The organism is Oscillatoria sp. FACHB-1406 (genome assembly GCF_014698145.1).
In the GTDB taxonomy this organism is placed as follows: domain Bacteria; phylum Cyanobacteriota; class Cyanobacteriia; order Cyanobacteriales; family Spirulinaceae; genus FACHB-1406.
In genome coordinates, this window is record NZ_JACJSM010000023.1 from 1 (window position 1) to 56,746 (window position 56,746).

Genomic DNA, 56,746 nt, shown 5'->3' on the forward strand with positions numbered 1-56,746 from the left:
TCTTACCGTTTTGTGCGGTGGCTCGACCAGAACCAAAACGTATTTGCGGCTTATAAAGCGAGCTTGGGCTATATTTGGGCTTAAGATTCGCTAAAGTCCCGTTAATAACAGCCACGAATGGATTAGAGGCATTAGAAGCGATTAAAGAAGAAATTCCCGATGTAGTTTTCTTAGACGTGATGATGCCAAAAATGAGCGGATTTGAAGTTTGCGATACCGTCAAGAATAAGCTTAATCTGAAAAATATTTATATTATTATGTTGACGGCAAAAGGGCAGGAAGTCGATCGCAAAAGCGGGCTTGCCGTCGGGGCTGACCTCTATATGACAAAACCTTTCCGCCCGCAAGAAGTTCTGGCTAAATCGCGAGAAGTTTTGGGATTAGTTAAGGTGACTTCTATGGCATCCCAAGAGTTATAAGAGGGGCAGAAGAATTTCAAATTCTGTTCCTTCGCCGAGATGCGATCGCAAATAAAATTCACCCCCGTGTTTTGCGGTTACGATTTGATAGCTAACTGACAAGCTCGTTTCCTTTGCCGCTCGTTTTTCCACCGTAAAAGATTCGCGGATGGCTTCCTGCATTGCCTCCGACATTCCCGGTCCATTATCCGAAATCGCGATCGAAACCCAACGTTCTGGAAATTCCGAGTCTGGAACTGGGCGCGATTTCACCTGTGTTGTAACTGTAATGGTCGGTTTGACCGTGCGAGCAGGCCTCGCTTCAAAATCTTCGCTGACGGCATCTTCGAGTAATACATCGATCGCATTTGTCAAAATATTCATGAAGACTTGGCTGAGTTGACCGATATAACAAGTCACGGGCGGCAAGCGATCGTAATCTTTAACTAATAAAATCTCGCTGCGCAAGCGATTTTTGAGTAAAACGACCAAACCATCCAAACAAGCATGGATATCCGCAGGCTTTGGGTAAACTTCATCGACATGGCAAAAATTTTGCAAGCTTGCGACTAGGGTTTTAAGGCGTTTTGCACCACTGGTAATGCTTGCAACCACTCGAGGAAAATCTTCCAGCAAAAAGTCCAAATCGAGTTCTTCTTTCAAGCGTTCGATGGATTCTGGAGTTTCCTCGTAGCAAGCATCGTAGGCCGCGATTAATTCTAACAAGTTATTGCTGTACTGCGAGACGTGAGCGAGGTTGCCCCAGATGAAACCGACCGGATCGAGAATTTCGTGAGCCATACCGTCTACTAAACGCCCCAAACTCGCCATCTTTTCGCTTTGCAGGGTTTGTACTTGCGTGCGTTCGTAGCGGACTTGGGTTTCAATACCGCGAATTTGCCAAGCTGCTAGATTGAGGTGGGCGAAGTCGAGTAGTCGATAGGTAGAAGAGTTGATTTGGACGACAATCGGGTCGAGCAACAGTAAGGATGCTCGCTTTAAAACTCGTTTTGAGGTTTCTAAAATGGTGGTGTTGCTGGGAAATATCAGCAGTTCCGGGCAAATATAGGCGTAGAGAACTTGTAAAGGTCGCGGGAGAAATAATTCGAGACCTCTGGGCAAAAAGAGATATTCCATCAGTTTTCGACGGGAGATGGGACCGACAAATCGGCCGTTTTCGGTAAGAATTGCGCCGGGAAGGAGGGGCCATCGTTGGAGCAGTTCGACGAGATCCGAACCGAGGCAGGTAGACTCGATTTGTAGATCGCACAGAGGCAACTCGAGGAGAGTAGAGTTGACGGTTAAGTCGTGAAGTCCCTCAATCGGAAAGGGAGAAAAAAGAGATTCGGAACTCAAGTTGCTCTGCATTACTAATTCGTAATTTGTAGTTCGTAGTTCGTAATTCGTAATTCGTAATTCGTAGTTCGTAATTCGTAATTCGTAATTCGTAATTCGTAATTCGTAATTTATAACTTATAACTCATCATTCATCATTCATAACTCATCATTTTCAAAAATGAGTCGAGATCGCTTGTACTGGGCAGGTAGGAACGCACTGCTCGCAGACCACGCAGCGCGATCGCGCAAAATGGAGTCTAAAGGTTTCCGGCTCTAGCGTCAACGCTTCTGTCGGACAAACGCCAGTACACAAACCACAATCTATACAACTGCGTTCGTCAATATTAATCTCCCGACTAGCCAAAGCGACATGGATATGTCGGGCGCGCAACCATTCAATCGCGGCATCGATTTCGTCGATATCCCCTTGCAATTCCACGACTAATTTACCAATTTGATTGGGGGCAATTTGCGCTCGAATAATATTAGCCGCTACGTTGAAATCCTTCGCAAGTTGGTACGTCAAAGCCATCTGTACTGCACGCTTGGGAACGGTAAGGGTGACTCGTTTTTTCATGAGAGCGGTCTTCTGGAAATTAAGAATTCAAAATTAAAAATTAGAAATGTGAGAGAATTAAAGAATGTAGTTGATTTTAGGTTGGCTCGATTTCGATATGACTGAAAACTCTTCGCTTAAACCGACCGACAACGGCAGTCGGCTCCGCAATATCATTCTTGCGTTGGTGGCGGTAATTCTCAGTGTAGCGCTGTTTTTAGGTTTGCAATCGCAAACGGAGTCCGTCTCGCTACAAACGCAGGCAGAAGAGTCTACGCCGCTGGAGGTGGCGATCGCGAATGACAAGCCGACCTTAATCGAATTTTATGCCGATTGGTGTACGAGTTGTCAGGCGATGGCGGGGGATTTGGCAGAACTTAAGAAAGAATATGCCAGTTCTGTCAATTTCGTGATGCTCAATGTGGACAATAATAAATGGCTGCCGGAAATTTTACGCTATCGGATTGACGGAATTCCCCATTTCGTGTACCTCAATCGTAAGGGGGACGCAATCGCGCAAACGATTGGCGAACAACCCAGGACAATTCTCGCTGCCGATCTCGATGCTTTAGTGGCAGATGCTCCTTTACCTCATGCTAGTGCAACGGGTAAAACTTCTAATTTCAGCGCTCAAACGCAGCCTAAAGCTACCGCTGGAGAGGATCCGCGCAGTCACGGCGCGCAAGTTAAGTAGTAATTCGTAATTCGTAATTCGTAATTCGTAATTCATAACTCATAACTCATAATTCATAATTATTAAGTGATTGCTTTCAAAGCCGTTTCTAAGTCTTGCGTCAGCGTTGCGATCGCGTCTCGGGCAGCAGAACGGCTTTTTTGATACATCGTCCAACGCGCGCTAACAGAAATCGGCTCTGCGATAATCATCTTCGAGGTTCGCCAGCCCAAACGAGGACGGCGAGGGGTTTTTGTTCCTTTGAGGCGTTCGACGGTATCGAACAGAATGAGGGCGGTTTCAGCAAGGCGTTCGACAGTTGGTTCTTCTTGCACGTAACTTTGCGTTACCGCAACAAAACTTTCAACTAAACGCATATGTCGCATTCGCAAGTCGGCTTCTGCTGCCGTCCAGTTGGCTAAACCGCGATCGACGGGAGCTAATGCTTCCAAATCGGGGATATCTTCGCGATAAATTCGATGCCAACCCGCATTTTCAACCCGACGGCAGCGTTCGATGAGCGTGCCTTCCGGTTTCAACCCGAAGTAATCTTCGGAAACTTGCAAGGCTGTATTGAGGAGCGTTTGCAGTCGTTCGTGCAGTCCGCTTGCAGCATCTTGGGGGAGTTTGTACCCATACACCTTGCTGTAAAAGGCTTCCATCCGTTCGAGCAACGATTCCCCGAGGCGCAAGAGGCGATCGTAAAATCGGGCGGGGCGTTGGCTTTCCTCCACTGTAGCTCTGCTTTCCACCGGCAGTCCGAGATCGGCTTCTAACTGCGCGAATAACTCGTCTAGGGTCTGCCACGGTGGTTCGGGATAGGAATAGCGAATGCCGATGGGAACGATGAAGACTTCTTCGCTGCGGTTGGCTTTTTGCAAGTCTTCCACGCACCAAAACGCTAATTGCGCCCCTCCCGGTTCTAAGGGGCTGACGATCTCGCTATGCCCGTTGGTTGCGCCTTCTGGTGCAATTGCGAGGGGAAATTGCCCGTCGGTTAATAGTTCTCTTGCGGCGCGCATTCCTTGCCAATCGAGCTTTTTGCCGCGATGAATCGGACTGCCGCCCGCCCTGGAAAACATCCAACCCAACCACTTTCCCGCCCAAATCGTCATTCCGCGATCGTAGAGAAAGTGGCTGTGAACGGGCGGTTTGAGGGGAATCCCGCGATCGCGCGCTACTTTCGGGAGAGTGCGACAAACCAACTGAATCATCGAAAGGGGATCGTCTACTTCTGGATGGCGAAACGCCATCAGAAAGCGTACTTTACCCGCTTGAAACTGATGGTACAACTCGGCAAGAACTTCAGCATTTTCAACCTCAATGCGTCCGATTCCTGCGGGCAACCACGGGCGCAGGCGGTAGCGCCTGATAATCGGCAGCGCGGTAACAATCACTCGCGCCACCCAGGGCTGAAATTTGACGGGGATGAATTTAAGAGCGGGACGAGCGCGTTGCATGAATACAGCGAGTGATGGGATCGGCAAGCCGTAATCAGTAGGATAGCGCTCTACTGACGCTTTCGATCGCTTTCTAACGTTGCACCTTTATTTGAATTATGAAGTTTCTGTAGAGTTGACCTTTCTAGAGAGCAGGAAACCATCGATCGGTATTGTACTTGGCTACAATCGATACATAATATTGGGCGTTAAATACAGACGCGCTAACCGGCTTTAAAACTTTTTTTAACGGGGTGAAAGGGATATGAGGTCAATAGCTATCGCGTGCTTGCCCGGTTGCAGGGCGCAATTCCGTGCTTTCTCCGTAGCAACAACCGCGATCGCGGCTTTTTTCCCCTTTTTTCCGCTTTATGCTCAATCGATTGTAGCAGCGCCCGATGGTACGGGGACGCGGGTAGTGCAAACCGGCAATCTTTACACCATTGACGGCGGCACACAAGCTGGCGCAAACCTCTTCCAGAGTTTCTCAACTTTGGGACTGTCTCGCGAGGAAGTTGGCAATTTCCTGGCTTCACCAGAGGTTGAAAATATTTTGGGGCGGGTGGTTGGGGGCGAAGCTTCCACACTGGCTGGATTAATTCGAGTTAGCGGTAGCAATGCAAATTTGTATTTAATGAATCCGGCGGGGATCGTTTTTGCTGCCGGTGCGACGTTGGATGTAGGGGGAAGTTTTTTCGCAACGACGGCGGACGCGATCGCGTTTAATGGGGGTTGGTTCTCGAGCCGCGAAACGAACGACTATTCATCGTTAATTGGTTCTCCTAGCGGTCTGCTCTTTTCGGATCCACAAAATGGTGCGATTGTCAATACCGCAAATTTAGCAGTCGGTGCGGGCAAACAACTTCAACTGAGCGGCGGTATAGTTATCAATGCAGGAAGCCTTAGCGCTCCGGGCGGGAAAATTACGCTAGCGGCAGTACCAGGGGGAAATCTGGCTCGCATCGGCAGCGAAGGAAGTATTTTAAGCTTCGTTGTTGCCCCCACTAACCCAAACGATAGCATCTCGCCCTTAGAACTGCCGCAATTATTAGCCAATGTTCGCGATGCAACACAACTGCAAGTTTCTGACGATGGGCGCGTTTGGCTGACGGGAAGCGATGTCCCCTTAACGGTAGAAGGGGGAACGGCGCTGGTGGCGGGGACGTTAAACGTAGAATCTGAGGGAACGGGGGGCGCGATCGATATTTTGGGGCCGAAAATCGATGTGGTGGGAGCGAGTTTAAATGCGTCCGGCGGGGAGGGTGGCGGTACGGTGCGAATTGGCGGCGAGGTTCGGGGAAGTGGCGCGCTACCGAGGGCAGAAGTCACCGCGATCGATGCAAATTCGCTAATTCGCGCCGATGCGAAGACTCGCGGAGATGGAGGGCGCGTTATCGTCTGGGCGGATAATTTGACTCGTTTTCAGGGTACGATTAGCGCCCGAGGGGCGATCGCGCCGACGGTTGCCTCCTCGGATGGCGGTTTTGTGGAAGTATCGGGGCGGCAGGTTTTAGAGTTTCAGGGGCGCGTCGATACGCTTGCGCCGCAGGGTACAGTGGGTACGTTATTGCTCGATCCGAGCGAACTGGAAGTGGTAGCGGGGGGAAATATGCCTCCAGTGGGACAGCGTTCTTATATTAGCGCCGAACTGATTAACAGCGCGACGAGCAATGTGATTTTGCAAGCCAGCGATCGCGTTTTAATTAATGCAGCGATCGCGATTTCGACTTCAGGAGTCGGACTGGAAGCGCAATCTAACAATGGAATTTTTGTCAACGCCAATATCAGCACGAATAACGGCTTTGTTAAGCTCAATGCCGATGCGGATGGTATCGGGGGCGGTGCAGTGGCGATCGAGAATGCGACGATTTCCACCGGGGAGGGCGCGATCGCAATTGTGGGGCGCGGGCTGGACGGTACGGGCGGAACTGGCATTACCCTTAATAACAGCAGCCTCGCAACCACCAGCGGCAACATTACCCTCGAAGGAGTCGGCGCAACAGGCAGCCCGGGACAAGATCGCGCCGACGGATTGACGGGCGGCAAAAATAACCTCGGCGGTTCCGCAGGGCTAGCTGGCGGCAATGGGGGCGATGGCGGTGCGGGAATTTCCCTCACTAACAGCAGCATTTCTTCTACAACCGGCCTGGTTAGCTTAACCGGAACCGGCGGCGATGGCGGACAAGGGGGAATCGGCGGCGGCGGTGGCGGCGGCGGTAGTAATGTTAATAGTGCGGCATTGAGCGGCGGCGAAGGCGGTTTTGCAGGCGATCGCGGCGGACGGGGCAGCGCTAATGCTAACAATGGCTTGGGCGGCGGGATAGCAGGAAGTGCGGGCGGTGGTAACGGCGGTGGCGGTTTGGCAGTCGATCGCGGTGGCGGCGGCGGTGGCGGCGGCGGCACGGGCGGAACTGGGGGATTGGGAAGTGTAAATGATGTCATGAATTCCGGCGCTGTCGGTATCAGGGGCGGTGCGGGCGGCGGCGGTGCTTCCACCTTGACAAACGGCGGCGGCGGCGGTGGGAGTAACGGTTTCGGCGGCGGCGGCGGCGGTTCTAACCTCTTCAATAGTGGTGGCAATGGCGGACGGGGTGGACCGCAAGGGGGTAATGGCGGAGCGCCCGGTTTGAGCGGTGCTAGCGGCAACGTGGGCGTGGGTAATGGCGGAATCGGGACGGGCGGTGGTGCCAACGGGCAAGATGGCTTCGCCGACGGAAGGGGTGGTAACGGCGGCATCCAAAATCCTAATAACGGCGGCGGCGGCGGCGGTGCAGGGGGCAATGGCGGTGCGGGCGGCAATGGCGGCGTTGGCATTGCCCTGAATAGCGGTAGCATCACGACTGCACCGAATCAACGGGTGTTAAACGCGATCGGCGGTAGCGGCGGTGCGGGAGGAAATGGCGGCGGCGGCGGCGGCGGTGGACGCGGTGTTGGCGGTGGCGGCGGCGGTGCGGGGGGTAATGGCGGTAGCGGGGGTGATGGCGGTACGGGGATATTTCAGGGAGTCGCCTTCCAGTTTGTCATCCAAGAGCCTCTCCCTCCTGCGATCCCACCGACTCCAACTCCGGCTCCAACTCCAACAGTGCTGACAACACCCGCAATCCCAGGAAGCGCGATCGCAGATATTCCAAAAACCCTGCCCGCTTACCCCCAAGGGTTTCCAGAAGCGATCGTCAATCCTAAAGCTTCGGCACTCCCCGAAGTCCCCCTCGTCCTCGATTTAGAACCGTGCCAATCGTCCAATCGCGCCAGTCAGTTGTTAGGGCGTATGGTAGCAAATAACTCTGCTTTACGCGATCGCCTCTGCGCTCCTCTGCGTTGAACTCTCTACCCATAAATTGAGTTCTAGTATTTTATCCGCCCTCAAAAAAGATTGAAATTGATTAGTTATTGATAAGAAAGGGGCTGAGCTTGTGATAAAGAAAATTATTGTTGAAAATTGGAAAAGTTATCGTTATGCCGAACTCCCGCTCGACCCCTTAACAATTTTAATTGGGAATAATGCGAGCGGTAAATCAAATCTCATTGAAGCCTTGGAGTATTTGAGTCGTATTTCTCGTGGATACAGCTTAGGAAGCCCCTTTCAAGACAATCTAGTAGACGTTACTCCCCTTCGAGGTTCTATAGAGTTATTAACCTTTCAAAGACAACGAAAATTTTCGCTCTCTGCAATCGTGCAAGGCAATTCTTCTCAAGAATACACTTACAAAATCGTTATTTCTCCTGGACAAATATTTAGCATTCAGGAAGAATCGTTAGTTTGCAACACAGACGATCGTAATTTATTTAAAGTAGAAAAGCCCGGTTATGGTTTAGCAGAACAGAGGCTGAAAATAAAAATTGGCGACCCAAAACAAGAAGAACCTTATGTATCAAGTCGCTCTTTATTTAGGGGAGAAAGATCGATATTAAGCGATTTATCTTTTTTGAATCCTGAGAATCAAGGCATTCAAAAACTGTTTGATGAAATCAAAGAAGTCACCCTAATTCTAATTAGTGTTTTTACTTTGAGTCCAAGTCCAGAACGCATGAGAGGTTACTCGCACTTATCTGATGTTATAGCAGCAGATGCTTCTAATATTGCGGGTGTTCTGTCTATGCAATCATCAGAACAAGCCCAAGAGTTTAAAAACTTAATGACTCGTTACTTCCACAATTCTCAGGAAGGCGACATTCGAGAAATTTGGGCAGAACCTGTAGGACGGCTTAAAGAAGATGCAATGTTGTACTGTCGCGAACAGTGGCCCGGAAGTAAAACTTTTGAAGTGGATGCGCGAAGTATGTCAGATGGAACGCTTCGGTTTGTGGCTATTTTAACAGCACTATTAACCAGACCGAAAGGAAGTCAACTGATTATTGAAGATATCGATAATGGTTTGCATCCGACTCGATTTAAACAGCTTTTAGCTATGCTTAAAGAAATTGGCGAGAAACGAGAAATCGATGTATTAGTGACAACTCACAATCCTGGTTTTTTAGACGAACTCGATCCCGAACTAATCCCCTTCACTGTTGTTTGCCATCGAGATAGTGAAACAGGGGAAAGCAAACTGACGCTTCTCGAAGAGATCGACCATTTTGCAAAGTTATTTGCTTCGGCTTCTTTAGGTAAACTGGCGATTCAAGGCGCGATCGATCGGGGGGCAGAAAGGACAAAATGAGAAAAGTTTTGATTTTCGATACTTGCGTCCTTTGCGTTCTTTTAAAAATACCCAACATGGAAGAATGCGGTAAAGTACCGAATGATTGGAATTTTATTAAACTTGAGGAAAAATTAAAGCAAGAAGAAAGCCAAGAAACGGTTTTTGTCCTTCCGTTGGCTGCAATTATTGAAACGGGAAATCATATTTCTCAAGCATCATCTAAACGCCGGGAATTAGCAGAAAAATTTAACTAAATTGTTGGTAAGACGGCAAATGAGACTTCTCCTTGGGTAGCATTTGGGGAACAAACCGAACTTTGGAATAAACCGGGATTGGAAAAGTTAGCGAGTATGTGGGGAGAACAAGCTCACACTAAACTGTCTTTAGGAGATACAACAATTCGTATTTTGGGCGAGCATTATGCAAGAAAGGGCTATCAAGTTGAATTTTTAACGGGCGATGCTCAACTGAAAGCTTATCAACCCGAAACTAAATCAATGAAAAATCGCAGAAGTGACTCCTAAATCTTCTCAATAATTTTCATGATTTTCTACGATCTGACTTTCGCCTTGTCGTTAAAACTGCGATACTTCGCACGAAATAGAGCCTTTTTAACTATTGACCGTTCTAGATTGCTAAACTGAAAAAAATCACACCTTAACGCTAGATTATGCAGAAAAAAATAATGAAACTTAATCCCCTTATTGCAACCCCGGCATTGATTCTCCTTATGGGAATAGCGAACATTACACCATCTGCCCGATCTGAAGAAGTCTATATGGATGGCAACTGTCGCCATGATCCTAACTTAGAAAGCGATGGGGATCGCTTTACTGTTTTCTATGGTCGTAAATTTATCGTTAATAATCAAACCTATTGGTTGTATGCTGCTCAATATCAAGATGGATCTGCCATCTTTTGTGTGTCTCGCCCTGACTTCAATCGACCTCAAATGATTCGGTCTGAAGAAATCAACAATCACTTTATCGAAAAAGTTGAGCAGGATGGGAATAACAACCCTATGTTTTATGTTCAAGTGCGAGAAGGACAGAATAGTAATGTCCCATTGGTTAATTATCGGTTGAATCTTAGCAATCCTAATCGCCCGGTTGTCACTTATCTTTCCACGGAACAGTAGGCTTGCTACTGCTTCAAGATATTCCTCGCACGAAATCGAGGAGAAGGTGCGCTAATTCTAATTTACTGCGAGAGGACATTTCCTGCTTCCGACCGTGGCGATCTATGAAAATGGCTTGGTTGGTTTCGCTGCCGAATCCGGCGTTGGGGAGGTCGATGGGGTTCGCCGCGATCGCGTCTAGGTTCTTTCGCTCCAATTTTTCCATCGCAGGCTTGACAATATCACCTGTTTGTGCAGCAAATCCGATTAAGCGTTGGTGCGGTTGTTTTTGCTGGCCGAGTTGAGCGAGGATATCGGGAATCGGTTCTAAATCCAGCATTGGCGGAATTTCGTGTTTGGGGACTTTATAGGGCGTATACGTCGCGGGCTTAAAGTCGCCGACAGCCGCCGCCATCACCGTCCAATCGGCGCTCGGGAAGCAGTCGAGCATGGCTTGTTGCATTTCTGCGGCACTGCCGACGGGAATAATCGCAATGGAGGAGGCGAGAGATTCTTCGAGTTCGACAAGCGGCGCGCAGACTAAAGTCACTTTCGCGCCCCGGAAGAAGGCGGCTCGAGCGAGGGCAATCCCCATTTTTCCGGTGGAGGGGTTACCGATGAAGCGAACGGGATCGAGATGTTCGCGCGTTCCTCCGGCGCTAATTAAGATGTGTTTGCCGGTTAAGTCGCGCCGTCCCTGGGTTAAGAGGATCGATTGAATCGCGGGTAAGAAGGCGGCAGGTTCTGCCATGCGTCCCGCGCCGAAGCGATCGCACGCCAGCAGTCCGGTTTCGGGGCCGATGCTATGATAGCGTTTATCTTGAAATAGTTGTTCCCAGTTGCGTTGAACGGAAACTTGTTCCCACATTTCCGTATTCATTGCCGGTGCTAATAAAATCGGGCAACGGGAGGCGAGGACGGTGTTGGTTAAAAGATTATCGGCTAAGCCGTTGGCTAATTTACCGAGCATATTGGCTGTCAGCGGCGCAATGACGAAGAGTTCTGCCCATTCGCCGAGTTCGATGTGTAAGGGGCGGGAATGGACGGGCTGCCAAAAATCGCGATCGCAGTAAGCCCGGTGTCGGCTTAAAGTCGAGACAGTTAGGGGCGTAATAAATTCTGCTGCGCTCTGCGTTAAGATAACGCGGATTTGCTCGCCCCGCTTAAACAAAGTCGAAATGACTTCGCAGATTTTATAGGCGGCAATACCGCCGCCTATTCCAATCAGAACTCTTTTTCCTGCGGGCATCGATCAAGCTTCGTCGTAGGCTTCAATATCGAGGAGATAGAGGTAGGGTTCCACCAACTCGGCGTGTTGAAACGCGATCGCGCGCAACAAATGCCAGTCTGCTAAAGCTTCAAAAGGATTCGAGTAATCGTCCTGTTCCAAGCGAGTTGCTAGTTTCGCCACCTCATCGGCTGTGACGCGATCGAGGTCTTGTTGAGACAAACTCAATGTTTCCACCATTCCCCGCCCTCCAAATAATTACCACTATAGACCATTGCTCCTCGCCTTATTTTAACGCGATCGGTAACATTGGGAGGTCAGAGCCAATCGGATTGAGAGTCAATAACTCATACCTCTTTTACAAAAATATTCTTAACAAATGTCCTTATACCAATTCTCCGAGTTCGGACGACACATCTTGAGGCTGAAACCCCTAATATATCTAGGTTTCTTCATTTTTAATTTTTAATTTTTAATTTTGAATTGGTATTACTCAATCAACGCGCGATCGATTTGCAATCTCCTCTAACTCAGTTTTTTTACTTTTTAATTTTTAATTTTTAATTCCAAATTCAAACTTTGCCTATATGCTTAAAATAAAAATCGCTACCCAACAAAGACCATGAGCAATGTAGAAACGAACGGGAAGCCAGAAACCCCAACCGTCGAAACTCATACAACCCGAGTCCGCCCTTGGGGGAACGTGACGATGCTCGAAGAAGGGGAACGCTATCGTATTAATCGCATTGAAGTCAATCCCGGACATCACATCAGCACCCAGATGCACTACCACCGCAGCGAACATTGGGTTGTCGTGTCGGGAACCGCAAAAGTAATTTTTAACGGTCACGAAGAACTCCTGATTCAAAAGCAGTCTACCTACGTTCCGATGAACACTGCCCACCGCGTCGAAAATCCGGGGGTCATTCCTTTGGTAATGATTGAGGTGCAGAATGGGGAATATCTAGGCGAAGATGACATCATTCGCTTCGAGGATTACAACGAGGCGCAGGACGCACTCGTCAGTTAATTCAGATGGAGGATGGGGGAATGGTGAATTATGAATGATGAATTATGAATTATGAGGGGTGACGAGGGGACTGGGGGACGGGGGGACGGGCGAATTATGAATGATGAGTGATGAATTATGAATTATGAGGGGTGACGAGGGGACGGGGGGACGGGGGGACGGGCGAATTATGAATGATGAGTGATGAATTATGAATTATGAGGGGTGACGAGGGGACTGGGGGACGGGGGGACGGGCGAATTACGAATTACGAATTACGAATTACGAATTACACCCGTGCTAGCGACCGGCGACGGGCTGGTGAGTTTGAACGACAGTGCTGCCGTTATAAACCACTAGGGGTAAACCGGCTCGATCGCTAATCGCATTGAGCGCGCGTTCAAATCCGTAAACGTGCTCTAACAGTTGCACCTGGGTTTTAGCATCGCGCTTACTTTGAGCGGTTGCGGCGGAGGTACGAACCCGATAAACGTAAGTTGGCGTTAGGTACACCTGAATAACCTTTTGGTCAACAGTAAAGTTACAAATCTTCGTGTTTTGGGTGCAGAGTTGAGCGAGATCGGTGCGAATTTGCTGAAGTTTCATGGCAGTTTGGAGCGCTGCTTCAGCTTGACTCAGTTCGGTGCTGTAGGTTTTAGTGAGGGCTTTAGCGCGAGGTGCAAAAAAGCTTTGCTCGGAAATCTTATTAAGGATGCTAATTGCCTCGCGCCAAGAAATAACAGCAGCAGACCATTGATTTGCGTTTTCAGAAGCTTTAGCGTTTTTCCCTAGCTGTTCGGCTTTGGCTATATCGTCCTTCGCTGCATTTTCTTGCGTTCGGCGATCGCGCACGGCGGAAATTTGCGGCAAATATCCCCGCAAAGTATCCTGTGCTTCCGTATAAGCGGTACTCGTTTTAGGAACGCTCTGAAGGCGGCTCGAAACTTGCTCCCACATGGTTTCCGCCAAGCGCAATTGCTCGAAATCCGTCGCCAACTGTTGCCGAACTTCTGCCGTTTTTGCCATTTCTTTTGCGGCGCTCAAGTTTTCCCGAGCTTCGCGTTCTAAGGCAAGCCCCTGTTCGACAATGCCCAAATTGCGCTGATATTCGCCCAACTTGCGCTGAACCAACTCACCGAACTCGCTCTCGCCGCTGAGGGATTGGAGTTGCGCGATCGCCTCTTGCCAAAGTTGTTGGGCTTCTTCCCAGCGTGCGGGGGGTAACGGCGGATTTTGGGTAACATTCCCCGCGCGTGCTGCTGTTGTCATTGCCGAAACCAGGCTATCCCAACCCCGCGCAGTCTGTTCGTATTCTGCGAGTAGAGCTTGGGCTTCGTTACGATATCCCGACCAGGAGGGAATCGATCGCAACATCCGCAACGAGCGATCGAATTGCTGGCGCGCCACGATAATCGCCTGTCCCGAGGGGGGCGAGTTCGCAGTTTCGAGGGATTGCTGGGCTAACTGACGCGCGAAGGTTATTTCTGGACAGCCACGCAGGACGCAAGGGCGGCTTAGCAAATAAAGACTCAGCAAGAATACCGACAGACCGAATCCCGTTCCCCACATCGCGATCGGCAGCCAAGCGGGAGGATCGGAGGGTTGGGAATCCGCTTCGGGAGGGGTTTCTCTCAGTCCCGCGCGCGCTTCCGGCAATTCCTCAAAATCATCAAGGGCAATCTCGTCTTCGGCGGCCAACTCCGAAGTATCCTCCGCCGAGTGCGTCGGGGATTTGACTTTGACAATATGAAAAGCATAGGGTTGTTGTTGTCCCTGCATTCGCAAGTAAATTAGCCCCGTTGCTCCTGCCGTCGCGCCCGATTCCTTAAGGAGTTGCTCGAACAGGCGAAAAGCTTGATGGGGATAAGCTAATACGGGCGGGTGATGCTCGATCGTTAGCACTAGCGTCCCTTCCCGGAGATAGCAGCGGGCTTGGAGGGGAACCATTTGTGGGAAGCGCTCTTGGAGTTGCTGTTGGCACAATTGCTCTAGAGCTACAAGATCGATGGCGGGGGGCGCTGTTTTCTGCATGACAACAACAATGATTTTGCTGTAGTAGTTTAGTTTATGCCTTTTTTGTCACTTGAATGAAAACATTAAGCTTAAAGGAAGTCGATCTTTTTATACAAATCGAAATTAGGAATGGATTTACTAGAGTATCAAGCTAAAGAACTTTTTCGGGAAGTGGGCATTCCGGTTCCACCTTCTCAATATATCAATGACCCGAGACAAATGCGGCAGTTGGCGTTGTCTTATCCTTTAGTGCTGAAATCCCAAGTTCGGGCTGTTGGGCGCGCGAGGGCGGGGGGAATTCATTTTGTCGAGAATACGATCGATGCGATCGCAGCGGCGCGGGCGATTTTCAGTTTGCCGATTCGGGGACAGTTCCCGCGCTTGCTTTTAGCCGAAGCGCGTTACCCGGTGCAACAGGAACTCTTTTTAGCCGTCGCGATCGATTATCGGCTTCAGCGTCCGGTGTTGCTGGGGGCGGCGGCGCAAGATTTGAAGGGGAAGGGCGCGAGCAAGCGTTTAAAGAAGGTGACGATTGATGGGGATTTTTCTCCGTTTTACGCGCGCCGCTTAGCACTCGCGATGGGGCTGCAAAAAGAGGCGATCGCGGCGGTTTCAGGAGCGATCGCTAAAATGTATTATCTTTGGGAGAGCAAAGACCTTGATTGCGTTGAAATCAACCCCCTCGGGTTAAATGAGGGCGGCGAAATCATGGCGCTCGACGGCAAGATTACCGTCAACGATGAAGCAATTGCTCGCCATCCGGAGCTTTTAGCGCTGGCTGAGGCGGTGCAGGAAACGGAAGAGAAGGCAGCGGCGGCTGGGTCGTTGCATTGGTTCGAGAAAGGGGGCAAAATCGGCATTCTCTGTAACAGTTTGGGGGCGGGAATGGTTCTGTGGGACTTGTTGCAGCAACATAAGGGGAAACCCGCCGGCTGTTGGGCGATTGGGGCGGCGACGGGCGATCGCGTCCTCGATCCGAGGGAGTTTGCCGGTGCGATCGCAACTGGTTTGATGCAATTGCAGGAAAATCCGAAAATTGAGGTCATTTTGATCGATCTTCTCGCTAGTACGGTTTTTCTGGACGCTTTTGTCGATCGCCTGCTGGAATTGCACTCATCCAACGAATTGGGAGCGCGTCCGCGTTTGGTGGCTCGTTTAGTAGGCGAAAATGCTGCCAGTGCGATCGCGAAGCGCTCGAGGAACGACATCGCGCGCTTGGAATCCTTGCCGATTATTTGGGAGGAAGACTTGGATGAAGCCGTTGCACGAGCGATCTCGCTTTCTTAAAATTCTGGTAAACTGCACTTTCTTCTACAAACCTCGCCCTTAAAGGGACGGGGATTGACTAAATCTAATGATCTTTACACCTCATCAAACCGTATTGGTGCAGGGGATATTGACTCCCCTCGGTCGGGACTGCGCCGAACGAATGAAAGCTTACGGTACGAATGTTATTGCCGGAACGAGCGCAGGTTGGGGAGGGGAAACTTTCCAAGAGATTCCCATCTATCATTTGGTTGAAGATGCGATCGCAGCTAGCAGCGAGATTGCCACCAGTGTTATCTGCGTGCCGCCCTACGAAGTTCTCGATGCTGTCCTCGAAGCAATTGCGGCGGGCGTGCGCCAACTCATCATTTGTACTTGTAGCGTTCCCCCCGTCGATATGCTACGCGCGATTGAGAGAGCGCGCTGCGTTGATGCTCTCATCCTCGGTCCCGGTAGTGCTGGCGTTATTCTCCCCGGAGAGGTTCTCATCGGTACGCTCTCATCATCCTGTTATCATCCCGGTAATGTCGGCATTATTGCTCGTACCGATAATTTGATGGATGCGATCGCTTGGGAACTCGCCCAGGCTAAATTGGGACAGTCACTCGCGATTAATTTAGGGACGGCGGCGATTGTCGGTTCTGGGTTCCAGGAATGGTTGCCTATCTTAGAGCGCGACAAACGCACCGAAGCCATCGTCGTCCTCGATCTCGATGCAAGCGGGAACAGTGCGGATCTTCTCGAAGCCCTTGGAGCCGAACTCCAAAAGCCCGTCGTTGCGTTTATCGCTGGCACTCATCTGCCCTATCCCGAAAGCCACAGCGATGGTGCTTTTATCTTAGCGGACTATCTGGCGCGATCGGCTTTAAGTTCCAATCGTGCTGAGGCAAAAGTTACCGCACTGAAAAAAGGAAAAGTGACAGTTGCCAATCGTCCCTCGCAAGTGGTCAGTTGTATTAAGAAGATCTTGCGGAAAAAGGGAGATCTGTCTTAAGCTAACACCCATCTCCTTCTACTAGAAATTATCAATTTACCCTATGAATCAAGCTGAATTTTTGACTCAGATCGATGAAATTGTCGCGCAACATCACTTACTCCAACATCCCTTCTACCAAAGCTGGACGGAAGGCACATTGTCCTTGACAAGCTTGCAAGAATATGCTTGTGAATATTACCATCAAGTTCGCAATTTTCCGACTTATGTAAGTGCGACTCATGCAGCTTGCGACGACTTAGAAATTCGTCAAATGTTGTTGGAAAACTTAATGGAAGAAGAGCGCGGAAATGCCAACCATCCCGAATTATGGTTGCGTTTCGCTGAGGGATTGGGAGTAGCGCGCGATCGCGTCTTAGATCGCGACTACCACGAAAAAACCCGCGAATCCGTGCGCGTCCTCAAAACCCTCGCGCGCAGCGAAGAACCCGCTCGCGGATTAGCCGCACTCTACGCCTACGAATCGCAAATTCCCGAAGTTTCCACCACCAAAATTGCCGGACTGAAGGAGTATTACGACGTTGATTCCGATCGCGCCTTGTCTTTCTTCAGCGTTCACGAAAAAGCTGACGAAATTCACAGCCAAATGACTCGCGAAGCCTTGGCTAAATTGTGCCAAACCGAAGCGCAACAACAACAAGCCCTCGAAGCAACGAAAGAAGCCGTTGTTGCCTTGAACTTGTTGTTAGATGGCGTTTACGAAAGCTATTGCTAATCCCGATTCTAAAGGTAAGGGCATAGCAATGCTATGCCCTCTTTAAATCTTACTGATTTAACACATCTTTTTTGTGTTGGGGAGCCGCAGCAATTGCAGCGACTTCTGCTAGTTGTTCCTCAGAAACTCCCATCTCTTTTAACGTTTCCAGCAAATTTTCTGCCACAGCATCGAAATGTTCGCTATTTAAACCTTGCTGCTCGACTAATTCTTGATGGGCTTCGCGCATATAGCGCCCGTCATATTTGTCAGTCCCGCCGAAAGCATAGGTGAGAAAGGCTTTCTGATGCGCTCGCTGTTTGACCATATCGGTGTTAGCGAAGAAGTGCTTGATACGATTGTCTTTCAAAACGCGATCGTAGAATTTATCGACAGCAAGATCGACAGCGGCTGCACCGCCTAATTTTTTATACAAAGTGGTCATTTTTTTTGCTTTTGTTGAAAGTTGCTCGATCGCAATTAAACTCAAAATCGAAGATTAACGCTTCCCTGTTTCTAGAAGCTTGGAAAACTCCGATATCGTTCAGCTTAGGAGAAACGCGCTTGTAAAGCTTTGACTTAAGTCAAATCCACTTGGGGAAAACAAGCTAAGATAGACTACTTGTATGTTCGCTGGCTTTAGGAGGACTGTCCACCTCATCCTACTCTCAATCTCGCGCTCTCTGCGGTGAAATGAGGATGAAAGAGATGCGCGAAGCGGTGGGGACGAGATCGTACTCCCTGCTATACCTCGAAGAGCGATCGCGATACTTGAGACTGTCGAATAATAGACAACAAAGTTCCCATCTTGAGTTGCTTATGGTTTGGAATCGGAACTGTAATTGTTGTTTCTTCCGTGCGCTTTTGCATGGCAATATGACTGCCTCTCTGTCGAACCCGCACAAAACCTTATTGCTCTAAAAGTTTACAAACTTCCAAACCTGAAAAGGTTCTGAGCTTACCCAATGTTAACCTCCAGTCGGGTAATAAAGACTTCTAATTTCAGTCGAGAAGCAATTTCTGTCGGGTCTGCTACTTCAAAAAAAAGTTCAATCGCCTCAATCAAATTTTTTCGGGCATCTTCTACCGTTTCGCCTTGACTAGCGATGTCGAGTTCGGGACATAGCGATACATAGCCGTCGTCTTCCCGTTCGATTAAAGCGGTGAATTGCTGACTTTGCTTCATTCCAAATCTCCCTGCTCCCACATTCGACACTTGTAGCGGAGGTTGTGTCTTTGATACAGCAGTAATATAGCAGAATTCGGACAAGAATGCTTGCACGCCCGTCGGGTTCTTGTTTATGCGATCGCCTTGTGAAATCATCGCCCCCCGCGATCGCTCTGAAGAGAAATGCCCGCCTCATTTTACTCGAAATCTCGCGCTCTCTGGTGAAATATAGGACGCGAGCTTTAACGCGTGAAATAACTGCGAAAAGATGCTGGTTCAGCAGCGTGGAGAAAGAAAACTCGATAATGCTTCGACTTCAGTCAAATTCGCTTGGGGAAAACAAGCTAAGATAGACTACTTGTATGCTTCGAGATGCTAATGCGCGCACGCGAAACTCACCCCCTACAACGCCTCCTCCACTACGGACGCAACTATCGCCCCTTAATTTGGCAGGCGACGATTTGTTCGATTCTCAACAAATCTTTCGATCTCGCGCCGCCGGTTCTCATTGGGGTGGCAGTGGATGTGGTCGTTAATAAGAAGGATTCCCTAATCGCGCGTTGGGGAATTACCGATACGTTCCAGCAACTCCTGATTCTCACTCTCCTCACCGCCCTAATTTGGGCTTTAGAATCGATTACGGAGTACGCTCACAATCGCCTCTGGCGCAATTTAGCACAAAATGTTCAGCACGATTTGCGCCTGGATAGCTACAGCCACCTGCAAGATTTAGATTTAGCCTTTTTTGAGGAAGGCAGTACCGGCGGCTTGCTGTCGATTCTCAACGACGATATCAACCAACTCGAACGCTTCCTCGATGTCGGTGCGATGGAATTGCTGCACCTTTCAACAACGGTGGTGGTTATCGGGATTGGGTTTATGTTCGCCGCACCTAATGTGGCTTGGATGACGATGCTTCCCATGCCAGTTATTATTTGGGGATCGATCGCGTTCCAAAAGCGCCTTGCACCTCGTTACGCAGAGGTTCGCGAAAAAGTCGGTTTCCTCAGCAGTCGTCTGGCGAATAACATTAGCGGTATCCTCACGATTAAAAGCTTTACCACCGAACGCTACGAAATCGAACGGTTGCGCGTCGAGAGTGAAGCTTACCGCAAAAGCAACCACCGCGCGATCGTTCTGAGTTCTGCTTTTGTGCCTTTAATTCGCTTTGCCATTTTATTCGGTTTTACGGCAACGCTGCTCATCGGCGGAATGAAAGCGGTTGATGGCACTCTAGCGGTAGGAACTTACAGCGTCCTGGTATTCATGACCCAGCGTTTATTATGGCCGCTGACGCGCCTGGGGCAAACGCTGGATTTATATCAACGGGCGATGGCTTCGACGAATCGCATTATGGACTTGCTGGATACGCCCATCGCCGCCCATCCAGGAACGCTTTCTCTGCCTTCCGTTCGCGGTGAGGTTAAGTTCGAGAATGTTACCTTCGCCTACCGCAACCGCGAACCCGTTATCAAAAACCTCTCGCTGCACGTTCCGGCGGGGAAAACCATCGGTGTTGTCGGGGCGACGGGTTCGGGAAAAAGTACGCTGGTGAAGTTGTTGTTGCGCCTGTACGAAATTCAGGAAGGCACGATAACGGTGGATGGGGTTGATATTCAGCAGGTGAATTTATACGATTTGCGCCGTTCGATGGGGTTGGTGAGTCAGGATGTATTTTTGTTCCACGGTTCGGCGTTGGAGAATATTAAGTATGGCAGTCCGGAGGCGACGTTGGAGGATGCGATCGCGGCTGCTAAAATTGCCGAAGCCCACGAGTTTATCGATAAGTTACCCCAAGGTTACGATACCATCGTCGGCGAACGCGGTCAAAAGCTCTCCGGCGGTCAACGCCAGCGCCTCGCCATCGCCCGCGCCATTCTCCGCAACCCGCCGATTTTAATCCTCGACGAGGCGACTTCTGCGGTCGATAATGAAACCGAAGCCGCGATCGCGCGTTCCCTCGAGCAAATTACCCAACATCGTACTACAATCGCGATCGCCCACCGCCTCTCCACCATCCGCAACGCCGACTGCATCTACGTCATGGAATACGGGCGCATTGTCGAGCGCGGCACTCACGAAGAACTCTTGACAAATAACGGAATTTATGCAGGGCTATGGCGCGTGCAAACGGGGGAATTGAGTCGCACTTTACATCGCTAGTCGCACTCGTCATAACATTCTCGGAAGAATATTATAGAGTAGCAGGATGGACGCAAGCGATCTCGCTCTAGCTGGTAAGTTGCGAATCGAGCGCGATCGTTAGAATTCAAAGCCAAACATCTAGGGTTGGAGTGCTTAACATTTATGCGGATCGAAAAAATTTCCGTTAAAGGTTTATTTGGAATATTCGACCATGTTATCCCATTAAACATGGACGAGCAAATGACTATAATTCACGGTCCAAACGGATTTGGCAAAACGGCAATCCTGAAAATGATAAACGGTCTCTTCAACTGTCAATACTCGATTTTTCAAAATATTCCATTTTTAGAGTTTGAGCTACAATTTGATAACGATAACAGAATACGAGTTTCCAAAGACAAAGAGCGTCATAATAAAGCTAAAAAAAAGAATCAGATATTATGTGAGTTTTATGAAAATCTATCTTCATCATCGCCTAAACAGTTTTCTCTCACGGAAAATGTAAAGGATAAAGAACGTGGTTTTCCTATCGATATTCTCGATGATGTTATCCCAGAAATTAGCAGAGTTAGTGCTAGAACCTGGAGATATATGCCGACAGGAGAAACTCTTTCATTTAATGAAGCAGTGGCACGTTTTGCGGATGCTTTATCCATTAAAATAAAGTCTAGTGGAGAACCGGAATGGTTGGAATTGGTAAAAAGCAATGTTCGTGTTCGTCTGATTGAATCTCAACGTTTATTAAATGTAGCTCGTCATCAATCTTCACGATATTACACCGAAACGCATTCAATGTTACCAACCGTCTCTGCTTACTCGGAGGAAATTTCCCAACTCATACAATCCAAATTAGCCGAATATGGCACTACATCGCAGTCCCTCGATCGCACCTTTCCGGCTCGCGCGATCGCGCAGCATAACACGACTCAATTAACAGATGAAAAACTGCGCGAACAACTTAACGAACTCGAACAGACGCGCTCTCGTTTAATCGAAGTCGGTTTATTAGATAAAGACGATAACTCGGATTTTCAGATTCAGTCTCAGAATATTGATGAAAGTACAAAGAGTATTTTATCAGTTTATGTTGATGATGTTGAAAAAAAACTTAAAGTCTTTAATGAAATTGCGGACAAAATATATTTATTGAGAAGTATCATCAATAAAAAATTCTCTTATTCTTATAAAGAAATTAATTTTAACAAAGAAAAAGGATTTGTTTTTAAAACCTTATATCCAAACTCCCTCTCTAACGAAAATACACTCTCTCCGACTGACTTATCATCCGGGGAGCAGCATGAGTTAGTTCTCCTTTACGAACTTCTATTTAAAGTAAAACCTAATACTTTAGTTCTCATTGACGAACCAGAACTTTCCCTTCATGTCGGCTGGCAGTCTAAGTTTCTAGAAGATTTGCAAGAAATCATTAAACTCGCCGATTTAGATATTTTAATGGCAACTCATTCACCCGACCTGATTCAAGACCGCTGGGATTTAACAGTGGAGTTGAAAGGGCCGGAAAAATGAGAGAATTTTTGTCTGCTGACCGCGAAGCGAATGCAATTAGGATGCGGCGCAGCACATTTTCGGGAACTTTTCTCCTTTTAGAAGGACATTCCGACAAAGTTTTTTATGACCGCTTCATCGACCGAGATATTTGTGTTTCTATTGTTCTGAATGGAAAAGTTCGAGTTATTGAGGTTTTAGAAATTTTAGAAAATTCTAGTTTCCCTGGCATTCTTGCCATTGTTGATGCCGACTTCGATCGCGTCGAAAATGTCAATCGAGCTAGCCCCAATCTTTTGCTGACCGACACGCACGACATTGAAACCCTGTTACTCGATTCACCGGCTCTGGATAAAGTTTTATTGGAGTTCGGTTCGGAGGAAAAAATCGCTAAGTTCGGCAGAGATATTAAAACTGTCTTGATTGAAGCTGCACTTCCCATCGGCTGCCTACTTTTAGTTTCAAAAATAGATGGATTAAACTTAAAATTTGAGGGAATCGGATTCAGTAAGTTTATTGATGAGAAGACCTTACGAGTAAATGAATTGAAACTTATTCAAGAAATTAAAAATAAATCTCAACTACCGGCATTAAGCACTGAAGGTCTACAGCAAAAATTAACGGCTCAAAAAAGCCTATGTTACGATTGCTTGCAAATCTGCTGTGGTCATCACTTAGTTGAAATTTTATCTTTCAGTTTGCGTAGAACCTTGGGTTCGGCTAAAGCTGATGATGTCAAGACTGACTATCTCGAACGCAGCTTAAGGCTTGCTTACGAAGCAACTTACTTTTACACGACCGGAATTTACCGTTCCGTGCAAATCTGGGAAACCAATAATCAGCCGTTTCGGGTTTTATAAGCCCGAGCGCTAAGTTATTCGTGTAGCAACATTTTGCTCTCTATTGACTGTTCGCGAAGAGCGATTCGGAAACCATCCCTAATTTCGACCCTTTAATCGAGTCGATGGGAAGTTTAGTTGATTCGATCGCGTAACTGCTGCTCTAATTCAGTAATGCGATCGCGCAGAGGAGCTATCATCTCTTCCACTTCGGTTTCTGAATAGCGAATCGGAATGTGTTGGGGACAGTTCTCGCTGGTTGCTTCCACATGGAAAAGAATGGCTCTTTCGATGTTAGCGGGATACCCTGGAACTTGCAATCGTGCAATTAATTCTGCATCCCCTTCAACAAAACTCGCTCTGCCCCAGAGTTTAATCCGTTTGCGGTGACGATAATCCATCAAAAATAGAAAGGCTTTATCGTTGCTGGAAAGATTGCCGACTGTAATGTATTGCACGTTGCCCGAAAAATCAGCAAAGCCCAATGTCTTTTCATCCAATACTTTGAGGAATCCCGGCGTACCCCCCCGAAACTGAATATAGGGATAGCCATTGGAACTGACCGTTCCCAAATAAAATCCATCCAGTCGAGCGATCGTTTCCTCAATTTTTGGGGTAATCGTATCGTTCGCTGCACCATTGGCAATATATTTCTCGTAGGTTTGACGAGACCCCCTTTGTTCCTGGGCGGCTTTGACTTCGGGCGTAAACGCAATTTCTCCAAATTTGCGAGGCATTAGACTCTCCTAAGCGGCAATCGATTCATCAACTTTTCGTTAAGAACTCTAGAGAGCGAAAGAGGGCTTAAAGCGATCGCGAATTAATTGTCCATTATCAATTAATCCTAGCCGCCCTGGGTTGCCTCGCGATCGCCAGAAGCCTGATAAGTCACTGTTTCAACCGCGCCCGGTTGCCCGAGCGGTTTCGCTTGTTCGTTGTTGTAAGCAATCACCACGCCCCCCGCATTCCCCGCGCGAATCACTAACTCTTGTTTCGCTTCCCACTTCCGCTGCTCCCCTTTCTGCAACGTTCCTTCAAACGTCGTTTTGCCATCGGCAACCACTTGCAACCAGCAATCATCCTTCAGCGTCATATCGACGACGACGGGCTGCCCCGAGGGCGGTTGTACGTTAGAAACGGGCGTAGCTTTCGGAGCGCTTTGCTCTGGGTTTGGGGCGGGTTTTTCGGCGAGCTTCGTCTCGTTTTTCGGTTTGGTTGTGGGTGCAGACTGCTGTGAAGGCGAAGTTTGGGCAACTTCTGACGGGTTGCGCCCGAGCCAGTAAGATGCGCCGCTAATCGAAGCCACTAACGCTACAACATAGACAAAGTAACCGGGAAAAGAACGATGTTTGGAGAAACGGACGTTTTTCCAAGTCGGAGTAATCCCAGCGAGTGTGTCTCCGGCAGGTAATTGATTGGCAATTTCATCGCCGTTTAGCTCCAAGGCTTCAGCGTAACGCTTAAGTAAGCCTTTAAGGTAAATAGACTGAGGTAAAACCTCTAGTTCCTTTTGTTCGATGGCTTGCAGAAGCCGCAGCGAAATGCGAGTTTCTGTGGAAATTTGCTCGAGAGGAATCTTTCGCGCTTGTCTGACTGCGCGCAGATGGGATCCTAATTGCTCGATTTTTTCTACTTGGTCGGGTTGAAAATGAGATTTTTTTAGCATACTGTAGCTCTCCTTTAGCATCTAGTGGTCAGTCGCTATAGCGTCAAGTCGAGGTTGAAGAAGATTTAAAACATTTAATTTCAAAGCTTTTTAAAAAACGAAACTCGCCTCGGGGCAAGATAGCACCATTTGGGGGTTGCAGTTGAATCGGACCGATCGCAGTACGATGAAGTTTGATGACTTCGTGACCCAGTTCGCTAGCAACTTGACGAATTTGCCGATTTCTGCCTTCATTGAGTACGATTTTTAACAGGGTGCGCCCTTGCCGCGAAGTCAGTACCTCCACCCGCGCGGGTAAGGTCGGTTTTCCCAGCAGCATTATGCCTTGTCGCCATTGTTGTAAGACCTCTTCGCTCGGATATCCTTCTACCCACACTTCGTAGGTTTTTGGTAAATGGGCGCTCGGATGGGCAATGGCTTGCGTCCACGCCCCATCATTGCTCAATAGCAATGCGCCCGTCGAGTCTACATCCAAGCGCCCGACCGGGTGAATTCCCTGTCCTTTGCGCAGTTCGGGCGGCAAGAGATCGATAACTGTTTTGCGTCCTTGGGGATCTCGGCAGGTGGAAACGACTCCAAGGGGTTTGTGGAGGAGAAGATAAACGAAATCCGGGCGATCGCGCCGTCGGATTGTTTTGCCGTCCACTTGCAGGCGATCGCGACTCAGATCGACTTTCTGCCCCAACTTAACGATTTCGCCGTTAAGACGCACGCGACCATCTAAAATTGCTTGTTCTGCTTGTCGCCGCGAGGCAATACCCCACCGAGCGAGAACTTTTTGTACCCGTTCCTTCATGGATTGGATTGACACCGAGCGAGAGTAAACAATGCAGCACCCACAAGCGATAACGAGATAAACTTCAATTTAACTATGTACAAATATTACAAGAAGATTGTACGGTCTTGGGAATTGTCTTTAGAAACAGTCAGTCCCAATTTTTATCTTTCCAAAGTTTAATGACAACTCAATCTACCCCCCATCTCATCGGCAAAATCTTGGCTCCAGCAATCCAGCTTTGGTTGCGATCGCAGCTTGACGGTACGGACAACCTCAAAATTTCCATCTCCGGACGCAATCGAGAAATTGTACGCGGGTACATTCCCAGTGTCTCTTTAGCCGCAAATCGCGCTATCTATCAAGGATTACATTTTTCCCAAGTCCAGTTTGCGGGGAATAATATCCGCATTAACCTCCCTCAAGTGTTGAAAGGTCAACCGCTTTGCTTGCTGGAAACGATCGCGGTTTCGGGGGAAGCGGTTCTCGAACAAGCCGATTTGCAAGCTTCCTTACCCTCTCCGCTTCTGCAAACCGCGCTGAAAGATTTACTCTCAACTTTAATTGCAGCAGCCGGAAACGCCCCAACCCAACCTACTTTACAGGATTGGCAAATCGATTGGCAGAACGCTACGATCGCAAGCGATCGCATCGCGTTCCAAGGCATTGTAACAAATCTTGATAAAAATTCTCAAGCGATCGGCTTATCGGCACGGCTCGCACTCCAGAACGAAAATACACTGCGACTGCACGATGTCGCGATCGATGCGTCCTCGCTTGTTCCCGCGCTCGCGCTCGAAGAATTTAATATCGATCTGGGATCGGATGTGAAAATATCTTCCCTCGAATTGCATCCCGGTCGAGTTTCTTTGCAAGTCGCGATCGCGGTTAACCCTTGAAAATAAATAATGAATAGTGAATAGTGAATAAGGAAGAGGGTGAATCGTTCCTTGATAATGAATAGTGAATAATAAATAAGGAAGAGGGTGAATCGTTATGAGTTTGGAGTCAAATAGTGTGGATTTAGTAACATCTGCTGAAAATGAATCGGGTTTAACGCCAGAACAATACAAACGTAAAATGCAGCGCCGCAAGGAAGTTCAAGAACAGCGCTTACAGGAAAAATCAAAGGAAAAGGGTTTAATTATCGTCAATACCGGCAACGGAAAAGGAAAAACAACCGCAGCTTTAGGTATAGTGTTGCGCTCCCTCGGACATGGCTACCGCGTCGCGATTATTCAGTTTATCAAAGGCGCTTGGGAACCGGCAGAAAAAGCCGCTTTCCAGCATTGGCCATCGGAACAACTGGTATTTCGCGCAATGGGGGAAGGCTTTACTTGGGAAACCCAAGATCGCGATCGCGATATCCAAAAAGCCACAGAAGCCTGGAACGCCGCCCTCGAATATATCCGCGATCCCAACTATCAATTAGTTCTCCTTGATGAAGTCAATGTCGCCCTAAAACTCGGCTATCTCGATATTGAAACCGTCCTCAACGGACTCGCCCAAAAACCAGAATCCAGTCACGTTATTCTCACCGGCAGAGGAGCACCGCCTGCGTTAATTGAGTCCGCAGATTTAGTAACAGAAATGACACTGATTAAACATCCTTTCCGCGAGCAAGGTATTAAAGCTCAGCCTGGAATTGAGTTTTAAAATCGAATAAAGATCGAACCTGCCGATCGATTCCACTCCAAAGGCTTCTAGCGGCTCGTCGATCTAGATTGCGTGCGGTTGTTGTTTTATCAGTCTCAATCGCTCGCTGGTTTTACCTTGTTTTAGCAATTTCTAGCTCTTGTCTTTAAATATCGCCTTGCTCGGTAAGCATCTGTTGCTCATAGTCTGTAATGATGCTCCGAATGTCCTCGGCAGCAATATCGACTTGTTCGGATTTTGTGTAAACCGTTAGCAAAATAATTCCTGTTGCTGTTTTGACGTAGTAAATTAAACGATAGCCACCACTTTTACCTTTTTGAGCGTCACTATTTAGGACTCTCAACTTGAAAACTGTATAGCCAACCCCAGGTACTCGCGCTCCGAGTAACTCCCCCTGTTGAAGTTTTTTGATAACGGCTTGTATGTCATTGCGAATACTGCGATATTTCTTAGCAAGAGTGCGTAGATTTTGTTTAAACGTTTGCGAAGCTTCAACTTGAATCAAAGACCGCTCAACCATCTTCAATACCTTCCCAAAGTTGAGCTACTGGAATAGTTTGTCCAGTCATGGCTTCATGCCAAGCTTGACGGAAATCTGCTAAGACTTCTGCTTGAGATCGATTGTCTAGAACTTCTTCTTCAGGGATCAGCACAATAACTTCTACTCGGCTATTTTCCTCAATTAAAAGTGGACGATCTAAAGTGAGTTGTCCCCGATCGTTAATTGTTGCCATAACTTTAAGTGCTTTCATGATTCCTCCCAGATGGTTTAAGTAGTAGTAGTTTTTAGACCAAGCCTTAAAAAATTGGGTAATACCAATTCTTATTTATTTTGCACGATTTCTTAAGAGGGCATAGCACTGCGGCTACCCTTACAGCTTAATACTATGTAATAGCCTATCTACCTATCGGCTCTGCTTTTCCTTGCCAAAATGGTTAAAGTACCTTGCCCCATCGACAGTAACGTCGCAAGTAACGCTTGGGGCGATCTCGCTCTAAAGGGGGTTGTGGAATTGGTTGACCTGCGTAGGGCGATGGATTCCTTGGCGTTGAAGCAGATTTTAAGCAATAAACAGTAAAATAGACGAAACGTTACAAACTTTATTAAGAAATCACAGAAAGCAATTATGTCAGTTTTGGCAGCGATCGCGGTTCTCGGGCTTTTGATTGTCGTTCACGAACTCGGTCACTTTTTTGCGGCGCGCTGGCAGCAAATCCGCGTTAACCGCTTCTCTATTGGTTTTGGTCCGGTGTTGTTGAAGTACCAGGGCAGCGAAACCGAATACGCCCTACGCGCCTTCCCCTTGGGCGGATATGTGGGTTTCCCCGACGACGACCCCGACAGCAAAATTCCGCCTAACGATCCCGATTTAATGAGTAATCGCCCCGTATTAGACCGCGCGATTGTCATCAGTGCTGGCGTAATTGCCAATCTCATCTTCGCTTACTTTTTACTGGTCTCGCAAGCAGCCATTGTCGGCGTTCCCGATGGTTTTAGCTATCAACCCGGCGTAATGGTGACGCAGGTTTTGAGTCAAGATTCGCCCGCCGCTGCCGCGAAGTTACAACCGGGCGATATTATTGTTGCGATCGACAACCGCACCTTGGGCGCATCCTCGGAAGCGGCTGCTACCTTTAAAGAAATTGTCGAACAATCGGCGAATCGCCCTTTACCCGTGACAATTTCCCGCAACAGTCAACCCCTTTCCCTCACCATCACCCCCAACACCGATAGCAGCGGTAAAGGTAAAATCGGCATTGGCTTAGCGCCCAATCGTTTGGTATCGCGCCACCATCCGGCAAATATCTTTCAAGCTTTCCGCATCGGTGCTGAAGAGTTTCAGAACGTGGTGTTTTTAACCGTCAAAGGGTTCGCGCAACTGATTGGTAACTTTGGGGAAACCGCCAAACAAGTCGCCGGTCCGGTCGCGATTGTCGATATTGGTGCAAGAATGGCGCAATCCGACGCAAGCAGCCTGTTTCAGTTCGGCGCGCTGATTAGCATCAACTTAGCGATTATCAATATTCTGCCTTTACCCGCCCTGGATGGCGGTCAATTAGCGTTCTTGTTAATTGAAGGATTGCGCGGCAAACCGCTTCCCGGTCGCATCCAAGAAAGCATTATGCGTGGCGGATTGGTGCTGCTGCTGGGTTTGGGGATGTTTTTAATCGTGCGGGATACGTTTAACTTAACTGCGATTCAACAACTGTTTCAATAAGCTATGGCAACGCGCAAGTTAGCGGCTGCGGAATCGCGTTATAACGATACGCGCCGCGAAGCGGATTCTACCCGCGCGATCGCGATTTTAACTCGCCTCAAGCGCGAATATCCCGACGCGACGTGCAGCCTTAACTACCAAACGCCCGTCCAGCTTTTAGTCGCAACCATCCTCTCCGCCCAATGCACCGACGAACGGGTGAATCAAGTCACGCCTGCTTTATTCGCCCGTTTTCCCGATGCGCCCGCCCTCGCTGCTGCCGATCGCGCTGAGTTAGAAACTCTCATTCGGTCTACGGGTTTTTACCGAAATAAAGCCAAAAATATTCAAGGCGCTTGCCAAAAGATTGTCACTGAGTTTAAGGGCGAAGTGCCGCGATCGATGCCGGAATTGCTCTCTCTGCCTGGAGTTGCGCGCAAAACCGCCAACGTTGTCCTCGCCCACGCCTTTGGTATCCTCGAAGGCGTAACCGTCGATACCCACGTCAAACGACTCAGCCAGCGCCTCGGACTCACGGAAAATACCGATCCAGTTCGCATCGAGCGCGATTTAATGGCGCTATTGCCGCAACCCGACTGGGAAAACTGGTCGATTCGCCTGATTTATCACGGTCGCGCTGTCTGTAACGCCCGCAAGCCAAAGTGCGAGGTTTGCGTTCTGGCGGATCTTTGCCTGGGGAGGGAGAGGGGGTGATGCGCTTCGGCTTCGCTCAGCGTACCAGGTGACGGGGTGAAATAATAACGATGGGTTTGACCTTATCTACACACCTCCTAAGAATGCCTGAAACCACCATTTATTCCGAGGTTTACTTTACGCCTAACGCACCCTACGAAAGAGTGAAAGTAGTAAAAGTAGGGTGTGTTAGCGAAGCGTAACGCACCGTCTACGTTACGGCGCGCGGAAACAATTTCTTCCCTTTTTCCAAGGTTTAGCTCGCGCCTAACGCACCTTACGAAAGCAGTGAAAGTAGGGTGTGTTAGCGAAGCGTAACGCACCGTCTATGTTACGGTGCGCGGAAAATTTCTTCCCTTTTTCCAAGGTTTAGAAAGTTTTGGTGCGTTACGGCGCGTGGAAAATTTCTTCCTTTTATTCCAAGGTTTATATCGCACCTAACGCACCCCACAAAAAAGCTTAGGGGAAACAAACTTCGTCTCCCCAAGCTATTAAATTTGGACAAATGTTATCAATTGTCCATTATCAATTATCTCACCGTTCCGCGCAGCGATTCGGCATCAATAGGTTTGATGAGATACAAGCGCAACATATCACCTAAAATTCCTAAAGTTAAAGGAAGTTTGCGGAAGAATTTAACGACTTTGGGTGCGCCCGTTGCTTCAATGGCTTTCAGTTTAAGATTGCGATCGCTGCATCGATAAACCCGCGAGAAAAATTCGGGATGCTCTACGTTTAAAATGGTGGGGAAGGCTCGCGCTGCTGTTTCGTTGGTTTTACGAATCACCTGCATATCGAACTTTTTGGCATCGATTCCCAAGGATTCATAGAAATCGGCGCGCTCGTCTACGGTTAAGGAGTGGGTGACAAAGACGGTGAGTAAGAAAAATCTCGACCACAATCTGCCTTTCCAAGTCTTCCACATCGATTTCTGCGATCGCAACAAAGCATTGAAGATATCCCCGTGGCGATTTTCATCTTGGCACCAACTCTCAAACATCCGGAACAGCGGATAAAACTGGAGTTCGGGATGTTGCTCTAAGTGGCGATACATGAGAATATAGCGCCAGTAACCGATTTTTTCTGATAAATAAACTGCGTAAATAATCCATTCCGGTTTAAAGAAGGTATAACTGCGATTTTTGGTTAAATGTCCCAAATCCAGCGAGATATTAAAGTCGCTCATCGCTTTGTTCAAAAATCCGGCGTGACGCGCTTCATCGCGAGCCATCAGTTGGAATATTTCCGCTAAAATTGGGTTTCTATCTTTCAATTTACGCGACAGTTCTTTAAACAGGAGAAACCCTGAAAACTCCGACGTGCAGGAGCGTTCTAAAAAGTCTACGAAAGCGCGGCGCGTGGTTTCGTCGATATTGTTCCAAGATTGCTCGAACTCTTCGTCGCGCACGAAATGGTAGCGGTTGTAGTCGGCGCGCATTTCTTCAAGCATCGCTTGTAATTCCGCTTCTTGCGCGGAAATGTCCATGTTAGCGACAGCATCGAAGTCTGTGGTGTAAAAGCGAGGGGTAAGAAGGGTTTCTTCGACCGCTTGGATCTTTTCTGCGTCGGGTTTAGAGAGGGTACTAACCATGTCAATCCATTAATCGCTTGATAGTTATATTAACTTATAAGCGTTTTGCAGTTTTGGCTAGTCTTATGGGCAAAGGTTTACAAATCGCAACTTTGGAAGGGTGAAGGTCAGGGTATCGGTGTTAGCCTAGATAATACGAATTGACTTTTTTGGCGAGAGGGAGTAATGTAGTTAGGTTTGCTCGATGACAGAGCTTGCCCTTCACCTAGGCTTATTATTTCGATCGCAACCAGCGATGGCGAAGGTTGCCATTTGAAGCGGAATCAAAACTGCTCCTGCTGCTTGCCAAGCAATCTATACATTGCCTCCGGGAAACCGAGAACTGACAACTGAGGCACAGCTTTGCTGTGAGCCTGTGCTAGAATCAACCATACACGGGCAAGCAGCAGGTGATGAAATAAGGATATGTTTGAACGCTTCACAGAAAAAGCCATTAAGGTGATTATGTTAGCCCAGGAAGAGGCACGTCGCCTGGGTCATAACTTCGTTGGAACCGAGCAAATCCTCTTGGGTTTGATTGGGGAAGGAACGGGTGTAGCGGCCAAAGTTCTCAAGTCAATGGGAGTGAATCTCAAGGATGCTCGCATTGAAGTTGAGAAAATCATCGGTCGCGGTTCTGGGTTCGTAGCGGTAGAAATTCCGTTCACGCCTCGGGCGAAGCGCGTTCTCGAACTATCCCTCGAAGAAGCTCGCCAACTCGGTCACAATTATATCGGCACCGAACACCTCCTTCTCGGTTTGATTCGGGAAGGGGAGGGGGTTGCGGCGAGGGTACTTGAAAATTTAGGAGTCGATTTATCCAAGGTTCGCACCCAGGTAATCCGGATGTTGGGCGAAACCGCCGAAGCTGCGGTCGGCCCGAGTTCGGGTAGAACCAAAACGCCGACGTTGGATGAATTCGGGACTAACCTCACGAACCTCGCGGGCGAAGGCAAGCTGGATCCCGTTGTCGGGCGGATGAAAGAAATCGAGCGGGTGATTCAAATCCTCGGTCGTCGTACCAAGAATAACCCAGTGTTGATCGGGGAACCGGGCGTGGGTAAAACCGCGATCGCCGAAGGACTCGCCCAACGCATCGCCAATAAAGACATCCCCGACATCCTCGAAGAAAAGCGCGTCGTTACTCTCGATATCGGCTTACTCGTTGCCGGTACGAAATATCGCGGCGAATTTGAGGAACGCCTGAAAAAGATTATGGACGAAATTCGCTCCGCCGGAAATATTATTCTGGTGATCGATGAAGTTCATACCTTAATTGGGGCTGGTGCAGCAGAAGGCGCGATCGATGCGGCAAACATCCTTAAACCTGCCTTAGCGCGCGGCGAATTGCAGTGCATCGGTGCAACAACGCTCGATGAGTATCGCAAGCATATCGAACGCGATGCAGCCCTCGAGCGCCGCTTCCAACCCGTGATGGTGGGCGAACCCAGCGTAGAAGAAACCATCGAAATCCTCTATGGGTTGCGCGAACGTTACGAACAGCACCACAAACTGAAGATTCTTGACGAAGCACTCGATGCAGCGGCGAAGTTATCCGATCGCTATATTAGCGATCGCTACCTCCCCGATAAAGCGATCGACTTAATCGACGAAGCAGGTTCGCGGGTGCGTTTGATTAACTCCCAACTGCCTCCCGCAGCCAAAGAGTTAGATAAGGAACTGCGCAAAGTCCTCAAAGACAAAGACGATGCGGTGCGTTCCCAAGACTTCGATAAAGCGGGCGAACTGCGCGATCGCGAAATGGAACTGAAAGCCGAAATTCGCGCGATCGCAACCTCCAAAAAAGGTGAAGGCAGCGACAACGAAGAAGGTCCCGTCGTCGATGCGGAAGAAATCGCCCATATCGTCGCCTCTTGGACGGGCGTTCCGGTGAACAAACTCACCGAAACCGAATCCGAAAAGCTGCTGCACATGGAAGACACCCTGCACCAGCGCCTCATCGGACAAGAAGATGCCGTCAAAGCCGTTTCCCGCGCCATTCGTCGCGCCCGCGTCGGACTCAAGAACCCCAACCGTCCCATCGCTAGCTTCATCTTCTCCGGACCGACGGGTGTGGGTAAAACCGAGTTAACCAAAGCCCTCGCCGCTTACTTCTTCGGTTCTGAAGACGCGATGATCCGCTTGGATATGTCCGAGTATATGGAACGTCACACCGTCTCCAAACTCATCGGTTCGCCGCCGGGATATGTCGGTTACAACGAAGGCGGACAACTCACCGAAGCAGTGCGCCGCCGTCCTTACACCGTCGTCCTCTTCGACGAAATCGAAAAAGCGCACCCCGATGTCTTCAATATGCTGCTGCAAATCCTTGAAGATGGTCGCTTAACCGATGCTAAAGGTCGCACGGTAGACTTCAAAAATACCTTGCTGATTATGACCTCGAACATCGGCTCGAAGGTGATTGAAAAAGGTGCAAGCGGACTCGGATTCGAGCTTAATATCGACCAATCCGAATCGCAATATAACCGCATTCGCTCCTTGGTGAATGAAGAACTCAAAAACTACTTCCGTCCCGAGTTCCTCAACCGCCTCGACGAAATCATCGTTTTCCGCCAACTCAACCAAAAGGAAATCGAGGAAATCGCCGAAATCTTGCTCAAAGATGTGTTCAAACGTCTCACCGAGCAAAATATTACGCTCAACGTCACTGATAAGTTCAAGGCACTGTTAGTGAAGGAAGGGTACAACCCCAGCTACGGCGCGCGTCCGTTACGTCGGGCAATTATGCGCTTGCTTGAAGATGTTTTAGCCGAGGAAATTCTCTCCGGGCGTATTGGCGATGGCGATAGCGCTGTTGTCGATGTTAACGAAGAGGGTAAGGTGGTTGTCTCCGCTGAAGATAAACCGAAGATTTTGTTGGAAAAAGCCAATTAAATTGAAGGTTTAAGTTGACAAAAGGGGCGCATAATGCGTCCCTTTTTATTTTTTGGGGCAAAAAGTTGAATGTCGTCAATTCAACGCGATCCCAATTCCCAGTCCTGATTCACTAAATTTTATCTGTAGGGGCGCGCTTGGCGAATCGCACTTCGGCAAATAAGCGCCGCACTGTAGGGCGATTGATTCCTACGCGATCGCCCAGTTCACCAAAGTCCGCACCGGGAAACCCGTCGCGCCTTCGTTACTCGTACCACTCGCCTTATCCGCCCAAACCGGCCCTGCAATATCTAAGTGAATCCACGGCGTTTTTTCGACGAATTCCTTCAAAAATAAGGTTGCCGTAATCGAACCGCCGGGACGAGGGCCGGTATTTTTCATATCGGCGATGGGCGATTTCAGCCCGTCGAAATAACTCTCCTCTAACGGCATTTGCCAGAATTTTTCGCCGGAACGCTTAGCAGCAGCCAGGAATTCCCCAGCCAGGGATTCGTCGGTACTCCACATCCCAGCGATGTCGTTCCCCAGGGCAATGACGCACGCGCCGGTGAGGGTGGCGAGATCCACGATCGCGTCTACCCCCAACTTTTCGGCATACACCAACGCATCGGCGAGGGTTAAACGCCCTTCCGCATCGGTATTATTCACCTCAATGGTTTTGCCGTTAGAAGCGGTGAGAATATCGCCGGGATGCAGCGCTTTACCGCTAATCATATTTTCCGTCGCGGCGCTGATAAAGTGAATTTCAACATCGGGCTTGAGTTGCGCGATCGCTTTAGCTGCGCCTAATGTCGCCCCCGCGCCGCCCATATCCATTTTCATGGTTTCGATACCGCTGCCGACTCCTTTAATATTTAAACCGCCGGAGTCAAAGGTTAAACCCTTACCAATAATGGCGAGTTTGCGGCGGGGCGTGCCTTCCGGTTTGTACGTCAGGTGGATGAATTTCGGCGGGATATCCGAGGCTCTGGCGACACCGAGGAAGGACCCCATGCCCAATTTTTCGCAGTCTTCCTGCTCCAATATCTGCACGCTGAGGCCGTGTTCGCGCGCGATCGCTTCGGCAGTTTCGGCGAGGGTGACGGGGGTGACGGCGTTGGGTGGGGCAGCGACGAGTTCCCGCGCCAGGATTACGCCCGACGCGATCGCTTCAACTTTAGCAAGATCGCCGTCCCCTTCGCTGATTCCCAGGATTTCGATCGCTTCAAGCTTGGCTGCTTTGTCTTCGGATTCGGATTTAAAGCGGTTATCTTGGTGTAAGGCGAGCAATAAACCTTCTGCGATCGCTTCGGTACTCAGCGCCGCATTTTCCCCAGCAACGGGTAGCGAAATACCGAGCGTTTTAATGGATTGTTGCTTTACCGTGCGAGCGATAGCAGCAGCAGTGGCGCGCAGGGTATCGATCGCGAGTTCTTCGCTTTTGCCCAATCCCACCAAAATTAGCTTGCGAACTTGATTTTTGCTGCCAATTCGCAGGACTGCGGTTTCGCCGCTTTTGCCGCTGAATTCTTCGTGCGCGATCGCATCTTGAATCGTGCCATCCAATTTTTCATCCAGCGCTGCTAACTCTCCCGTTATCTCCGCCATGCCCTCAAATAGTCCTAGGGCAAGTGCATCGCCCGTCCAATTCAGCGGAGTTGTACTTACTGCTTTAATTTGCATTGTTTGCTGTTCGTGGTTCGCTGTTTACTGTTCGCTAGTTAACTGTCTCAATCGGTTACAGCGTTGAGCAAGACATCGGCAAGGCTCATGCCCTGCATCTGTTCGATGGTAACTGTGTCTACGATATCAAATTTAGCTCCTGCACTTTCGAGTTGGTCGTCTAGCGCTTTGAGGAATTGGGTGGCGAGTTTGTCGTTACCGACTTGCACCAGAGAAATTCCGAGTTCTTCATCGCGATCGATTTTGCGCGAAGCTTCGACAATCAGACGCATCACGGATTTGCGATCGTTCGGTTCGCCGTCCGTGATAATCAGGATGGTTTCGCCGTTCAGTTTGGCTTCGCCTCTGGCTTTGCGCTCGAAGTAGTTTTCGAGCGCGTCGTAGAGAACGCTGGCGAGATCGGTTCGTCCCATCGGTTCGTGTTCGGCAAAAATTTGGCTGATTTTGTCGGAGGTGACGTTATCGTAGCGCTTGAAACTGCCGGAGAACAGATAAACCGTAATGCCGTCAGGATCGAATTCTTCGCATTTTTTGGCGAGGGCGAGAGTCGATTCTTGGACTGCCAGCCAACGACTCGTGCCGCTGCGACTCGCTGGATAGGACATACTGCCACTTTTGTCAATAATGACGGTGTAGTCGCGCTCTTTAATGATTGAGTTGGGTTCCATGTTTAAGGCTAGCCTCCTGCGAAACAAGAATTTCAACGATGTTTTGTTCTGGGCGGGCAAGAGTAGAGCATTCATACTGCCCCGCGATCGCGTTCAAGTTTGAGTGTAGTCGCAGTTTCGGAGCGAGGGCGAAAATTTTCGATTTTTGCTAGAGTTGCGGCGAGAAGATTTAAAATATTCAGCGATCGGTTCTCTCCTTACCGCCCGTTCTCGGGTGCATTGTGTTGTGGAGCGAGCCGCCTTCTAAAAAACGGAGTTTATAACCCATTTTTCCTGATGAACGCTCATCTCTTCGGACGTTTATTTTTTTCGCTGTGGTGGGTTAACCTCTTTCATTTTCGACCTTTTGCCGCCGGGAGCGATCGCTTTGCGCTCCTGGTTATAGCGTTAGTCGAGCGCAGCAGCGTGCGCCTCGATGTTGAGGTTAATCATCCCTTTTACAAAAGTTTTACCGGCGACGTTATCTATTATCAAGGTCACGCCTACAGCAATTTTAACCCCGGTCTTTCTTTTATCGCTTCACCGGCTTGGTTTGTGGTTCATTTATTTTACCAACGCCTGCCAGAGTCTTCTTGGATTCGGGGAGAGGCAATTCACTATCTTTTAGTTAATTTTGTCTCTTTTTTTTCGACTACTGCTTTCTTAAGCGCGCTTACGTCGTGGATGTTGGCGACTTGGACGTATCGAAAAACCCAACAACAATGGCGGGGAGTTCTCGTTGGGATTCTCTACGGACTTGGGAGCATTGCTTTTTTCTTTTCAGCCCGCTTCAATCAAAATATCCCCCTCGCAGCCATTGCAACCTGCGTGTTTATTTTAATTTTCGACCCCAATTTTTTTTCGGGGCTTAATTCCCGCCGCCGTTTTGTCACTATTGGTTTTTTACTCGGAGCGGGTGCGATTATCGATGCTAACGCAATGCCTTTGTTAGGCGCAGTTTTCATCATCTTACTCTGGAAAAATCGCAAAACGCCGCTCGATTTAGCCTATGTTGCCCTCGGTGCTATTTTTCCGCTCTCGCTTCAACTTCTTTATCAGTACGTCGCTTTTGGCAGTCCTTTTTTATCGTCTTTAACGATTTTTGCCCGTCAGACTCCCCCTGTAGAAACGATGAATTCGAGCGCTGGGATATGGCAAAAGTTTCATCTCATGACGCTGGGTGAATATCTTTTTTCAGCAAAAGCAGGACTTTTTATTTATATGCCGTATGCGGGTTTATCGCTCTGGTATTTTCTGGTCAATTGGCACAACGATAAATATTTATCGATCTGGGAAAAGCGAGGAATTTTTATCCTTTTTTGCTGTTATTTTGCCTTTATCTGTCTCCTGCCACCGCAGTATCTTTATCCTTTATTCGGGCCGCGCTACCTGCTCCCCATTATCCCTTTTATCTGTTTGATTTTCGTGTTGTACTTCCGCAAGCAGGATGTACAATTAGGAATGATTCTGCTCGCGATCGCCTTTTTAATTAATATTGGTGGGACGCAGTTAGGGAATGATACGGGGAATGTGTTTCTGACGGTAGCAGTTTACGCGCTTAAAGGGCCTTGGTTGCCGATTTTGGATTGGTTGCAAAAAGAACTTCCGAAGGCAAGCGGTTACAGTCCGGAGTTTGTCAGTCCTTACGGATTGTTCGCGATTATGTTGCTCGGCTTGGTGGTTTTATGGTTGCCGTGTAAATTGAAAAGACGTTATTAGAGAGCCGGTTAAGTAAGATGTTAACTCAACATCCATCGAACTCACGTTGCCTTGAATCAGGCGATCGAGAGCATCGAACTCACATTAACCAACTTAAAACCCCGGTTTGAAGAAACTGGGGTTTTGAAACACTACAGAATTAACCTTGCAGTTCTGGGTTGCTTACTCCTAATAGGGTTTCTCTCCGTTATAATTTCCCGGCGGATTGTAGTTACAAACCCAAAACTCTTGGTTATTATTGCGTGCCATCGCGCATCCCACTTCAGTGGTCTTCCCCCAGACAACTTGGGTGTAGTGACCGCAAACTTTCTCCGGAGCGCAACTATTATTGGCATAGTTGTAGTCTAGGCTTTCATTGCCCCACAGATCGACAACGCGAGCGGGACTTAATTGTTGTTGTTCAGCAGAGGCAAGATTTTCGCCGTATTTATTGTTAGGGCGATGATAAGATTTACCTTCAGCTAACAGCTTATCCGCCCACTCTTGGGCATAAGCAGCTAACTCCGGAGACCAACGTAGAGGAGGAACGCCAACTTTCGCACGCCACTGATTGTGAGCAGAAACCATTTGGTCGATACCCGCTTGCGAAGAAAGGTCATAAACGTTGGTGGAAATGCCTGCATTTTGCGCTTCGGCAAGGGTACGAATGCGATCGCGCCCAACATCCTCTTCAGTGCTGTTATCTTCGAGATAAGTAATCGTGTAACTCTCTACTCCATCGCTACTCGAACTCCATCCCATCAAATTCGCTTCGCGCCATTTACCGTTTTGTAGCACGTAAACAGGTTTGCCATCGAGGGGAATGGACTGGGCGATTAGGGTTGAGGGAGAAGATGAGACTGGTGCGGGGCGAACTGTTGCTGCATTCAACTGCGGCGCGCAAGTAGCCACAACTACACTAGCAAAAAGTGCCTCAATTAATCCAATTTTTCGCATTATGTATAACTTCCCTGATTGATTCTTTAAGTGGGAACACAGCGTTTTTGTGCATCCCTAATTTATTATTAGACGAAACTGTCCGGCAATCTCTGAATTACCGATCGAGATCTAGATTTTCTGAAAGCTTGCTATTATTCCTAACGACTTGTATAGCCAGCCTAGTACCCTAGTAGGGTGGGCAGCGCCCACCAATCAATACTTTCAGTTTTTAGGACTGCTCGCGATCGGGCAAGTAGGTCTAGTAGGGTGGGCAGCGCCCACCCATCAATACTTTCAGTTTTTAGGACTGCTCGCGATCGGGCAAGTAGCGCTATATAAGGTAAATATTAAGCCCTGTAGCGCGGGCAAAGGTAGGCATTTAATTGACTCGTTTGCCAATGACTGATACTCGATCGCGACTGACAACTGTATTGCCGGACTGTAGAGACGTTGTATACAACGTCTCTACAGGTTGTTAAGGACATATTGTCTATCTTTCATCAGCAATAATATTGCATTGAATCAGCTTTTCCGTCATGTAATCGAGTAGTAGGGTGGGCAGCGCCCACCCATCAATACTTTCAGTTTTTAGGACTGCTCGCGATCGGGCAAGTAGCGCTATATAAGGTAAATATTAAGCCCTGTAGCGCGGGCAAAGGTAGGCATTTAATTGACTCGTTTGCCAATGACTGATACTCGATCGCGACTGACAACCGTATTGCCGGACTGTAGAGACGTTGTATACAACGTCTCTACAGGTTGTTAAGGACGTATTGTTTATCTTTCATCAGCAATAATATTGCATTGAATCAGCTTTTCCGTCATGTAATCGAGGTGTTTCCACCAAGTATAACCGCCGCTCCAACGTCTGAAAGGGAGGTGTCCGACGGGAGCGCGCAGACTGTAGTTAACAGATTTAAATTCACTGGGCGATTGATGGTTCGGCCAGCCGACGCGATCGCAAAATAAGTTATATTGTCGCCCTACGCTTTGATAAATTTGTGCCTGCACTTTAAAGCCAAATCGCCCCTTACTCGCCTGTTCCCACAATAAATCGAGCATCTTGATTTCTGCACAGGGGATGCGTTCGAGATCGTCGCTGCATAAATATTCGCTCGGGCGTTTCCCGGTTAGAGCGTATAAAATCCGTTGCGTTTCTTCATCCGCTTCTCGCCAGTGCTGGCGGCGCAAGTGCTGTTTAAGCGCGCTGTAGTCGCAGAGAATGGTTGCTTCAAGATCGCGGCTGGCGCGGGTTTGCGGTTTTTGGGAAGGGCTGAGTTCGGTGGTAATGAGATCGGGGTTGGGGGCGGGGGTGGGCGGAATCGAAGGGGGAGGGGCGACGGGGAAAACTCCGATTTCTCGCAAGACGGCGGCGGCGGAAGAACTGCGTTGTTTGAGCGAGGGTTGGACGAGGGCGTTAAGAATTTTGCTCAGTTGAGCGCTAATTTTGAGGTTGGGAGGGAGATGTTCGCGCCACGTCCAGCGTTCTGCGATCGCATCATACAAGCGATCGGGTTCCACGCCGGTTAATAAGTGCAGGCAAGTTACGCCTAATGCGTATAAATCGCTGGCTGGGAGAACTTTTCCGTGCAGTTGTTCGGGGGCCATATATCCCGGCGTTCCGACTGTCGTTGCGCCGCCCATAAGCGCGGTATCGGTGAGAAGGCGCGATACGCCAAAGTCGATTAGGACAAATTTACTATCGCTGTAGCGCAGAATAATATTGCTGGGTTTGATGTCGCGGTGGATGATGTTGCGATCGCTCACAAATTGTAAAACGGGGAGCAAATCTTTGAGCAGTTTCCAAGTTTGGGCTTCAGGATTGCCGCTTTGCTGCCACATTGCAGGGCTGGGCATTTCGCCTTCGATGTACTCTTGTACGAGATAGAGTTGTTCGTCTTGCTCGAAGTGCGCCAAGAGTGTAGGAATTTGCGGATGCGTGCCGAGTTGTTGCAAGAGTGAGGCTTCTTGTTGAAACAGCGCGATCGCTTTTTTGCGGATACCGGGACTGGTTTGTTGGAGGTAAAGTTGTTTGATGACGCAGTGCGGCGAAGTGGGAAGATCGCGATCGCGTCCTAAAAAAGTCCGTCCGAACCCGCCTTGCGCCAGTGCTTTTCCCGCAAAGTAACGCTCTTTAAGAAACAGCGAAGAACCGCAAGCGCAACAAATGCGATCGCGATCGTTATTACCAGGGTTATTGCAGTTCGGATTGAGACAATACACCGATTAATTGATAATGGATAGGGGATAATTGACAATGGGGAATTGCGATCGCTGAATAATAAATTGCCAACTGCCTTAAGATTTCGGACTAGACCGACTACCTTACAGCCGCACCCTCTACTGCCCATTATCAATTCTCAATTCTCGATTGTCAATTTTTCCCCGCGTATCGAAATATCTAGAAGTTCGATGGGATGTCGTAAAGGCATTATTACCCCTTTCTGCCGTAAGTGCTTGATAATTTGCAGCGAACAGCCCGGATTAGAGGAGGCAATTAACTGCGCGCCCGTATTCAATAAATTGTCAACTTTCTGCTGTCCTAACTCTTCAGCGACATCGGGTTGCAGCATATTATAAACCCCCGCACTGCCGCAACATAAGGCTGCATCTAAAGGTTCTTTTAATTTAACGCCCGGAATTTTTTGCAGCAATTGACGCGGTTGAACGCTAATTTTTTGTCCGTGCAATAAATGACAAGCATCTTGATAGACAATTGTCAAGTTGTCGGGCGCGATCGCGTTAAGTTCTGCAACAAAACCGGCTTCCATCAAAAACTCCTGAATGTCCCGAACTTTAGCAACAAATTCCTTAGCTTTCTCTCGATATTCGGGGTCATCTTTCAAAATATGAGCGTACTCTTTGAGCGTATGACCGCAACCGGCTGCATTGATAATTATAAAATCAACATCCGTTCCTGCAAAGCTATCAATCATTTGCCTTGCGAGAGTTTTTGCCTGTTCTTCTTGACCTTGGTGGGCGGGAAGGGCGGCGCAACAGCCTTGCGTTTTCGGAATGACAACTTCGCAACCATTCGCGGTCAAGACTCGTGCTGTTGCTTCGTTAATAGGCGAGAAAAACAAACGTTGAACGCAGCCCAAAATCATGCCAACTCGATAGCGTTTTTCGCCTTGTGCGGGGATAACATTGGGATAATTCGTGAAAATTTTATCGAGCTTAATTTCAGGTAAGATTGATTCCATCGCGGCTAAGCGCGGAAAGAAAGTTTTAAGAAGTCCCGTCGCGCGGATAATTTTTTGTAATCCCAGAACTTGATAAAGCCAAAGGAAGATGGAAACCAAACGCAAACGTGCGGGGTAAGGAAAGAGATTAAAGATTAAAGTTCTAAGCAGTCGGTCGGGGAGACTTCGGGGTTGATTTCGTTCGACTTGAGGGCGCGTTGCAGCAATGAGTTTATCGTATTGAACGCCAGACGGACAAGTTGTAACGCAAGCCAAACATCCCAAACAAGAGTCAAAATGGGGCGCAGTTGCTTCGGAAAGGGAGGCTTCGCTTTTATTAATCGCATCCATGAGATAAATGCGTCCTCGCGGCGAGTCCATTTCTTTCCCGATAACGCGGTAGCTCGGACAAGTTGAAAGACAAAAACCGCAGTGAACGCAGGCATCTATTAAGTCGGGCGATGGCGGATTTTTGGAATCGAAACCTCGCTCGTTTTGACTCGGGGGAAGTTCGACATTGGGCAGGTTTGTTAAAATTGGTTCTGAAGTTTGCATGAAATTAGGAATTACGAATTACGAACTACGAATTATTAATATCGTCCCGGACTCAATATATTTTTGGGGTCAAATTGCTGTTTGATTTTGTTCATTAACGTTAAAGCATTGCCGGTATATCCCCAAGGTTCGATTTGTTGTTTGAGGCGAGCGGGTGCTTCGAGAATCGTCAGAAATCCTTGTTTTTCTTGACAGAGTTGGCGTAATTGTTTGAGGGCTGGTAGGGGATTTTCGCCTTCGAGTTGCAAGCGTCCCAAACCGACACCGAGATGAAGGGCAGTTAAGGAACGCTGCTCGGAAATGGAGTCGGCGCGATCGCAAAATTCCACAGCATCAGCAGGCGCTACCCCAATCTTACAAGTTACAGCGTCCGGCGAGGCAGGATTGCGAATCAGTTCTTGCAATCGCTCCCATAATGCAACCTCCTCCGCATCGCGATAATTCTGAGCTTGCAAGCTGCATTGCTTGCCGATTGCTTCGAGTTGGGCGCACTGTTCTCGGACGCTTTCGGGAATACTTTGGAAGCGAGCGACAATACTCAACCCTTCTTTCCAGCCCGAGGCGCGAGTTACCGCGCGAGACAGAACATCGGCTTGCACGGGCGCGAGGTTAGAGGCAATTAAAGTTTGGGCAACGCGGGCGATGTCGTCGCTATCTCCGCTTAAGACTAACGTGGCGGAATCGGGCGGGAGGGGGTAGGTGCGAAATGTCACTTGCGTGATGATGCCGAGACTGCCGTAGGAACCCGTAAAAAGCTTCATTAAGTCGTAACCGGCAACGTTTTTAACGACGCGCCCGCCCGCTTTAGCGATTTGTCCGTCAGCGCGGGCAAAACTCAGCCCTAAAATCGAGTCGCGCGCGCCGCCGTAGCGATGCCGCCAAGTGTCGGCTGTGGCGACTAAACCGCCAATGGTGGTGCTTTCCGGGGCGGTGGGATAGAGGGGGAGGAATTGACCGTGGCGGGCGAGGAGAGTTTGTAAGTCGGCGAGTTTGACTCCGGCTTCAACAGTGGCGGTGAGATCTCCGATCGCATATTCGATAATGCGATCGAGGCGTTGGGTGCTGAGGGCGAGGGCAACGGGCTGGGTGAGGAGTCCGCCCCAGTTGAGTTTGCTGCCGCTACCGCAGGGCAGTACCGGCCATGCGTGGCGATCGCACTGTTGTAAGATCTCGCTCAAATCCTCCCTCGTAGCAGGCGAGACGAAATAGAGGGGAGGATCGGCTAACGTAGCGCTTTGGAGACGTTGTTGCCATTCCGATGCTAAAGCCGCCCGATCGGTCAGCTTAAAGTCCGGTCGTTCGAGGATCGTTGCAATTTTTTCGGGTTCCCAGTTTGACTTTCTACTCGTTCTCATCTTGGATATTTAAAAACCAAATTGTTAGGATTGAAGCTCGAGTTTTTTTATCGATACAATAAAATCATCGCGCTAAAAAAAAGAATGACTTATTGTGAATTTTTACGGGTGCTATCGGGGGAACTCATTCTGTCTGCAAAGCGAGTCAATTTTAGCAGTCGATCGCAGTAGGCTTTGTTTATCCTACGTGAATTGCTTTGTTTTTGGCAATTTGTGAAAGTCCTTTATTCTGTTGCGATGCGGTCTGGATCGTCAATCATCTAGGTCTGCTCCAAGCCTTCAAACTTTAATAAAACTTAGTCATAGTGAGTCACGTGGAGTGTCTCGAACCCCGTTCGAGCGTTTCCTTTAATGACCTCCCCACTATATTCCCGAGCGTATGGTAGATCTAGACCCCAAGCCAATCTCGAGCGCGACTGCACGCATTTCGGAGGAATCTTCACCCGAAGTTCCAGCAGCAAGTGCATTACCAAACCGCGTTTCCTATCCTTCCTTGCCGATGCCTCCAGAGCTAGCACTATCCTTAATCCTCGAAAATGCGGTCAGCACGATTCGGATGTTTTTAGAAGCAGATCGCGTTACCCTTCACGCAACAGGGGAAGATAAGCGCAGCCAAGTGATTGCCGAGTCAGTGGATAAAACCTATCTTCCGTCCTTACTGGGTTTGTGTTTGTCGGTTGAGAATTGGCCTTGGCAGCGCGCGCCCGCAGGGATTCGCTTTGCGGTGCGCGGGCCGGAGGATTTGAGTGCTGAGGGGCCAGCACTAGATCCTTGCGATCCCGAGGGGCTTTCGACGATGGCAGTTCGTTATTCAGTTGCGCTCCCCATCCTGGTTGACGAGCGTTCTTGGGGACTAATGGTTGTCGATCGCAGCCAGCCGCGCCCGTATGAAGAACGAGAGGTACAATTACTGCAAGGTTGGGCAAAGCACTTAGCAATGACGATCGCGCAAAACCAACGGCTCCAAAGCGCTCTCGAACAAGAAGAACATCACGCGATTATCGAGCGTATCAGCAGCATACTCAACACCGGTCAGACATTTTCGCAGCGCAAACAGGCGGCGATGGAGGAGATCGTTCGCGCGCTCAACTGCAACGGAGCGCGGTTATATATTCTCCCAGACCGGAGCGCTCGTTCGGCGGAACTGTTTGTAACGGGCGACCAACCGAATATTCCATATCTGGAAGAAACGCCTTTCTGGCAAAGTCTATTGCTGGGGACCTCCTTGCCGACCAAAGCTCGACAATGGGAAGTTCGTCCGCTACCGCAGGCTGAAGTCAGGGGTTCTTTGGCAGAGCGCGAAGATGCCCAGAACCCGGTTTGCGCAATTCCCGACCTCTACAGCGATTCCCGCATCTCCGCCTTAAAGGGAGCGTTCCAAACCACGCCGATTCGTTCGATCTTAATTGTTCCGTTGTGCTATTACCAGGGTTGCGTCGGCTGTCTGACGCTGTTTCGTCACAGCACTACGATGCAGGTCAGTTGGACGAAGCCCAGCGCTCCCGAGCGTCTCGCGCCGATTGAAGGGGAATCTGTTCCTACTTCCGAGCAAAAGAGTCAAAGCAGGGCGCGCGAATGGCGCTCTAGTGAAATTAATCTCGCTCGTTTGCTGGGGGCGCATTTGTATATGTCGGTGATGGAATGGCGCTTGCAGCGGACTATCGACCACCACAGCAATCACGATCGCTTGACGGGATTGGCAACGCGAATGTTATTCTGCGATCGCCTCTCCATTGCTCTGCGCAACCTCCACTCGAATCCGAAATCGCTCATAGCGGTGTTTTTCCTGGATCTTGACAGCTTCAAGATGATTAACGATACCCTAGGACACGACGTTGGCGATCGCTTGCTTCAGTATGCAGCCAATCGTTTAGTCAGTTGCCTGCGTAGTGGCGATTTGGTAGCGCGTTGGGGCGGCGATGAATTTACGATCTTATTGCAGGACATTCAGAGCGCAGAAAAAGCCTCCGCTACAGCCTTGAAATTGCTAGCTGCCTTAAGCGTTCCGTTTCCCTTCAACGGTCAAAATCTTTACATTAAAGCAAGTTTGGGCATTGCCTTAGCTCCCTTTCACGGCGAAGATGCCGATACCCTACTCCGTCACGCCGATGCAGCCCTCTACCGCGCCAAACAAAAGGGTCGCAATACTTACCAACTCTATCACCCCGCGATCGGCATTCACGTCAAGCAACGATTGCAACTCGAACACAATCTCTATCTCGCCCTCGAACGTCAAGAGTTTGAGTTGTACTACCAACCGCAAATTTCCCTCTCCACGGGTAAAATATCGGGAATGGAAGCGCTACTGCGTTGGTCTTCTCCCGAACTCGGACAGGTATCGCCGAATCAGTTTATTCCTTTAGCTGAAGAGACGGGCTTGATTTCTTTAATCGGCGAGTGGGCGTTGCAAGCGGCTTGTATGCAGAGTAAAGCCTGGAAAACGTTGAATTTACCGCCGGTGCAAATCGCCGTCAACTTATCGGCGCGACAATTTCAGGACAAGCGCTTGCTCGGAATCGTGACGCGCATCCTAGAAGAAACGGGAATGATACCCCATTACTTGGAGTTAGAAATTACTGAAAGTATTGCGATGCAGGATGTTGAATTTACCAATTCAGTCTTGAGAAGTTTGCGGCAATTAGGGATTAAAATTGCGCTGGACGATTTTGGGACGGGTCACTCTTCTTTAGGGACGTTGAAATTGTTCCCCTTGGATTCCTTGAAAATCGATCGCTCCTTCGTGCGAGACTTGACGGAAGATTCTCGCGATGCGGCGATTATCAACGCGATTGTTGCTTTAGGACGCGGTTTGGGGTTAAGCGCGATCGCTGAAGGCGTGGAGACAGAGGCACAGTTGGAATTCCTGCGGGAAGTCGGCTGCGATATCGCTCAAGGTTACTTATTAAGTTATCCTTTAGCAGCAGACGCAGCCACCCAGTTTTTGAGAGAGTATCCCGTCGGAGGTCTTTCCCGCACTGATAAGTAGGGGGGCATCAAAAAAGTTAACAAGACCTGTAGGGGCGGGTTTAGCTGAAACTGTTGTTATGAGAGCGATCTAGAACTCAAAACCCGCCCTCCCCGCATTCTATTTAATTACAACCGCCTACTTATACCGCCAAAGTGAGGATAAAAAATGAGCGCAATCGCAATTACCGTCAAACTCTTTGCTGCCTATCAAGAAGCTTACCAAGCTTCCGAATTAATGCTACAACTTCCCTCTCAATCCCCCGTTTCCGAAGTTTTAGAGCGATTCATTACCGAACATCCGGAACTCGAACGCTGGCGAAGTTTAACCCGCTTTGGGATTAATTATCAGTTTGTAGAAGCCGATACGTTCTTACAAGACGGCGATGAAGTCGTTTTAATTCCTCCGACGAGCGGCGGATAAGGAATAATTAACCATTAAACCCCCTGATAATCAAGGCTCTTCAGATGCTTCGCAGATCCTTAAAAGATCGCCCCTCCCATCCCATTAACTTCACGCCCTACCTCTTTTTGCTCCCAGCTTTGGCGATTCTGGGACTGACGGTATTTTTGCCCGCCCTGCAAGCGTTTTTCTTGAGTCTGACTCGTTACGACGCGATCGCAGCCCCCCAATGGATCGGCTTCAAAAACTTTCAGCGCTTATTAACGGATGAAGTTTTTTGGAAAACCGCGAGCAACACGCTTTTGTACTTAATCGTTGTTGTTCCGGCTTTAGTGTTTGCGCCCTTGGGTTTAGCAATTTTGGTTAATCGCAAGCTGCGCGGAATTCATTGGTTTCGTCTTTCTTTCTATACGCCTGTTGTTATTTCAATGGTAGTGGCGGGGATCGCCTGGAAAGCGATTTATGCCTCTAATGGGTTGCTCAATCAATTTTTAAAAACCGTCGGGATGCAAGATGGAATTCCTTGGTTAACCAGTCCTAAGTGGGCGCTCTGGAGTGTGATGTTAGTGACAATCTGGAAAGGCTTAGGATATTACATGGTTATTTATTTGGCGGGGTTGCAATCGATTTCACCCGAACTCTACGAAGCAGCCGCTTTGGATGGTTCGGAGAGTTGGCGCAAGCATTGGGATATTACCTTACCCTTAATGAAACCCTACTTGATTTTAGTTGCTGTCATCTCAGCCATTTCGGCGACTAAAGTTTTTGAGGAAATTTATATTATGACTCAAGGTGGCCCTAGAAATAGCTCTAAAACAGTTGTTTATTATTTGTACGAGCAGGCTTTTAAAAATTTAGAAATTGGATATGCTTGTGCGGTGGGGTTAGTGTTATTTATGATAATTTTTGTTCTTTCAATTATGAATTTATTGCTCTCTAAAGAGAGAGGATTTTATAATCGATAACGGAATTTAAAATCACCAATTATCTCATTCTTTTCGCACTGCGGGTGCGTAAATATTCAGCAAGAATGGCAACACCAGCAGAAGCAAAAATTAATAATACGCTGAGGGCATTAATATCCGGTTTTACGCCAGTCCGAATGCGACTAAAAATTTCCATCGGTAGCGTTGTCGAACCCGTTCCGGCAGTGAAACTCGCGATTAAAAAGTCATCCATGCTCAAGACGAAAGCGAGTAAACATCCCGCTAAAATGGCGGGGGCGAGTTCTGGAAGCAGCACTTGAATGAAAGCTTGGGTCGGAGTCGCACCGAGATCGAGGGCGGCTTCTTCAAGGTAAGGATCGAGTTGGGAGATGCGCGAGGAGACGACGAGGGCGACGTAGGCGAGGCAGAAGACGACGTGGGCGGCGACAATCGTTCCCAGGCTGAGAGGAACGTTAACGACGGCGAGAAAGACGAGGGTAGCCACGGCGATCGCGATATCGGGTACGATCAGCGGTAAGTAGGCAATCCCGCGATATAACCCTTTTCCGGGGAAGCGATAGCGGGCTAATCCCACCGCCATCATCGTCCCCAATACGGCCGCGATCGCCACAGCACAAAGCGCAACGACTAAACTATTTTGGAGCGATCGCAAAATTCGCCCGTCCGCAAACAACTTCACGTACCACTTCAGCGTAAACCCCTGCCAGCCCGCACTGTATGGCGACTGATTGAAACTATAGAACCCCAGCACAAAAATTGGCAGGTACATATAGAAAAACATCAGCAGCGAAAAGATTGCCAGCCAAGAGAATTTTAAACTACGGTTCGTTGTTTGCGCTTCGCTATCCACGGGTTCGCTGCCTAATAAATTGACACGAATAATTAACGGCTCATTATCAATTGTCCATTATCCATTAATCAATGGTCATTCATTATCCATTATCAATTGTCCATTATCGAATGGCACTGACTTAAGGCTGGTGGGCGCTGCCCACCCTACGAAATTATCTGTAGAGACGTTGCAAGTCAACGTCTCTACAGGCGATTTTTCAACTCTTATTTCAGTGCCATTGGTCGATTATCCATTAATCAACGGTCATTCATTATCCATTATCAATTATCCATTATCCATTAATTAACGGTCGTTATCTACGCCACTCGCCTCCGCCTGCCCTACTTTTTCTGGCTTAGTCTCCTCCGGTTTTATGCCTGCCTTATCCTGCAAATACGACTGAATAACTTTCGCGACAATCGGGCCGGCTGTTTTGCCACCGCCGCCGCCGGAATGTTCCACAAACGCCACGACGACAATCTCCGGTTTATCGTAAGGGGCATAGCCGCCAAACCAAGCATGAGTCGGTCCCGGAGGTGCTTCTGCGGTTCCGCTTTTCCCTGCCATCGGCACGTAATTGAGGGCAGCAGCCGTTCCCGAGGTTACGACCGATCGCAACCCATTGCGGATGGTTTCGAGGGTTGTGGGTTTCAAATTTAGGGGTTTGCGCCACTCTTGGGCATCGCGATTATCTTCTAAGAGGTGGGGCTTGACGCGATCGCCGCCATTGGCGATAACCGAGAACATAACCGCAATTTGCAGGGGAGTTGCCTGAGTAAATCCTTGACCGATAGACATATTAATGGTATCGCCGACCGCCCACTTATCGTTATAGTTCTTTTGCTTCCACTCCTCATCGGCGATTAACCCCTTGGACTCGCCGCTCAAATCGATCCCCGTTTTCTCCCCGAAACCGTAACGCCGCGACCAATCGATTAACGTCGGCCCGCCCACGCCCCGCCCAATTTGACCGAAGAAGGTGTTGCTACTCATTGCTAAAGCGCGCACGAAACCAATCGTCCCAAACCCGGCCTTATTCCATTCCCCAAACGCCGTTCCCCCCACGTTGAGATAAGCAAAAGTGTTGAGATAAGTATCGGGAGAAAACTTACCCGACTCCATTCCTGCTGTCGCTGTCACGACTTTAAACGTTGAAGCGGGCGGAAAACCTCGCATGGTTCGATTGACGAAGGGATTCCCTTCCCCTTGTAACTCTTTCCAGGTTTGCGGCGTAATCCGACCCGAGAAGATATTCGGGTCGAAGGTGGGATAGCTCACCATAGCCAGCACTGCGCCATTATTAGGGTTGAGGGCAACCACTGCCCCCTTGCGGGAACCGAGGGCAGATTCAGCCGCTTTTTGCAAGTTGGCATCGAGGGTGATGGTGACATCCTGTCCGGCTTTTGATTCTTTCTGCCCCAGAACGCGCACGACTTTACCCTGACCGTTGACCTCTACTTGCTGACCGCCCCATTCACCGCGCAGCAAGGGTTCTAAGCTTTCTTCCACGCCCATTTTGCCGACAATATCGCCTAAACGATAACCTTCCTTGCGGCGTTCCTTAAATTCTTCAGCATTTAACTCGCCCGTATAGCCGAGGACGTGCGCTCCTAAACCCTTGAGAGGGTAAGCCCGAACGTGCTCGATATCGACCGTTACCCCATCGAGTTCTTGGCTGTATTCTTCGAGCGCAGTGATTTTTTCGACATCCAGCCCTCGGGCAATGCGGACTAGGGTCACTGAGTTATTACCCGCAGCGGCAACCTTTTCTCGAATTTCTGCTTCGGGAATGTCTAAAATTTGTGAAAGACGCTTTACGGTTTGCGGCCAGGTGGGTTTGCTTTGGGCTAGAGGCCAGACGAAGGCAGAGTGAGACAGGCTGCTATTGGCGAGAACTCTGCCTTTGCGATCGAAAATGGTACCGCGCACGGGATGTCGCGGAATGAGGCGGATGCGATTGTTCTCTGCGAGTTCGCGATTGTGTTGACCTTCGATCGCTTGCAGATAGGTCAAACGAGAACCAATTCCACCGAGGAGCAGCAAGCTAATAACGGTCATAATGAATATAGACCGAGGAACGCTGCCGACGGTACGTTGAGTGCCTTTACGTTCGGCTTTAGAGATCGGATTGACAGTGTTAAGCGGACTGACTTGCGTCATGGTGATGAGTCAATGGGGCATTAGCCAATAAAATAACAAATAACTTGCGGAAATATTTTAACAATCTCGAGAATTTATACTACCTATCTCCCTATGGCTCAAACGTTTATTCCGGAAAATAATAGGGTTGAGGCAATATCTCCCGCCTTAGATGTGGAACTGCGTCAGTTTTATAAGGTATTTGATGGCGAACCAGCGGTTAAGGGGGTAAGCCTTGAGGTTCGCAAGGGCGAGTTCTTCAGCATTCTGGGGCCGTCGGGCTGCGGGAAAACGACAATTCTGCGCGCGATCGCGGGTTTTGAGGTTCCGTCTTCCGGCGAAGTTTTCATCCAAGGCGAACTGATGAACCGGGTTCCGCCCTACCGCCGTCCGGTGAATACGGTTTTTCAAAGTTACGCCCTCTTCAACCATCTGACAGTAGCGCAAAATATTGCTTTCGGCCTGAAGATTCAGAAGTTGCCGAAAACGGAGATTGAAACGCGGGTCGCCGAGGCGCTGGCGGGGGTGAGAATGGAAACTTTTGCCCATCGTTACCCGAACCAGCTTTCGGGCGGACAGCGCCAGCGAGTGGCGCTGGCGAGGGCGCTAGTGAATCGTCCGGCAGTGGTGCTGCTCGATGAGCCACTCGGAGCGCTAGATTTGAAGTTACGCAAGGAAATGCAGGTGGAGTTAAGCCGTTTGCATCGAGAGTTAGGTTTGACGTTTGTGATGGTGACGCACGACCAAGAAGAGGCCCTGTCGCTATCGGATCGCATCGCCGTCCTGCGCGCCGGGAAAATCGAGCAAGTCGGTACGCCGAGCGAAATCTACGAACGTCCTCGCACTGCCTTTGTAGCGGATTTTATCGGCGATACGAATTTATTTAAGGGCGAACTCAATACACAAGACAGTAATATTGTCAAGCTTGTGACCCAGACTGGGCTTGCGATCGCGGTACAATCTCCCTCAGTACCGCCCGCAAACACGATTGCTGTTAGCATCCGCCCCGAAAAAATCAACCTTAGTTCGCAGCCACCAGCAAGCGCCGATAACTGCTTTCAAGGACGCTTGCAGCACGCCATGTACCTCGGAACGCGCGTTCAGTGCGTTGTCGCCCTCGAAAGTGGCGAAACCTTAATCGTCATGCAACCTAACCCCGCTCCCGACCTCCCCGAACTCGACGCACCCGTTTACGCTTCCTGGTCGGCGAAAGATTGCTTAGCTCTAGAAATGAATGATGAAGGGTAAATTACGAATTACGAATTACGAATTACAAACTATTATGACTCACAACAATCGAACAACAACTCTCAAGTACGACACCACTTTCCTAAAGATTTTAACGAACGAGTCATTCACAGAATTTTGTCTTGTTTTTAACGGGAATACGATGCTATAGCGCAACTTCTTCTATCTCTTCGATTAGCGTTTGCCAGTCGAGTGCAAGCGAGGGATTATCAGTGCGCGATCGCTGACAGCGACGATTGAAGGTACAGTATTCACACTCTCCTTTTGTTTCGGGAACTTGCGGAAAAGGAATTCCAGCACTGTAATAGCGTTCTAAATTAGCGTTGAGTTGGTTTAATAAGGATTGAAGTTGCGATCGCGTCCGTTCGTGTTTTTGCCGACTGTAGGGAATTGTCGCGCATTCGGGACTGCCTTGAACGAACCAATACGTCATCGAAAGCTGCTCGGGCGTATAGTTCGAGGTTTCCACGAGGACGAATAGGTAAAGGCGCGTTTGCCAGTTTGCCTGAATTTTATGAGAGTCAAGCGGTTTGCGATAAGTTTTCCAATCGAGAATGTGGGCGCTGTTGGGGTGCGTAACCAGCAAGTCGTAGATGACGCTTAGGGTGTAATCCTCAAAGGCAAAAGAACGGTAATGTTCGGCTTCGCGCTGACTGTCAGGACTGGGGGCGGCAATTTCGGGAACCGCTCGAACTAGGGATGCGATCGCGTTTGCATAGCGATCGTTTTCTGCAAGGATAGACTCAAGGGGCAACCCCATTTCTCGCTGCTGCATCAACAAGTGAAATTGACTCCCCCACGCGAGGCGTTCTTGCTGTTCGGGATCGAGGGGTGAAGCGAGTTGGTCTAAGTATATATGCTGGAACTTGCGCGGGCAAGTGTCGAGGAGGTTGAGATGTCCTTGAGAAAGACGAGCAATAGTCATTTCAGTTATGGGCAGGAACTCATTGTCAATATTAACCAATTTTATAGGTATGTTCCTGATGGGGAGTTAAAGATGTAAGTTAGGTCTTAATTTCGGCAAGTGACAGAAGATAGATATAGCGCTACACAACTCGTTTATACCAGATTGATGGGTCGCTGCATAGAATGAAAAGTAGGGTGTGGAGCGCGAAGCGTAACGCACCGTTATCCTGATAATTTAGGAGAGTTTATTCTAGGCAACGCAATCTTAAATTGGTATTAGGACTTTTGCTCGTACCTTGGCAAGGTTAAAACAAGGAAGAAAGAGATCGCTGAAATCAAGACTTAACAAATATTTCAGGAATTGCGTCAGCCACGATTTTAACCTTGTCAATGTAGTACATTTAATTCATTGGAGATAGCGGTTGTCCGAGAGTGTTAGGGGGTATTGCCCGAATTCGCGATCGCTAAAATAATTTTAACGAAAGAACCGCCTAATAACGTGATGGTCGCTAAAGAAGTAATCCCAAAGCCGAGAACTCGTTTTTCGGCAGCTTGATAGTATCCCCAAGCAAATAAGATGCGTCCGACAATCCAAAGCGCCCCAATTCCTGCCGCCCAAAGAGGACTGACAAAAGCAGCAAATAACCAAAGGGAAGGCAGGAAAATAATCAGTTGTTCGAGGGTATTTTGTTGAACGCGAATGACGCGCTCGAAGTCGGGATTTCCCGTCATCTGCGGCGGTGAAATTTTATATTTAGCGCGCGCGCGTCCGACGTTAATGGTTACGCCGAAGTAAACGATTAGGGCGCAAACGGTGACTAAACTCGGCCAAGGCGATAAGGTAATCGTCATTTTGAGTATCGGGGGAATTTACAGTTAAATCGTTAATTATTTTAACCTGTTTGACTGACTCCGCGATATAATTGCGCGATCCCGACTTCTAATTCGACACTCTTGAATTGCACCAATTCCCCTGCCCCATAACTCTGCGTTTCCCACTGCTTTTCCCCTTCACGAGTAACAACGCAGCGGCGACATTCAACCTGCATTCGATCTTGATTAATAAGAACGTATTCTTCTAAGGTAGGAATTTGTTGGTAATCCTCGAATTTTTCAGCGCGATCGAATTTTTCGGTAGAAGGGGATAGCACTTCGACAATCAGCTTTGGATAGCGCTTGACGTAACGATCTTCGCGGTCTCGTTCGTCGCAAGTTACGAAGACATCGGGGTAATAAAAAAACGCATCGGCATAATTGACTTTTACATTTCCCGATCGCACCGCACACCCCGAATCGCGAAGTTTTTGCCGCAGAAGTTCGATAAGATTGAGACATATCTCATCATGGTCGTCGCTACTGCCGGACATGGCGTAAATTAAACCCTGTCGATATTCGTGGCGAATTTCTGCATCGCGTTCGAGGGCGAGATAGTCTTGAGGGCTGAATCCAGCAGGGAGCGCTATCATAGTTTGTAGTTGTTGAATACGCTTCTATTATTTTATCTTGCTCTGACTGTATAGCGTTTTTCTAATGGATGAGGTACAAAAGTTGAAATTAGATGGGTAGGGGCGAATGGCATTCGCCCGCACGGTGTACCTCACGCAAACGAAAAATGCTAGATATAGCAATTCTATACAGTTGACAAATATTCTTTTCATAAAAATACGGAAATCTAACAATCTATTTTAATAAAATTTAGAATGGTTTTTAATCAATAAAGTGTTGCGCGAGCGATTTAAACGTACAGATCCACTTATTCAATGTATACTTAAGGCTAATGACACTGAAATTGTCAGATTGCCGCGATATTCAAAAGGAATTATAAACGTGAGAAAAAGCGAAGCTTCATCAAAACAGATTTCAGGAAATGTCAATAAGTACGAATCCTACCGAGAGGCGTGGTCGCGAATTAAATTAGCGTTAGAGAATCAGTTTTTCTTGGAAGCAATTACGATTCAGGAAAGTATTATCTCCGACCGCCTCCTCAGCTTTCTCTCTCGTCCAGACGCTCCCAATCCACTTGTTTTAAAAAATGGGAGTTTTCCTTCATTTGGTAAACTGATTAAAGGCTGGCGCTCTGAATTTAAAGATGGGCTTCCATCGGGTTCTTATCCAGATTTAATTGAAGCAGTCGATCGGTGGCGGCGTTATCGAAATGAAGCTATTCATGCAATTGTTAAATCCGAACCGGGGGAACCGACTCAACCGATTGATAGTTTTTTACAAAAAGCCAAGGACGCGGCAGAAGAAGGAGAAAAGCTAACCCGAGAAGTCTGTAATTGGTGTAAAAAAGAAAAGAAATCGTAATAATATCTTTATGTCCAATACGTCATCCCTAATCTCTTCCTTTCTCAGTGCGATTGTCTTCTACACCTGTATCCCCTTACCCCAAATTTTCCCCCTCACGATTGAAAGAATTGCGCGTTTTGCACCGATAATCGGGCTATTATTGGGCGGAATTTTAGCGCTAGCAGACGCAGGATTAACTTTAATCGGGATGCCAGTTTTAACCCGCAGCGCGCTGGTGGTGAGTTTGGGGATTGCTTTGACGGGCGGATTGCACTTGGACGGGGCGATGGATGCGGCGGATGGATTAGCGGTGCAGGATGGGGAACGGCGCTTGCAGGTGATGCAGGATAGCGCGACGGGGGCGTTTGGCGCGATCGCGGCCGTTATCCTCATTGTACTGAAAACGGCGGCTTTAAGCGAGATGGGGGGAAATCGCGCTTTGGCGTTGATAGCGGCGATGGGGTGGGGGCGTTGGGGGCAAGTTGTCGCGATCGCGCGCTA

At 48.8% G+C, this 56,746-nt stretch carries 53 protein-coding genes (1 of these 53 cut by a window edge); 27 read left to right on the plus strand and 26 right to left on the minus strand.

Annotation, left to right across the window (positions count from 1 at the left end; genetic code table 11):
• Positions 1-74: 74 nt before the first annotated feature.
• Positions 75-419: a response regulator gene (locus H6G50_RS18890; protein ID WP_190719739.1), complete on the plus strand. Its 345-nt coding sequence runs from the start codon at positions 75-77 to the stop codon at positions 417-419.
• On the opposite strand, the gene H6G50_RS18895 is transcribed toward H6G50_RS18890, so the two are convergent.
• Positions 414-1,766 (minus strand): ATP-binding protein, encoded by a 1,353-nt coding sequence (locus tag H6G50_RS18895; RefSeq protein ID WP_190719741.1) that lies wholly within the window; start codon positions 1,764-1,766, stop codon positions 414-416. The genes H6G50_RS18890 and H6G50_RS18895 overlap by 6 nt on opposite strands.
• A 142-nt stretch (positions 1,767-1,908) precedes the next feature.
• Positions 1,909-2,313 (minus strand): NIL domain-containing protein, encoded by a 405-nt coding sequence (locus H6G50_RS18900; RefSeq protein ID WP_190719743.1) that lies wholly within the window; start codon positions 2,311-2,313, stop codon positions 1,909-1,911.
• Between the two features lie 97 nt (positions 2,314-2,410).
• Here H6G50_RS18900 and H6G50_RS18905 point away from each other — a divergent pair, with 97 nt between their 5' ends.
• Entirely contained in the window at positions 2,411-2,986 is a 576-nt protein-coding gene (locus H6G50_RS18905) for a thioredoxin family protein (protein WP_190719745.1), read from the plus strand.
• Between the two features lie 62 nt (positions 2,987-3,048).
• On the opposite strand, the gene H6G50_RS18910 is transcribed toward H6G50_RS18905, so the two are convergent.
• Positions 3,049-4,425: a 1-acyl-sn-glycerol-3-phosphate acyltransferase gene (locus tag H6G50_RS18910; RefSeq protein WP_190719748.1), complete on the minus strand. Its 1,377-nt coding sequence runs from the start codon at positions 4,423-4,425 to the stop codon at positions 3,049-3,051.
• Positions 4,426-4,669: 244 nt separating this feature from the next.
• Here H6G50_RS18910 and H6G50_RS18915 point away from each other — a divergent pair, with 244 nt between their 5' ends.
• The 5 genes from H6G50_RS18915 (at position 4,670) to H6G50_RS18930 (ending at position 10,185) form a co-directional block, all read left to right on the plus strand.
• The gene (locus tag H6G50_RS18915; protein WP_190719751.1) at positions 4,670-7,726 is read left to right on the plus strand and encodes a filamentous hemagglutinin N-terminal domain-containing protein; all 3,057 of its coding nucleotides are present in this window, start codon (positions 4,670-4,672) and stop codon (positions 7,724-7,726) included.
• 91 nt (positions 7,727-7,817) lie between these two features.
• Entirely contained in the window at positions 7,818-9,065 is a 1,248-nt protein-coding gene (locus H6G50_RS18920; RefSeq protein WP_190719754.1) for an AAA family ATPase, read from the plus strand.
• Complete coding sequence (locus tag H6G50_RS23920) at positions 9,062-9,301, plus strand: hypothetical protein (RefSeq protein WP_199303231.1); 240 nt, start codon at positions 9,062-9,064, stop codon at positions 9,299-9,301. The genes H6G50_RS18920 and H6G50_RS23920 overlap by 4 nt, the downstream gene beginning before the upstream one ends.
• Before the next feature lie 78 nt (positions 9,302-9,379).
• Positions 9,380-9,571, plus strand: coding sequence for a hypothetical protein (locus H6G50_RS23925; RefSeq protein ID WP_199303233.1), 192 nt, complete (start codon positions 9,380-9,382; stop codon positions 9,569-9,571).
• A 161-nt stretch (positions 9,572-9,732) separates the two neighbouring features.
• A complete protein-coding gene (locus tag H6G50_RS18930) occupies positions 9,733-10,185 on the plus strand; it encodes a hypothetical protein (protein WP_190719757.1) in 453 nt (150 codons plus the stop codon).
• Positions 10,186-10,198: 13 nt separating this feature from the next.
• Here H6G50_RS18930 and coaBC read toward each other — a convergent pair whose 3' ends face one another.
• Positions 10,199-11,413 carry a bifunctional phosphopantothenoylcysteine decarboxylase/phosphopantothenate--cysteine ligase CoaBC gene (gene coaBC / locus H6G50_RS18935; RefSeq protein ID WP_190719760.1) on the minus strand — a complete coding sequence of 405 codons (1,215 nt, stop codon included), beginning with the start codon at positions 11,411-11,413 and terminating at the stop codon, positions 10,199-10,201.
• A 3-nt stretch (positions 11,414-11,416) separates the two neighbouring features.
• On the minus strand, positions 11,417-11,632 hold the full coding sequence (locus tag H6G50_RS18940) for a DUF2555 domain-containing protein (RefSeq protein ID WP_199303235.1): 216 nt from the start codon (positions 11,630-11,632) through the stop codon (positions 11,417-11,419).
• A 382-nt stretch (positions 11,633-12,014) separates the two neighbouring features.
• Here H6G50_RS18940 and H6G50_RS18945 point away from each other — a divergent pair, with 382 nt between their 5' ends.
• Positions 12,015-12,422, plus strand: a complete 408-nt coding sequence (locus H6G50_RS18945; RefSeq protein ID WP_190719763.1) for a phosphomannose isomerase type II C-terminal cupin domain — start codon at positions 12,015-12,017, stop codon at positions 12,420-12,422.
• Between the two features lie 279 nt (positions 12,423-12,701).
• On the opposite strand, the gene H6G50_RS18950 is transcribed toward H6G50_RS18945, so the two are convergent.
• Complete coding sequence (locus H6G50_RS18950; RefSeq protein ID WP_190719766.1) at positions 12,702-14,432, minus strand: hypothetical protein; 1,731 nt, start codon at positions 14,430-14,432, stop codon at positions 12,702-12,704.
• 111 nt (positions 14,433-14,543) lie between these two features.
• On the opposite strand from H6G50_RS18950, the gene H6G50_RS18955 reads away from it, so the two are divergent.
• The 3 genes from H6G50_RS18955 (at position 14,544) to H6G50_RS18965 (ending at position 17,389) form a co-directional block, all read left to right on the plus strand.
• Positions 14,544-15,701 (plus strand): ATP-grasp domain-containing protein, encoded by a 1,158-nt coding sequence (locus H6G50_RS18955; protein ID WP_190719769.1) that lies wholly within the window; start codon positions 14,544-14,546, stop codon positions 15,699-15,701.
• A 67-nt stretch (positions 15,702-15,768) separates the two neighbouring features.
• On the plus strand, positions 15,769-16,674 hold the full coding sequence (locus H6G50_RS18960; protein WP_190719771.1) for a CoA-binding protein: 906 nt from the start codon (positions 15,769-15,771) through the stop codon (positions 16,672-16,674).
• Positions 16,675-16,717: 43 nt separating this feature from the next.
• On the plus strand, positions 16,718-17,389 hold the full coding sequence (locus H6G50_RS18965; protein WP_190719774.1) for a CADD family putative folate metabolism protein: 672 nt from the start codon (positions 16,718-16,720) through the stop codon (positions 17,387-17,389).
• Positions 17,390-17,438: 49 nt separating this feature from the next.
• Here the strand turns inward: H6G50_RS18965 and H6G50_RS18970 are convergent, their stop codons facing one another.
• The 3 genes from H6G50_RS18970 to H6G50_RS18980 form a co-directional block, all read right to left on the minus strand.
• Positions 17,439-17,813, minus strand: coding sequence for a group 1 truncated hemoglobin (locus H6G50_RS18970; RefSeq protein WP_190719777.1), 375 nt, complete (start codon positions 17,811-17,813; stop codon positions 17,439-17,441).
• A gap of 299 nt (positions 17,814-18,112) precedes the next feature.
• Positions 18,113-18,271, minus strand: a complete 159-nt coding sequence (locus H6G50_RS24270; RefSeq protein WP_347239965.1) for a type II toxin-antitoxin system HicA family toxin — start codon at positions 18,269-18,271, stop codon at positions 18,113-18,115.
• A 55-nt stretch (positions 18,272-18,326) separates the two neighbouring features.
• Positions 18,327-18,554 (minus strand): type II toxin-antitoxin system HicB family antitoxin, encoded by a 228-nt coding sequence (locus H6G50_RS18980; protein WP_190719780.1) that lies wholly within the window; start codon positions 18,552-18,554, stop codon positions 18,327-18,329.
• Between the two features lie 360 nt (positions 18,555-18,914).
• Here H6G50_RS18980 and H6G50_RS18985 point away from each other — a divergent pair, with 360 nt between their 5' ends.
• The 3 genes from H6G50_RS18985 to H6G50_RS18995 all read left to right on the plus strand — a co-directional run bounded on the left by H6G50_RS18985 (position 18,915) and on the right by H6G50_RS18995 (position 23,047).
• Complete coding sequence (locus tag H6G50_RS18985) at positions 18,915-20,699, plus strand: ABC transporter ATP-binding protein (protein ID WP_190719783.1); 1,785 nt, start codon at positions 18,915-18,917, stop codon at positions 20,697-20,699.
• A 144-nt stretch (positions 20,700-20,843) separates the two neighbouring features.
• On the plus strand, positions 20,844-22,208 hold the full coding sequence (locus H6G50_RS18990) for an AAA family ATPase (RefSeq protein ID WP_190719786.1): 1,365 nt from the start codon (positions 20,844-20,846) through the stop codon (positions 22,206-22,208).
• Positions 22,205-23,047 (plus strand): DUF4435 domain-containing protein, encoded by an 843-nt coding sequence (locus H6G50_RS18995; protein WP_190719788.1) that lies wholly within the window; start codon positions 22,205-22,207, stop codon positions 23,045-23,047. Before H6G50_RS18990 ends, H6G50_RS18995 begins: the two co-directional genes overlap by 4 nt.
• A gap of 113 nt (positions 23,048-23,160) precedes the next feature.
• Here H6G50_RS18995 and H6G50_RS19000 read toward each other — a convergent pair whose 3' ends face one another.
• The 3 genes from H6G50_RS19000 to H6G50_RS19010 all read right to left on the minus strand — a co-directional run bounded on the left by H6G50_RS19000 (position 23,161) and on the right by H6G50_RS19010 (position 25,488).
• A complete protein-coding gene (locus tag H6G50_RS19000) occupies positions 23,161-23,763 on the minus strand; it encodes a pyridoxamine 5'-phosphate oxidase family protein (RefSeq protein WP_190719791.1) in 603 nt (200 codons plus the stop codon).
• Between the two features lie 107 nt (positions 23,764-23,870).
• Entirely contained in the window at positions 23,871-24,692 is an 822-nt protein-coding gene (locus tag H6G50_RS19005; RefSeq protein ID WP_190719794.1) for a RodZ domain-containing protein, read from the minus strand.
• A gap of 43 nt (positions 24,693-24,735) precedes the next feature.
• Positions 24,736-25,488: a pseudouridine synthase gene (locus H6G50_RS19010; RefSeq protein ID WP_190719966.1), complete on the minus strand. Its 753-nt coding sequence runs from the start codon at positions 25,486-25,488 to the stop codon at positions 24,736-24,738.
• Positions 25,489-25,649: 161 nt separating this feature from the next.
• Between H6G50_RS19010 and H6G50_RS19015 the strand changes: the two genes are divergently transcribed.
• Positions 25,650-26,366, plus strand: coding sequence for a DUF2993 domain-containing protein (locus H6G50_RS19015; RefSeq protein WP_190719797.1), 717 nt, complete (start codon positions 25,650-25,652; stop codon positions 26,364-26,366).
• A 97-nt stretch (positions 26,367-26,463) separates the two neighbouring features.
• A complete protein-coding gene (gene cobO, locus H6G50_RS19020; RefSeq protein ID WP_190719800.1) occupies positions 26,464-27,123 on the plus strand; it encodes a cob(I)yrinic acid a,c-diamide adenosyltransferase in 660 nt (219 codons plus the stop codon).
• Between the two features lie 145 nt (positions 27,124-27,268).
• Here the strand turns inward: cobO and H6G50_RS19025 are convergent, their stop codons facing one another.
• A complete protein-coding gene (locus tag H6G50_RS19025; protein WP_190719803.1) occupies positions 27,269-27,643 on the minus strand; it encodes a type II toxin-antitoxin system RelE/ParE family toxin in 375 nt (124 codons plus the stop codon).
• On the minus strand, positions 27,636-27,875 hold the full coding sequence (locus H6G50_RS19030; RefSeq protein WP_190719806.1) for a hypothetical protein: 240 nt from the start codon (positions 27,873-27,875) through the stop codon (positions 27,636-27,638). Before H6G50_RS19030 ends, H6G50_RS19025 begins: the two co-directional genes overlap by 8 nt.
• A gap of 375 nt (positions 27,876-28,250) precedes the next feature.
• Here H6G50_RS19030 and rseP point away from each other — a divergent pair, with 375 nt between their 5' ends.
• Positions 28,251-29,342, plus strand: a complete 1,092-nt coding sequence (rseP, locus tag H6G50_RS19035) for an RIP metalloprotease RseP (RefSeq protein ID WP_190719809.1) — start codon at positions 28,251-28,253, stop codon at positions 29,340-29,342.
• Between the two features lie 3 nt (positions 29,343-29,345).
• Positions 29,346-30,035: an endonuclease III gene (gene nth / locus H6G50_RS19040; protein WP_190719812.1), complete on the plus strand. Its 690-nt coding sequence runs from the start codon at positions 29,346-29,348 to the stop codon at positions 30,033-30,035.
• Between the two features lie 508 nt (positions 30,036-30,543).
• Here nth and acsF read toward each other — a convergent pair.
• Entirely contained in the window at positions 30,544-31,605 is a 1,062-nt protein-coding gene (gene acsF / locus H6G50_RS19045; protein ID WP_190719815.1) for a magnesium-protoporphyrin IX monomethyl ester (oxidative) cyclase, read from the minus strand.
• Positions 31,606-32,010: 405 nt separating this feature from the next.
• Here acsF and H6G50_RS19050 point away from each other — a divergent pair, with 405 nt between their 5' ends.
• Positions 32,011-34,479: an ATP-dependent Clp protease ATP-binding subunit gene (locus H6G50_RS19050; RefSeq protein ID WP_190719817.1), complete on the plus strand. Its 2,469-nt coding sequence runs from the start codon at positions 32,011-32,013 to the stop codon at positions 34,477-34,479.
• A gap of 189 nt (positions 34,480-34,668) precedes the next feature.
• Here the strand turns inward: H6G50_RS19050 and H6G50_RS19055 are convergent, their stop codons facing one another.
• Both H6G50_RS19055 and H6G50_RS19060 read right to left on the minus strand, forming a co-directional pair.
• On the minus strand, positions 34,669-36,141 hold the full coding sequence (locus H6G50_RS19055; RefSeq protein WP_190719820.1) for a leucyl aminopeptidase: 1,473 nt from the start codon (positions 36,139-36,141) through the stop codon (positions 34,669-34,671).
• A gap of 47 nt (positions 36,142-36,188) precedes the next feature.
• On the minus strand, positions 36,189-36,809 hold the full coding sequence (locus H6G50_RS19060) for a VWA domain-containing protein (protein WP_190719823.1): 621 nt from the start codon (positions 36,807-36,809) through the stop codon (positions 36,189-36,191).
• A gap of 276 nt (positions 36,810-37,085) precedes the next feature.
• Here H6G50_RS19060 and H6G50_RS19065 point away from each other — a divergent pair, with 276 nt between their 5' ends.
• On the plus strand, positions 37,086-38,507 hold the full coding sequence (locus tag H6G50_RS19065; RefSeq protein ID WP_190719825.1) for a hypothetical protein: 1,422 nt from the start codon (positions 37,086-37,088) through the stop codon (positions 38,505-38,507).
• A 168-nt stretch (positions 38,508-38,675) separates the two neighbouring features.
• On the opposite strand, the gene H6G50_RS19070 is transcribed toward H6G50_RS19065, so the two are convergent.
• Positions 38,676-39,443, minus strand: a complete 768-nt coding sequence (locus tag H6G50_RS19070; RefSeq protein WP_190719828.1) for a CAP domain-containing protein — start codon at positions 39,441-39,443, stop codon at positions 38,676-38,678.
• Positions 39,444-39,591: 148 nt separating this feature from the next.
• Here H6G50_RS19070 and H6G50_RS19075 point away from each other — a divergent pair, with 148 nt between their 5' ends.
• Positions 39,592-39,831, plus strand: a complete 240-nt coding sequence (locus H6G50_RS19075; protein WP_190719831.1) for a hypothetical protein — start codon at positions 39,592-39,594, stop codon at positions 39,829-39,831.
• A gap of 371 nt (positions 39,832-40,202) precedes the next feature.
• Here the strand turns inward: H6G50_RS19075 and H6G50_RS19080 are convergent, their stop codons facing one another.
• From H6G50_RS19080 to H6G50_RS19090, 3 genes are all read right to left on the minus strand, one after another.
• Positions 40,203-41,648 (minus strand): GUN4 domain-containing protein, encoded by a 1,446-nt coding sequence (locus tag H6G50_RS19080; RefSeq protein WP_190719834.1) that lies wholly within the window; start codon positions 41,646-41,648, stop codon positions 40,203-40,205.
• 137 nt (positions 41,649-41,785) lie between these two features.
• Positions 41,786-43,162, minus strand: coding sequence for a heterodisulfide reductase-related iron-sulfur binding cluster (locus tag H6G50_RS19085; protein ID WP_190719837.1), 1,377 nt, complete (start codon positions 43,160-43,162; stop codon positions 41,786-41,788).
• A 35-nt stretch (positions 43,163-43,197) separates the two neighbouring features.
• Entirely contained in the window at positions 43,198-44,517 is a 1,320-nt protein-coding gene (locus H6G50_RS19090; RefSeq protein WP_190719840.1) for an FAD-binding oxidoreductase, read from the minus strand.
• 379 nt (positions 44,518-44,896) lie between these two features.
• Here H6G50_RS19090 and H6G50_RS19095 point away from each other — a divergent pair, with 379 nt between their 5' ends.
• From H6G50_RS19095 to H6G50_RS19105, 3 genes are all read left to right on the plus strand, one after another.
• The gene (locus tag H6G50_RS19095) at positions 44,897-47,503 is read left to right on the plus strand and encodes an EAL domain-containing protein (RefSeq protein ID WP_190719842.1); all 2,607 of its coding nucleotides are present in this window, start codon (positions 44,897-44,899) and stop codon (positions 47,501-47,503) included.
• Between the two features lie 147 nt (positions 47,504-47,650).
• A complete protein-coding gene (locus H6G50_RS19100) occupies positions 47,651-47,905 on the plus strand; it encodes a MoaD/ThiS family protein (RefSeq protein WP_190719844.1) in 255 nt (84 codons plus the stop codon).
• A 44-nt stretch (positions 47,906-47,949) separates the two neighbouring features.
• Positions 47,950-48,849 (plus strand): sugar ABC transporter permease, encoded by a 900-nt coding sequence (locus H6G50_RS19105; RefSeq protein ID WP_190719846.1) that lies wholly within the window; start codon positions 47,950-47,952, stop codon positions 48,847-48,849.
• A 19-nt stretch (positions 48,850-48,868) separates the two neighbouring features.
• Here the strand turns inward: H6G50_RS19105 and H6G50_RS19110 are convergent, their stop codons facing one another.
• Both H6G50_RS19110 and mrdA read right to left on the minus strand, forming a co-directional pair.
• Entirely contained in the window at positions 48,869-49,681 is an 813-nt protein-coding gene (locus tag H6G50_RS19110) for an ABC transporter permease (RefSeq protein ID WP_347239966.1), read from the minus strand.
• Positions 49,682-49,966: 285 nt separating this feature from the next.
• Entirely contained in the window at positions 49,967-51,823 is a 1,857-nt protein-coding gene (gene mrdA / locus H6G50_RS19115) for a penicillin-binding protein 2 (RefSeq protein ID WP_190719848.1), read from the minus strand.
• A 93-nt stretch (positions 51,824-51,916) separates the two neighbouring features.
• Between mrdA and H6G50_RS19120 the strand changes: the two genes are divergently transcribed.
• Positions 51,917-53,050 (plus strand): ABC transporter ATP-binding protein, encoded by a 1,134-nt coding sequence (locus tag H6G50_RS19120; RefSeq protein WP_190719850.1) that lies wholly within the window; start codon positions 51,917-51,919, stop codon positions 53,048-53,050.
• A 145-nt stretch (positions 53,051-53,195) separates the two neighbouring features.
• Here H6G50_RS19120 and H6G50_RS19125 read toward each other — a convergent pair whose 3' ends face one another.
• The 3 genes from H6G50_RS19125 to H6G50_RS19135 form a co-directional block, all read right to left on the minus strand.
• Positions 53,196-53,975, minus strand: a complete 780-nt coding sequence (locus tag H6G50_RS19125; protein WP_190719852.1) for a PD-(D/E)XK nuclease family protein — start codon at positions 53,973-53,975, stop codon at positions 53,196-53,198.
• A gap of 416 nt (positions 53,976-54,391) precedes the next feature.
• Positions 54,392-54,808 carry an MAPEG family protein gene (locus tag H6G50_RS19130; protein ID WP_190719855.1) on the minus strand — a complete coding sequence of 139 codons (417 nt, stop codon included), beginning with the start codon at positions 54,806-54,808 and terminating at the stop codon, positions 54,392-54,394.
• A 41-nt stretch (positions 54,809-54,849) separates the two neighbouring features.
• Positions 54,850-55,422, minus strand: coding sequence for a Uma2 family endonuclease (locus H6G50_RS19135; protein ID WP_190719857.1), 573 nt, complete (start codon positions 55,420-55,422; stop codon positions 54,850-54,852).
• Between the two features lie 361 nt (positions 55,423-55,783).
• On the opposite strand from H6G50_RS19135, the gene H6G50_RS19140 reads away from it, so the two are divergent.
• Together H6G50_RS19140 and cobS are read left to right on the plus strand one after the other, a co-directional pair.
• Complete coding sequence (locus H6G50_RS19140; protein ID WP_190719862.1) at positions 55,784-56,263, plus strand: hypothetical protein; 480 nt, start codon at positions 55,784-55,786, stop codon at positions 56,261-56,263.
• Between the two features lie 10 nt (positions 56,264-56,273).
• On the plus strand, positions 56,274-56,746 hold the 5' portion of the coding sequence (gene cobS / locus H6G50_RS19145) for an adenosylcobinamide-GDP ribazoletransferase (RefSeq protein WP_190719865.1). The gene runs 301 nt beyond the window's last position; 473 of the gene's 774 nt are visible here — the first part of the coding sequence; it begins with the start codon at positions 56,274-56,276; its stop codon lies off the right edge, out of view.

Excerpts from the sequence above, each read along its gene's own strand:
- H6G50_RS18895 (WP_190719741.1), bottom strand. The coding sequence starts at position 1,766 with ATGCAGAGCAACTTGAGTTCCGAATCTCTTTTTTCTCCCTTTCCGATT.
- H6G50_RS18900 (WP_190719743.1), bottom strand. The coding sequence starts at position 2,313 with ATGAAAAAACGAGTCACCCTTACCGTTCCCAAGCGTGCAGTACAGATG.
- H6G50_RS18905 (WP_190719745.1), top strand. The coding sequence starts at position 2,411 with ATGACTGAAAACTCTTCGCTTAAACCGACCGACAACGGCAGTCGGCTC.
- H6G50_RS18910 (WP_190719748.1), bottom strand. The coding sequence starts at position 4,425 with ATGCAACGCGCTCGTCCCGCTCTTAAATTCATCCCCGTCAAATTTCAG.
- H6G50_RS18915 (WP_190719751.1), top strand. The coding sequence starts at position 4,670 with ATGAGGTCAATAGCTATCGCGTGCTTGCCCGGTTGCAGGGCGCAATTC.
- H6G50_RS23920 (WP_199303231.1), top strand. The coding sequence starts at position 9,062 with ATGAGAAAAGTTTTGATTTTCGATACTTGCGTCCTTTGCGTTCTTTTA.
- H6G50_RS18930 (WP_190719757.1), top strand. The coding sequence starts at position 9,733 with ATGAAACTTAATCCCCTTATTGCAACCCCGGCATTGATTCTCCTTATG.
- coaBC (WP_190719760.1), bottom strand. The coding sequence starts at position 11,413 with ATGCCCGCAGGAAAAAGAGTTCTGATTGGAATAGGCGGCGGTATTGCC.
- H6G50_RS18940 (WP_199303235.1), bottom strand. The coding sequence starts at position 11,632 with ATGGTGGAAACATTGAGTTTGTCTCAACAAGACCTCGATCGCGTCACA.
- H6G50_RS18945 (WP_190719763.1), top strand. The coding sequence starts at position 12,015 with ATGAGCAATGTAGAAACGAACGGGAAGCCAGAAACCCCAACCGTCGAA.
- H6G50_RS18950 (WP_190719766.1), bottom strand. The coding sequence starts at position 14,432 with ATGCAGAAAACAGCGCCCCCCGCCATCGATCTTGTAGCTCTAGAGCAA.
- H6G50_RS18955 (WP_190719769.1), top strand. The coding sequence starts at position 14,544 with ATGGATTTACTAGAGTATCAAGCTAAAGAACTTTTTCGGGAAGTGGGC.
- H6G50_RS18960 (WP_190719771.1), top strand. The coding sequence starts at position 15,769 with ATGATCTTTACACCTCATCAAACCGTATTGGTGCAGGGGATATTGACT.
- H6G50_RS18965 (WP_190719774.1), top strand. The coding sequence starts at position 16,718 with ATGAATCAAGCTGAATTTTTGACTCAGATCGATGAAATTGTCGCGCAA.
- H6G50_RS18970 (WP_190719777.1), bottom strand. The coding sequence starts at position 17,813 with ATGACCACTTTGTATAAAAAATTAGGCGGTGCAGCCGCTGTCGATCTT.
- H6G50_RS18980 (WP_190719780.1), bottom strand. The coding sequence starts at position 18,554 with ATGAAGCAAAGTCAGCAATTCACCGCTTTAATCGAACGGGAAGACGAC.
- H6G50_RS18985 (WP_190719783.1), top strand. The coding sequence starts at position 18,915 with ATGCGCGCACGCGAAACTCACCCCCTACAACGCCTCCTCCACTACGGA.
- H6G50_RS18990 (WP_190719786.1), top strand. The coding sequence starts at position 20,844 with ATGCGGATCGAAAAAATTTCCGTTAAAGGTTTATTTGGAATATTCGAC.
- H6G50_RS18995 (WP_190719788.1), top strand. The coding sequence starts at position 22,205 with ATGAGAGAATTTTTGTCTGCTGACCGCGAAGCGAATGCAATTAGGATG.
- H6G50_RS19000 (WP_190719791.1), bottom strand. The coding sequence starts at position 23,763 with ATGCCTCGCAAATTTGGAGAAATTGCGTTTACGCCCGAAGTCAAAGCC.
- H6G50_RS19005 (WP_190719794.1), bottom strand. The coding sequence starts at position 24,692 with ATGCTAAAAAAATCTCATTTTCAACCCGACCAAGTAGAAAAAATCGAG.
- H6G50_RS19010 (WP_190719966.1), bottom strand. The coding sequence starts at position 25,488 with ATGAAGGAACGGGTACAAAAAGTTCTCGCTCGGTGGGGTATTGCCTCG.
- H6G50_RS19015 (WP_190719797.1), top strand. The coding sequence starts at position 25,650 with ATGACAACTCAATCTACCCCCCATCTCATCGGCAAAATCTTGGCTCCA.
- cobO (WP_190719800.1), top strand. The coding sequence starts at position 26,464 with ATGAGTTTGGAGTCAAATAGTGTGGATTTAGTAACATCTGCTGAAAAT.
- H6G50_RS19025 (WP_190719803.1), bottom strand. The coding sequence starts at position 27,643 with ATGGTTGAGCGGTCTTTGATTCAAGTTGAAGCTTCGCAAACGTTTAAA.
- H6G50_RS19030 (WP_190719806.1), bottom strand. The coding sequence starts at position 27,875 with ATGAAAGCACTTAAAGTTATGGCAACAATTAACGATCGGGGACAACTC.
- rseP (WP_190719809.1), top strand. The coding sequence starts at position 28,251 with ATGTCAGTTTTGGCAGCGATCGCGGTTCTCGGGCTTTTGATTGTCGTT.
- nth (WP_190719812.1), top strand. The coding sequence starts at position 29,346 with ATGGCAACGCGCAAGTTAGCGGCTGCGGAATCGCGTTATAACGATACG.
- acsF (WP_190719815.1), bottom strand. The coding sequence starts at position 31,605 with ATGGTTAGTACCCTCTCTAAACCCGACGCAGAAAAGATCCAAGCGGTC.
- H6G50_RS19050 (WP_190719817.1), top strand. The coding sequence starts at position 32,011 with ATGTTTGAACGCTTCACAGAAAAAGCCATTAAGGTGATTATGTTAGCC.
- H6G50_RS19055 (WP_190719820.1), bottom strand. The coding sequence starts at position 36,141 with ATGCAAATTAAAGCAGTAAGTACAACTCCGCTGAATTGGACGGGCGAT.
- H6G50_RS19060 (WP_190719823.1), bottom strand. The coding sequence starts at position 36,809 with ATGGAACCCAACTCAATCATTAAAGAGCGCGACTACACCGTCATTATT.
- H6G50_RS19065 (WP_190719825.1), top strand. The coding sequence starts at position 37,086 with ATGAACGCTCATCTCTTCGGACGTTTATTTTTTTCGCTGTGGTGGGTT.
- H6G50_RS19070 (WP_190719828.1), bottom strand. The coding sequence starts at position 39,443 with ATGCGAAAAATTGGATTAATTGAGGCACTTTTTGCTAGTGTAGTTGTG.
- H6G50_RS19085 (WP_190719837.1), bottom strand. The coding sequence starts at position 43,162 with ATGCAAACTTCAGAACCAATTTTAACAAACCTGCCCAATGTCGAACTT.
- H6G50_RS19090 (WP_190719840.1), bottom strand. The coding sequence starts at position 44,517 with ATGAGAACGAGTAGAAAGTCAAACTGGGAACCCGAAAAAATTGCAACG.
- H6G50_RS19095 (WP_190719842.1), top strand. The coding sequence starts at position 44,897 with ATGGTAGATCTAGACCCCAAGCCAATCTCGAGCGCGACTGCACGCATT.
- H6G50_RS19100 (WP_190719844.1), top strand. The coding sequence starts at position 47,651 with ATGAGCGCAATCGCAATTACCGTCAAACTCTTTGCTGCCTATCAAGAA.
- H6G50_RS19105 (WP_190719846.1), top strand. The coding sequence starts at position 47,950 with ATGCTTCGCAGATCCTTAAAAGATCGCCCCTCCCATCCCATTAACTTC.
- mrdA (WP_190719848.1), bottom strand. The coding sequence starts at position 51,823 with ATGACGCAAGTCAGTCCGCTTAACACTGTCAATCCGATCTCTAAAGCC.
- H6G50_RS19120 (WP_190719850.1), top strand. The coding sequence starts at position 51,917 with ATGGCTCAAACGTTTATTCCGGAAAATAATAGGGTTGAGGCAATATCT.
- H6G50_RS19125 (WP_190719852.1), bottom strand. The coding sequence starts at position 53,975 with ATGACTATTGCTCGTCTTTCTCAAGGACATCTCAACCTCCTCGACACT.
- H6G50_RS19130 (WP_190719855.1), bottom strand. The coding sequence starts at position 54,808 with ATGACGATTACCTTATCGCCTTGGCCGAGTTTAGTCACCGTTTGCGCC.
- H6G50_RS19135 (WP_190719857.1), bottom strand. The coding sequence starts at position 55,422 with ATGATAGCGCTCCCTGCTGGATTCAGCCCTCAAGACTATCTCGCCCTC.